Source organism: Nodosilinea nodulosa PCC 7104, from assembly GCF_000309385.1.
In the GTDB taxonomy this organism is placed as follows: Bacteria; Cyanobacteriota; Cyanobacteriia; order Phormidesmidales; family Phormidesmidaceae; genus Nodosilinea; species Nodosilinea nodulosa.
Map to the genome: position 1 here is coordinate 481,849 of NZ_JH976538.1, position 57,671 is coordinate 539,519.

Here is a 57,671-nt window from a genome sequence, read left to right on the forward strand (position 1 = left end):
GTCTCGGATTTGCACCTGTTGAACCGCAGAGAGGTCCGAATCGGGCTCTAGGCCCCCTTTTTGCCCCAGCGGCATGCTGGTGGGCACGGATGACACTGCCATCGACAAAATGAATATCCCAATTGAGCTTGCCCTCGGCATCGGCCTTCGCTTGGAGGCCTGTGAGCACCTGTTGCCATAGGCCAATCTTGCGCCAGTGATAAAACCGCCCGGCAACGGTTGACCAAGCCCCATAGCACTCCGGCAAGTCTCGCCATGGCGCACCCGTGCGCAAAAATCCACAGGATGCCATTGATGATCAGGCGATGGTCTTTGGCTGGGCAGCCCGTGGGAGGTTTTTGCGGTGGCAGCAGGGGTTCAATCTGGTTCCATTGGTTTTCGCTCATTTCACCCCGACGAGGGGCGGGTTGAGGTGGAAGAATCATCGCAGTTCAAGAGTTTATTCGTACTACTTCCATTCTGCCAAAGAGTTTTAAAACACGCCCTAGTGGTATTTTCTGGGGTAGGCGAAAACCCCGAAGCACCTCGGTTAGAAAAGGGAGTCCATTACCTCTACGACCACCTGAATCAGGTCTACAACGTGCAGGGTCTGCGGGCCTACAAGGATAAGTTTCACCCCCGTTGGGAACCGCGCTACTTGGTCTATTCACGCCTAGCGGATTTGCCGGATGTGGTGGTGGCTCTGGTGCGGGCCGATTCGGGCGATCGCCTGCAAGACTACTTTGGCGCTCAGTTTCTCAGCACGGCGCTGACAGGTGCCCTTAAACGCCTTTCCCAGGTCGTGCCGATTCTATTGAGCATCGGCTTGTTTGCCATCTCCATCTGGGCGATTACCAGCGAAATTCGCAAGTATCCACCCCAAAGCATTCTCAACAGCATTGTGGCCATTCCCCCTTGGGCCTTGGTGCTATCGATCATCCTGATGATGATCAATTACGGCTTTCTGACTGGCTACGAGGCTCTGGCGGCAAGGTTTATCCGCCATCCCCTGCCTTACAACAAGACTGCCTTGGTAGCGGTGATTAGCTATGCCATTAGCAACAGCGTCGGGTTTGCCCTGCTTAGCGGCAGCGCCATCCGTTATCGCTTCTATGCTGTCTGGGGAGTCACCCCCGGTAAAATTGCCCAAATCATCGCTTTTTGCAATCTCAGTTTTTGGATTGGCCTATTTGCTGTTGGGGGGCTGGTGTTTACGGTAGAACCTCTGGCGGTGCCACGCATCCTTCGCTTACCCTTTCACACGATGCATCCCCTAGGCCTGCTGTTTCTAGCACTCATTGCAGCCTATCTTTTTCTCAGCAGCATCAGTCGGCGATCGCTCAAAATCAGAGGCTGGGCACTGCCCCACATGCAGCTCAAGCTTTCCCTGGCACAGATTTTTGTCACCTCCTGCGATTGGGCATTGGCGGCAGCAGTGCTCTATGTCTTGCTGCCCGCGCACCCCGAATTAACCTTTTTCATCTTCTTTGGCAGTTACCTGCTGGCCCAAATTGCAGGCATTCTCAGCAACGTTCCTGGAGGCTTGGGCGTGTTTGAAACGGTTCTGATTTTGCTGATTTCACCACCCATTGCCTCTGATCGGCTATTGGGGGCTTTGCTGATTTATCGAGTGGTCTATTATTTTTTGCCACTGCTGGTGGGGGTGGGACTACTGGCGCTCTATGAACTGAAACAACGCCGTCACAAGGCCGTGCAAGTTGATGCCTAGCCGTGCTGTATTCTAAAAATATTTTGCTAATAAGAGCGTTTGGTTAAAACAGCTCTAGCTGTGGAGTTTTGGCAACTTGCTTAGGCAAGTTTTGGATAAACCCTCCAAAGCGATTGAAATCTATTTGGCTTAGCTGACAAGACTGGATACTGCCTTCTTCCAGTGTAAGAATTAGCCCTCGCCGATGCGCAGAAACTTGTAAGTTTTCTTCAAAGTCTTGTTCAATTCGGTAGGTTTGTCCGGAAAAGGCTACTCCAGTTGCATTTTTCTGGCCAAGCTCCTTCAGGATTCGTCCAGCCTGTTGAATCACGGTATCCACCTACTGCCAGTAGCGTTGAACCTGCTGCTGCATTAACTCTTGGTGCTTGCGAAGCATCGGTTTGCCCTCAGCCACTCGCTGGCCAATGGTCTTGATCGCCTCCAAGGTGCTCTCAGGGGCCTCCATGGCTCTGGCAATTCGGTACCAGTCCCGGAGGTGGATGAGCGTCGGATTCTGCGAGTCGGAAGGATTTGAACTTGGGGCGGACAATTGCCGATAAGCCTCGATCTGTTTGGCAATCTCTGCCTGAGTGCTCATTGGGCAACGAGCCTCAAAAATGCCCCGATCTAACCGTCGTACCCGCTTCCACAGAGCGGTATCATCGCCACGATAGACGCTAGCGGGCTGACAGGTTTCAGGATTAACCAACGCCAGGCAGCGGCGGAGCTTTTCGTCGTCATAGCCAAAGGCATCACCGACGCGGTGAATTAACGCTTCAGCGCGTTGGTCGGAGACCGGCCCGGTAGGGCCATCGCCCCTCAACGGAACTCTGTTGGCAAAAGCCCAGTTCTCGCTGCCGTAAAGTTCTCGGGCCGCGACCACCAGCGACATCGACTCATCTTGGTACAGGTCTTGCCCATTCAGGATGTCGCGAACCCTGGAGGTTACCAGGTCAACAAGATGAATGGCTCCCTGCCCGGAAGTGGTCTGCAGAGGTGGCAGGGTAGGCTTAGGTTGGTAGCCGGTGGGTCGCTGTTCTGCCTGACGAGAGGACGAACTGAAGAGACCGATTTCAGACAGATTCCCAATTTCGACTGGCTCAACTCGCTGAACGGATAGGTAAGGATTCCCGCCGGGGCCAACCGTGGGAGCCAGAACGGTGAAACGACCAGCTCCCAGCACCTCGCCAACGTGTTCTCCGCCCGGTGTTAACGCAAAATTGGTAAAGCCTGGCGAGGTTTGCAGCTTGACGGCAAATCGCCAGCCGCCGCTGTGGGTGCGCTCGGTAAAGGTGTCTTTGAGGCGAGGATGCTGATTTAGCCACTGGGCGATCGCCTGATCACACGATTCGGGTGACTCAAAACCCTTGGTATCGAAATCAATCCAGGCCAGACCCTGGTGTCCTCCCAGAGAACCCACCCCGGTTTGAGGATGGGCAAACCACTGATGCAGTTCCTGCTGGGTCGGCAGCCGGTTCTGGTAGCGGTGGTGGTAAACCAGATGAGGAATGCCATGCCCATCCAGGTAGGACGGGTTTTTGCCCGTGAACAGAGGTTTGGGTCGAAGCTGCCCGTCCTGCCAGTAGCACTCAACATGATCGTAGATACCCCGCTGCGGTTTTGCCGCCACGATGCGGGGATAGCGATAGGGGTCTTGAACTGGGGCAACAGGCAGTGCGGGGAGTTTTCGCGCCGCTAACCACTGCACCGTCGCCCAGACGTCCGCATTTTGGGGAAGGGCCATGGCCATCACCGGATAGGGAAAGGTTAGGGTTCTAAACCAGCGGGTTGCCGTTGAGCGGTTTGAACAATCAACGCACGGCTTTGAATCAGTTCGGCAAAGGTCTGAAACCTTTGGGCATCGGCGTGGGTTATTTTGGCGAGGGTGATTTGTCCCTGCTCTAGGTTCAGAAGATCCCCTCGACCGGCAGCCGCGATGCTGAGGTGGTGGTCGCTGCCGTGGATCTGGTACGTTTTGCCGCTGAAGTGTTGGCCTTCGCTGTCCTGTGTACCGACGAGATTGAGAATGGAGCGGGCCTGCTCCGTGACGGTGGTGATCTGAGTCTGCCAGGCAGCTTGATCGTGGGTCATGGCCTGGAGGTCGCGATCGCCCAGCGCCTGTCCTGCCATTGCGCCCCGGCTGATTACCTCGATTTGCTTCAGATGCTTCTCCGACCGGCCAACATCGCGAGCATGGCGATACCACTGCCGCAGGTCGTCGATGGTGGGCTGGGCCGTGGTTGGTGGGGGTGATCGGGTTTCCTCGACGACTAAAGAAGGAGCCTCAACCGGCTTTTCGGTGGAGGGTAGAGGCTCGGCAGTCTGGTTCCAGGCCGGATCGCCCTGAACGAGATGGGTTGGAGGTTGGGCTGTCCCTTCAAAGGTTTCCAGAAAAAACAGACTCGGCTGTTCTTCTGCGGTCAGTGGTATTTCAGGGGCCAGGGCGAACGCTGGACTGATTGACTCGTCAGGAAACGCGGGTGCTTCACGGGCCTGACTAACCGGACCCGCCACTGGATTCTCTGGATGTTCGCTCTGAGGATGCACCTCAATGGCCTCTGAGCCATCGACCATCACCACCGAGATGCTCTGCCGCAGCCATGCGAGATAGCGGTCTTTGGCATGAACCGGAAAGCCCGTCACAGGAACCCGGCCCAACTCCGGGCTGCCGGAATCCGTGCTGGTGAGAATGACCTCCGTTTTCTCCGCCAGTACTCTGGCATCGGCCATAAACGCTTCGTAAAACCGGCCATCGGCGGTTCTAGTTAGAAGCAAACCCTCTGGATACTGCGCTTTCAGATCGAGGTAGGCTTTGATCTCTGGCTTCAGGGAGCTAGGCTCACTGGCAGCAGGTGCGGGTTGAACCGTAGAAGTCACATCTTCCTGCTCACGGTTCGCTCATTTTTAAATGAGGTCAGCCAATTGGGTTAGGTTTGGGCTATGGATACCTCCCTAACCGTTATCACCGAACGGGTTGACGATATTCCCCTGTTGCTGGCCCAACTGCAGCGGATGGACGTGCAACCCCTGCTCGACGACTACTTTCCGACCCATGGGAACTGGCAGGGGCTCAGCTTAGGCCATGTGGTGATAGTTTGGCTGAGCCACATTTTGTCCCAAGCGGATCACCGGTTAAACCCCGTGCAGGCCTGGGTAGAGCGACATCAGGAAACCTTGCAACAGGGCTTGCAGCAACCGGTTCGCGCCCTTGACCTGAGTGACGACCGCCTAGAAAGCGTGTTGCGATATCTCAGTGATGATGCCCAATGGGCGTTGTTTGAACCGGCGTTGAATCAGCGTCAGATTCAGGTGTATGACCTGCACCCCAAACGGCTGCGTCTGGATAGTACCAGCGTCAGCGGGGATTGGACGGTCAATGAGTCAGGGCTGTTCCAATATGGCCATAGCAAAGACCATCGCCCCGACCTGCCCCAACTGAAGCTGATGCTGGCGACGCTAGATCCGCTGGGGCTACCGATAGCGACCGAGATTGTCTCCGGGCAGCGCGCCGACGACCCGCTCTACATTCCGGCCATCGGGCAGGTGCGTCAGACCCTCAGTCAGTCTGGGTTGCTCTACGTGGGTGACAGCAAGATGGCCAGTCTAGCGACCCGTTGCTTTCTCCAGGCCACAGGCGATTACTATCTCTGTCCGCTCGGTGGGACTCAACTCAAGGCGGAGGCGATGCAGGCCTACCTAGACCCAGTGGAGCAAGGGGCCGTTGAGTTGCAGGAGATTCACTACGACTATGCCGACGGTCACACCGCGCTGATTGCCCGAGGCTATGAGCAGACCCAGACCCGCACAGGAGAATGGGACGGACACACCTGGACGTGGTCAGAGCGGCAATTGGTCGTGTACTCCTTGGCTTATGCTCAATCCGCCCAGCAGGCCTTCCAAGCTCGACTTGAGCACGCCCAGACGGCCTAGCGGCGCTCAACCAATCGGGGCGCGGCCAGAAAGCCTTTCCCGATGAGGTCGCCTTAGCGCAAGCCGCCGAGGCGATTCTCACCCGCTACCGGGTCAAGGCCTACGTTCAACTCACCTACTCACAACAGGTGGAGCAACACGCTGTGCGTCGCTACCGGGACCGCCCGGCTCGGATGGTGGAGCACCGTCGATTCCAGGTGAATGGCACCCTAGAAACTGAGGCCATCAACCAGCAGATGCAAACCTTGGGCTGGCGGGTCTATGTCACCAATCATCCCGCAGCGGCATTATCGTTGCCTCAAGCCGTGACGGTCTACCGCCAAGAATATCTGGTGGAGCACAGCTTTAGCCGACTCAAAGGGCATCCCCTCTCCCTCTCCCCGATGTACTTACAGCGTGAAGACCATATCAAGGGATTAATTCGCTTACTCTCGATGGGGTTGCGGCTGTTAACGCTGGTGGAGTTTCAGATGCGTCAAGCCTTAGCTGGTCACCAAGAAACCCTCTCAGGGCTATATATCGGTAATCCCAAGCGGGCGACGGCACGTCCGACAGCCGAATTACTGTTGGCCAGTTTTCGCGACATTACTCTAGTCATGGTGAATGCACGAGGGCAGACCTATGCCCATCTGACGGAGCTGACGCCTTTACAGCAGCAGATCTTAAAGGCTCTCAACTTCCCGGTAAGTATTTACACCCTGCTGGGGCCCGTATCTGACGAACCACCTTAGAAATGAGCGAACCGGGAGTTCCTGAGATTGAACTAACTGAGCCTGAAGTTGCTGCTTTGCTGCCTCAGCAAAGCCCTGATGCTGGATATTGCGGGAGAAGGTTTGGGCAAAGAGCCGATCCGGGGCTCTCAGCTCTCCCCCTCGAATCGGGTCTTGGGTAGCGATTTCCTTGAACCGAAGTTGCCCGTTCCCTTGAATCTTAAACACCATTTCGGTGTCGATAAAAGTGTCGCCGTTTTGCTCCAGGTAGTGGGTCAGGTACAGCTCATCGAGCTGCCGCTCCACCACCAAAGGAATATAGGGCTCATTCTCGATTTTGAGGTGGTAGTCTTCGCCTACGGTGACCACTTCTCGAATCCCAGCTTTCTCCAGGAAGTTGGCGATCCGCTTTTCGATTTGGCCCTGCTGCTGTTTGGGTGGGAGAATTCCGCCAGCAGAAGGGGTGGGCTGGGTTGAGACTGGAGAAAGCGGCGGCAGCAGGGGCTGAGGTTCCCGAACAGGAGTAGGGGCAGGTGTCGCCGCGTCAATCACTTCCAGTTTGGGGAGCTGAATGCCCAGATAATCACGGGCGATATCCTTGTGGTCGAAGGCGGCTAGGGTATACTGGCGCTGGTTCATCAGCACCGTGAGGGTTTGCTCCAGCCGTTCGGGAGGCACCACCACCTCCATGCGATCCGCCACGGAATGAAAATCGTTGCCCACCGAAGCAATTAGGGCTTCATCGAGGAAGTATTTCGCCCCCGATTCTTTGGCCTTGGGAGCCTGCAAGACAAAGCTGTCGCCATTGGCCTGGGCCTTGAGAATTAGCAGTTCGTCGAGGGTCTTCACTGCGCCCCGGCGACTGGTCAGATCGGTGAGAAACGCCTTGACCTGGTAGCCCTGCTTAAAGGCAACCGGCTCTTTATCCAGCTCCTCACGGATATCAAATTCTTTGGGCATCACCAGCCCCTGGCGCACCTGGCCCTGATGGTCGGTGAAGTTCACTAACTTGCCTTTGGGGTACTTCTCGAAGGCTTTGATAATGTTGCCGGTAAAAATCTGCCGCTCCACCCGACCGCTCTGCTGAAACTTATCGAAGAGGCTGTAAACGTCGTTGCCAAACCAGTCCTGGGCTTGAGGTGTGATATTCACCGCCCCTTCTCGCCAGCTATTGAGCTTTGAGAGGGGCACGGTGATCTGCCGGGCGGAGTCCGCGACCAGCAGGCGCATCTTCCAGTTGTTGGGCGCAGCAGGGCTGCCGGGGCGAACCTTCTGATCGATGTTGGACACTACGCCGTAGAAGACACTCTGGGTGGTGCCGGAAACAATGCGAACCGGGGTGCCACTGGGGAATTGCTCAAGGGTGGAGGAGACCTGGTCAAATTGTTTGTCGAGGCGATCGCTGAACTTAGCCGCAGCCGACTCTTCCTTCTTGGTGGCCAGGACAGCCGTGCGATATTTTTCAGTGGCTTCGGTAAGGGTGGCGATCGCCTCATTGGCCCGCTGCTTTGACGGAGTCTCCAGCACTTCCGGGTCATGGTCATCCAATGATTTCACCGCCTCCAACCCCAGTCCCTCCCGCAGCACATTCACGGCCTGGAGCTGGGTCAGCGGTTTGCTGGCACTCTTGGCATCGACCATCTCCAGATATACTGGCCCGGTGAATTCCGTCTTCGCCGGGCTGTCGTCAGGAATCACCTCCATCCGCGCCGTGGTGCGGGCATCGAGGTCGAGTTGGTCTGCCTCCAGGATGCTCTCGCCCATGGCACGGGCCTGATCCACCAGTTCTTTGTACTCGGATTCAATCAGGTCATAGACCGCTTCCTGCTGCTCAATCGGTAGCAGTGGAATCGCTCCTGTCACCCGCTTAATCAGGGCGACTTCAGAGCCATCGTTTTGGGCTTTGAGGGTGGGGAAGTCCAGTTGAGCGTTGAGTTCCATGTCATCGCTCAGTAGCTCGCTCACCACCTGCTCCCCATAGGCATTCATGAAATCTACGACATTGCTGATGGAGATGTCGGTCTCTCTGGATGCGGTGGTGTTGGCATTGAGGCTGGCCATCTTGCGGCACAGAATGGCCCCCGGTCGTTTTTCGGCGGGCAAGTCACCCATCAGCAGGGTGTAGCTGGGCAGTTCCACCTGCCCGGTGCGGTGAATCCGGCCCAGCATCTGCATGAAGACATTGATATCCCGCTCCGCCTGGGCGACAATCATGTGCCGGGGACGCTGGTCGGCAAACTTTTCGGAGGCGTGGAGGGAGATGCCGGTGGAGCCCGAGCAGTTCAGCAGAATGGCATCGGCATCGCCCGCGTTGAAGAGCGCGACCGCTTCAATTTTGGCTTTGGAGGAGGTTTCGGTCTCGGTGCGGACTTTGTAGGTGGTGGTGCCATCGGGGGCATAGTCCAGCCCTGCTTTGCGTCCGGTGACCTCGCTGATGCGGTAACCGGCCTGCTCCAGCCGCTGTTCGATATAGTCGATGGGGCTGATGGGAATGCGGCTGAAATCCCCTTCTCGGATACATTCCAGGGCATCTTCATAGGCGAAGAGTCCTTCATCGCCGAGTTCATTGTCGGTGAGGCGATGGCGATCGCTCTGGCCCTTGTAGTTCCGCAGCACCACATCTCGCGAGCGTTCCAGGTAGCGCTCTAGCAGGTTGGCGAAAGAAAGGTCGAGGCGATCGCCGTGCTTTAGATCATGGGCATCGGCGTAACCCTGAATGAAGCTGCCCATGGTGTTGGCGACGGCAATCACGGGCTTCTGACCGTTTTGCAGGGAATGAATCGCTTCCTGCACCGTGGCTTCAGACTTCTGCGCCAGCAGCCCTTGCTCGATACAGTTGTGCATCAAGGAGGTGAAATTGGTGCTCTTGGCTCCGACCTCACCGATGGCGTTGTCGTCTCCCAGGGCTTTGGCTTCTTTTTTGAGTTCCTTATCCAGCTCTTTGACAGCCTTCTGCTTGGCCCGGTCAAAGTCTTTGATCGCTCGCATGGCAGCGGAGAACTCATCGGCCACATCGCGCTCTACCGGCACGACTTTGGCCTGAAAGCTGACGCCGTCATAGGAGCGCTCGCGCCGGAGCATCTGGCCCGAGGCGACAAACTTACTGGCCACCATCTGCTGGAGAGGCACCCCGCCCCGTGTCAGGATATTTTCCAGGGCATCCATACTGCTGACGGCCAGGCGCAGGTCGGTGCGGCGGGCGTAGAGATCCATCACGTCAGGACGTTTGGCGTAGGTAGCCGAGGAATAGAAGACGCCGGAGGAGAGGTCGATCAGCTGGCGGACGAACTCGGCGCGGTTGGGAGCTTGCCGATTGGGTTTCCACTGATTTTTGGTGCCTCCCGCTTCGTGGGCCTCATCGAGGATCAGAATGGCATTGGGAGCAAAGGTTCTGAGGAAATCGCGGCGGAGCGGTTCTTTCTTGCCAACGGTTTGCAGCTGGTCGTAGGTCGTAAAAATAGCGTTATGCCCCTTCAGCGTCCGGGAGACCATCATTTCCTGCATGGCCTTCTTTTGCTGAGCCGATGAGCTAGTAGTCAAGACCTGACCATTCGATAGCGGGATATCAGCGCTGGAATCGGTGATGAAGGGATTGAAGCGATAGAGGCCAATATCGGAAACATCCCGCATCATGTCGGCATAGAGCTTTTTGCTTTCCGTGACAAAGATGACGTCTTTGCCCTGTTGATGGGCGTAGCGCATGAGGCTTGCGCAGATGCGGCCTTTGCCGATGCCCGTTTGGTCGCCAACGATGAAGCCTGCGCCTTTTTCGATGTTGCTGATGGCAAGCGCCGAAGCATCCACCTGCTCCGCAGAGAGATACTGATGCATTTCCTCCGCGTTGGTGTAGCCCAATCGAGCGGTGAGGAAGTCATCGATATCGCCGTGGCGCTGCTCAAACTGATCTAACGCGGCCTGCGCAGAGCTGACCATGTTGAAGGGAATTAAGACACCTGTGGAAGGGGCTTGGCTGCGCGGCAAGTAGGGCACCTGTTTGAGTTGAGCACCGTAGTCGGTCGCATCTTGTTCAGCAGCACTGTTGGTTGTCACGTCCATTAGGGATTCTCCAGGCAGTGATGGGGGTGTTAGGGCAGAAGGTTGATCAGCCAGCTCTCCAGAGAGGTCTCTTGATGGAGATCGAGGAGGTCTTGATAGTTGGGTTGATTGGGCAATAGGGGTTGCACGGGAAAGGGCTGATTCCCCATGGCTTCCGGCAGCAAATGTTTGAACCGCCAGTTGTCGTGAATCAGGAGGGTGGCCCAGGCTTCTTGCCACTGAACCAGGGCGTACTCCAGGTCGTTGTCTTGTTGAATAGGGGGAATCCGCTGGGTTGAGTCCAGTCGTTGCAGCATTTGGCTCAGAAAGGCTTGGACGTCTTCCTGGTCGCTCTCCATCTCCTGCATCCACTGCTGAATCATCCAGATGCCCCGTTGCTGCATCAATTCGCGGTAGGTTGGCTCGTCGAGGGCTTGCAGGCTCTGGGGGACTCTCACCACGAACAGTGCCTGGGAGCGAGGCGGTGCCCAGATCTGGGGATAGGTGTCGTATTGGCCCATGGGGTAAGGTCTCCTTGAGTTCGGCGAAGGTGGTTTTGAGGTCGGGGACTTGGGCAGCGGGGAGAGAGCGGGTAGATGGCCCTCGACCCGCAATAACAATGACATCGATGGGGAATCCAGCGCCCTGCTTGCGGTAGAGGTCACCGGAAATCGAGAAGTGATCGGTGACGGCGTACTGGTTGTAGAGAACGTAGAAGAAGGCGCGACTTTCGCGGGTGTTGTAACGCTCGGACCTGAGCTCTGGATCAATGCCCTTTTTGCCTCCCAGAATCAGCACCGCTCGCCCGTTGTCTTTCATCGCCTCCAGGGCTTTGAGGGCGATCGCCTGGTCTATCTGAGTTGTCCAGGTGTCGGCGATGGGGAAGCGTTGGGTGCGGTGATTCGCGCCTTTGACCGAGCCAAAGGGCGGGTTGCAGACCACCCGGTCTACTTTTCCCTGGGGTTGGTAGGTGGTGGCATCATTCTGGGTGAGCTGCCGGTAGCCTCGGCTCCGGAGTTCGGCGATGCGATCGCCGTTGATCTCATTGGCGATCACCCGCTCTGGATTTGCCCCAATCAGCAGCGCCCCGTTCCCGGCTGTGGGTTCATAAACTAATGTTTCAGGGGTGATATCAGCCAGAACCGAGGCCAGATAGGCGATGGGAACCGGTGTGCTGTACGCCTGCTGAAGAACGGAAGTCGAGGAACGAACAGTGAGATTGGGCTGTTGCTCCAGCAATTCCACCAGGCGATCGTAGGCGTCGTGAGTCGTCTGGCATTGGGCGATGATTGGGCCGGAGGCGCGCACTACCGCCGCTTCCATGGCTTCATCGACCACTTTGGTGAGCGGATCACCAGGGACAATCAGCTTTCCCAGAACATCTGTCGCTTCTCGTCTTGCTTCGGTAATGCGGGGATAACTGACACCTGTTAGGAGGCGATCGCGGAAGTACTGAATGAGCTGTTCTTTGGAGTCGGGGTGCATGAGGACTCATGGCTCCCCCGTCGCTGAGGGCGCTTCCGGGTCGCCCCAGTAGTAGCCCCACCAGGAGACGCTGTCGTCCGATGGGCAATAGCGGTAGACTTCGGCCCCACCAAAGAAGACCGAGACATCTTCCGGGACGAAGGGGAGGTACTGCTGGAGAACGGCTTGCAGCGCCTGGGTCAGTTCGCTGATGCTCTCAGGTAAGGCAGCTTCACCGACTTCAGCCTCAATTGGGGCGGGTGCAATAACAGGGTTCATGGCGTTGTCCTTTCGTTTTGGATGACAGAGTTGGCAAAGGTGACGAGGGTAGCCTGGGAGCCGTAGCGGATACCGACGCCGTAGCGCACTCCGCTTTGCTCCCAAAAAATCTTGGACGTGTCGCAGTTAGCACCGCAGACAAAGGGAATGAAGGTGCCGGTGATGCCATCGGTGAGGGTGACAGTGCCCATGGCTTCAGGCGATCGCGCCACGGGCTGAAAATTGGGTTTGAGTTCGTAGGCATAGAGGGATGCCACCGTGGGGGTGTCTTGAAAGACCTGTTCGCCGGAGAGAAAACCGAAGGAGCAGCTGTCGTCGCCCTGGCAATCGGTCGTGGCATCGAGGGAGATTTCGTAGTGGGTAGGCGTGGCAACGGTGATGTGGGGAACCACTTGCTGGAAGTGGCCATCGGGGGTGATCGGCACGTTCAGGTAGGGCTTCGGATGATCGGCTGACGGCACCAGGGCATCGGTGGGAATGACGGTGGGTAGCACAATCGCGAGTTGAGTCTGTTGCTGGAGCTTGGGCAGGAGGCTCTGAAATTCGGGCGAAACGGTTTGGGCACCGGGAATTCGAGGGATGTCCTGTCCGTTGGCGGCTGTGCAACTGGAAAGGAAGAAAATTCCACAGGCGAAGTAGAGGAGGAGGGTACGAAAGCAAAGGCAGATCATGGCTTAGCCTTAGGGAATGTGTCATCGGTCAGGGTGCGGTAGGTATCGGGAAAGCTGATTTGGAGCTGCTTCAGGGCGTTTACCTGCTGGGCGGAGAGGAGATACAGACCGTGCTCGGCATTGATGTGGTCGGTCAGGCTTTGTTGAAAGGCTTCGAGGCTGCCCAGTTGGGCGATCGCGTGTTTATACCGCTTCAGTTCCAGGCTCTCGGCGGCTTTGGTCGAGATGTAACTGTTGAGGGGACGGCGAGTAGAGGTGGAATCGACGAGGCGATCGCACCCCCGCTGCGGGTCAACGACGATTACTTCATCGCTGGCACCCAGGGGATTGGTGGTAACAAAATCGGAGTAGAGGCCGAGCAGGTAAGCGGTTTTGCCCTGGTCCTGCACGGTGCCAAAGACATCGAAACGTTCGCCGAAGGCCTCCAGGCAAATCCGTGCCGTATCAGGAAGTTCAATATCAGGCAGTGGACTGGGCAGATAGGATTGAGCCGCTACGGTAGGAGAAGGATGGGTCGGAACTGGGGCCAGCAGCGTCGAGGGTTGTGGATTTTGGCCCCAGCCCAGCAAGGGCAGCGTCACCAGCAAGAGTCCGACCGTGAAGCTCAGACAGAGCGTGACTACTGTGCGGTTAGAAAAGCAACGACGGGTCATGTCACTTCTCCTGACTCCACTGGGCCTGAAGCTGCTGCACCAGTTGCACCGCAGCGCCCTCAGGGATACCCAATGCGATTAAGTCCCGACTTTCGTAGGAACCGCCATCGCCATTGACCGGCTGCCAAGTCCCGTCTTTGAGCTGAAGCAGCAGTTCCCCTCCACCTTCCCCGCACTGCCATTCCACCAGGGCATAAGGGTCGATCTGGGCCGCGTGGAGGATTTTAGGTGAGCAAATGCTTGACGGAATATTCAGAGCAGTCGTGACCGCTGCCGCGAACGGAGAATCCATCGAGACATCGCCTAGAGCAGGTAACATGCTCCAAATCGTCAGTACGGCGGATAAAACCAAAACAGACAACATGCGGTAAATCATGGGGTTAACCCTCCTAAGGACGTGACGCTAGCCTTGAACGCGATAGATGTGGCCTTGGGTGTTGTAGTAGGTCTCGTAAGACCCGCGACTCCCCACCCAGCGAAATTGAGATTGACTGGAAGAGTTGGAGAGCACCTGGCTACAGCCGTCATTGAGACAAAAGCCAATGTGGTCATCGGACGTGCCGCGAAACACGATGACATCCCCGGCATGTGCCCACTGAGCGCCGATACGTTGACCGGAGCCAGATTGCAAGTCGGCTTCAACCGAGGACACCAGATTGGGATTGGAACCTATTTTGTGGCCGATGGAATCTTGGAGCACCCGGTTTACCTCGTAGGCACAGGCAACGTTGCCACCCCCTGGCCCACCGGCTGAAGACTCGTTGTAGTGGGCGTTGATGGCGTTCACGATCTTCTGCTCGGTGGCGTTGCCGTTGGAGCGGGCAATCAGCTGACCGGGATGGTTGGCGCTGGTGAGGTTGGTGTCGTTAGTCGTGGCCACGGTGGCGCACTGGTTGAGCGCTCCCAGAAACTGATCGGCCTGCTGCGCTACCTGATCGCTCTTGTCGCTGTCGTTGACGATGTGGCGAGCCCCGACAAAGTCATGGTTCTGGCCGTTAATGTATTGCCCCAAGCGGTTGCCGGTGAAGGTGCCATCGCGCATGCCTTCCACGGCAATTGTGGCGGCTAGGTCTGGCTGGTTGGCCAGTTCGGGATGGTTGATCAAGTCTACGCCGAGGCGGTTTGACCAATACTGGTAGTTGCTCTGGCCCGTGAGCTGCACATCGCCGCGACCGTAGTAGCAGCCGGGGCCATATTCACCGCAGTAGCCGCCGTCCTCATTGCGCGGGCGAAAGTTGGTTTCAGTTTCAGCGGTGGCCAGAATGTAGGCGAGCTGGGCGCGATCGGTGATGCCTGCCCGTTGCGCGGCTTCCAAGAGCTTGGGAACCGTCGTGGCCGCAGCGGAGGATTCCGAGGGTGGCACCTGGCTCATCACTTTGGCCAGACAGGGGCCATCCACAGTCACGGCACTGAGAAAGTCGGGTTCGTTGGCCTGAATCAGGGCATCAATCTGCTGCTGCACTTCAGCAGGCAATGGTGGGATGTCGGGAATATCGCCTGGCGGGGTGCCGGGAGTCTCACCGACAAAGACAATGCCTTTTTCCTGGGCGCTGAACCAGGGGATGGGGCCAATGAAGTAGGGGGTGCAGCCCAGGTCGATCAAGCCGTGGTGGCAGACGCGGAAGTAGATGCCGAAGGTGCCGGTGCCGGATGATTCATCGGTGTTGGTGAGCACCACTTTGAAGACTGGACCAAAGGGTAGGCGACCCGTTGGCTCCTGCCCACCGTTGATGACGCCGAGAATGCCGTGGCCCCCTGGCACCATCTGAGCCCCCTGTCCGGTGCCGCCTTTAATCCACTGTGCTCCGTGGAGTCCGGTTGGATCGCCAGCCACGCCCAGAGAAGCGGGCGAGTTGAGTTCCAGATAGGCACAGCCTCGGGGTTGAGCGCACTGGTAGTTGAAGCCTACTTTATCGCTGCCGGTGATGGAACGCCGGGTAGGGGTGCTGCAGTGCTCCATCGGGCCATAGGTGACATCATCGATCGCGATGAAGCCGAAGTAACCTGCGGCAGGAGCATTGGGAAAAGCGGCAAAGGGCATCTGGGAGAGCCCTGGTACCTGACCGACAAAGGTTTGCTGCCAGCCCTGGAGGTTTTCTAAGGGGGTTTGGATGAGACCGGGGATGTCGTTGAAGCTGTACTGGCTGAGATTCAGATCGCCGAGGGAGAACTGACCCAGCAGGTCGTTGTTGGCGAGTTCTGACAGGGGGCTACTGCCAAAGTCATCCAGGGTGAGGGATTGCAGGGCCAGGTTGCTGAGGGCGGCGGGGCCGAGGTTGTTGAGGTTGAGGCTGACCAAGTCTTTGAGGATAGGCACCTGATCGAGGGTGCGCTGGGCCAGTTGGGGAATAGCATCGACCAAGCTAGCGAGGGTTTGCTGGGCGATGAGAGGAAAGTTGGCCAGGCTGATGCCGTTGAGGTTGAGCCCGGTAAGTTGGGCGATGGTGGCGAGGTCGAAGGTTTGCAGGCCAAAGGCCTCTTGCAGGTCGCCGAGCATCAGCACCTGATCGATAGGGGTATTTTCTGACCAGATGCGGGAGGGGTTGTAGCCCAGTTGCGCGGCGAGGGAATCGGGGATTTGCAGGGAGCCCGCTTCGCTGATGACGGGCAGGGTGGAGAAGGTGATGTTGCCCCAGTCGGGGACGATTGCCCCGTTATAAACCGTGGAGGGGATATGCTCGTCCCAGGCGTCGGCGTGGGCTGGGGGAAGCCTAAGGATGGGAGCCAGCAGCAGGAGAAGGGCGAGGAGGAGGGCGGTTAGGTTTTTGGGAAGGCGACTGGGCATGGCTCCCAGGGCGAGGGTGAGAGCATTGGGTTCCCTCAGAGGCCCTGTATGCCAAAGGTTAGGAGGCGGCTATGGCAGGTTTGTGGAAAATAGGAGCAAATGTTGAGGTATCGAAAATGGCGATGGATTGGGACGTTCTCAAAGCGCAGTATCTTCGAGCTGATCAGGCGACTCAGTTAGGAAATTTGGCGCTAAATCTAACGCGAATTCAAATTTGTGCCCAGAGTGGAACGAATGGGCCAGTTGCTCAGCATTTAGTTCGAGAAACCCAGTTCTTCATCGAGTGGATCGTCCCGAGCATTGATTTGTGGACGAATGAAACCTTTGCGACGGAGTTGGTAGACATGCAGCGGTTACTCAGCCGATGGAAGCTGAATTGGTCGGAGTTGTGGACTGATGAGAGCAAGCGGCAGGAGATAGCGATGTTGGCTCAGCAGTGGTTTGATTACATTCGTGAACAATATGATTTGATAGTAGACTAATGGTTCTCTCTCTCAGTGGTGCAGAAAACTCCTGAAACCCTTATAAATCAAGGATTCTCACCGAGACGGCGATCTTGAGGTTTATCGGGCAAAAGAACGAGGGCAATAGGTTTCAGGCGCTGTTTTGGCTGTTCAGGTCATCCATTATGAGACTCAAAAAAGTTTTCTGCACCACTAAGGGTTCTCTCTAAAAGTCTCGCGCGAAGCTAGATCTAGCTGGCACACACTACTTCAGGAAAATGAGGCGCGAATGTGCGAATCTTATCTATCGAAAATGTGAATCAAGAAGATGCAAACCAAACTTTAATCAAAATATTTGCTAGACTTAGCGAGTTTTATCCAAAATAAGCAAATCAAGAAAATACTACAACTTATGGAACTTCCCAAACTCGCAATAAACCATCATAACCAGCGCTAGCAAGAGTTTTGCCACTGGAATCAAACGCTACAGACTGCACATAGCTTGAATGACCTAAAAGAGTAGCTATTTCTACACCATAATTCCAATCCCAAACTTTGACTTGCTTATCATCACTGCCAGTTGCCAAGAACCTTCCATCAGGGCTGAAAGCTACAGAAGTTACATACTTAGAATGACCACTTAAAGTACGCGTAGAGTAGCTATGGTTCAAATCCCAGATTATGACAGTCCTATCATCACTGCCACTGGCCAAAAATTTTCCATCAGGGCTAAATGAAATTGAGCGAACCCAAGACGTATGAGCATTTAGAGAATGCAAAAGCCTTCCGGATTCATAGTCCCAAAGTTTAATAGTTCTATCATTACCGGAACTAGCAAGGATCTTTCCATCAGGACTAAAGGCTACAGAACGAATCTGATTGCTGTGGCCCTTCAACACATGTTTAATTGTGAATGTATTCAAGTCCCATAACCTAAGCTCTTTGTCATCTCCTCCGCTAGCTAGGAGCTTCCCGTTGGGGCTAAAGGCAACAGTTCGAACCCAACTAGAATGGCCATACAAATTACGAACTAATCTGCCAGTTTTTGCATTCCATATTTTAATACTCCTGTCATTGCTGCCACTGGCTAAAAATTGACCATTTGGACTAAAAGAAATAGTCTGAACATTATCTGAATGCCCATATAATGTCAAAGCCAAAGAGTCAGTCGCCAAATTCCAGATACGTACAGCCTTATCATTTCCAGCAGTTGCTACATACTGACCACTTGGATCAAATGAAATGGCTCTAATTGGCGAATTGTCTTCTGAGTGTTTCTGAACGCCCGACGAGTAAAAGATCTCATGCTGAACGAAGTCTTGAATTTCACTTTGAAGAGCTGGATTTAATGCTATCGCCTGTTCAAAGTCACTATGGCCTATTTTGTAGTCGTTTAGTTTGTAGTAAATCTTGCCACGCAAGACTAGAGCTTCAAGTTTTCCTTTGGCTGATGAACTAGCGATAAAATTCAGATCATTTATAGCTTCTCCATACGCCTTTCTAGTAGCTATGGAATAATAAGCTTTGCTCCGAAGTAAACGAACTTCAGGTTCATCTATTTCCTGCGGGCTTTTAATAGCTGTATCAAAGTCTTTAACAGCGTCCGTAAAAGCTCCTAACTTTAATTTCACAGTACCTCTATCTGCATAAGCCCTTGAGTAATTTGGCTTCAGGCTAATGGATTTATCATAGTACATAATAGCCTTCTCATACATTCCAGACTTTAATTCCATAGAGCCTAGTATGTGATATACGTAATAAGTTTCTGGAGATTTAGGTCGGAGCTTGATGAATTCAGTTAAATTGATTTTAGCACGTTCGTAGTATCCGAGACGATAGCCACTAACACCGTTATAGTAATAAGCTTTTGTGTAATCAGAGCTATTTGGTCGATTCTGAATTGCATTTTCTAAATCTTGAAGAGAACTTAAGTAGTCCTCGAGCTTAAACTCTATTTCCCCTTTACAGAAGTAAGCTCTTGTCTTATCAAATTCGATCGTCCTGTCAGTAACAAGCCCAGCTGAGAAATAAGATATAGCCCGGTCAAAATCTAGCTTTGCTTCATCAAGTCTATTCAGCTCTCTGTATACCAATCCTCGAACATATAACGTTTCTCCGTAATGCAACTTAGAATTGTCAGAGATAGAGTTTTCAAGATTTTTTAATTGAAGCACTTTATTCAAGTTGGCAACACTATCGGAATACTTTTTGAGTTTATAATTAGACTTTCCGAGGCCGAGAAAAGCCTCGGCAAAATCTGGTTTCAGTGATAATGATTTTCTGTAATTGTTTACAGCATCTGTATAATTTCCCTGTGCATAGCGAAGATCACCAAGATAGCTGTACAATTCCGGGTATTCAGTATTATCGAAAACTGTTTCATTGAAATCTCGTTCTGCTTGCTTGTCATCATATAGAAGGAAGTTTGTTCGCCCTCTCTGTACATATGCTTGTACAAAAGTCGGATTGAGATTGATTACTTGATTGAAGTCAACTAAAGACAGGGAATATTCATGAGCCCTGAGGTGAGCTAAACCGCGATAATAAATTGAATCAATTAGTTTGTAGTCGCCTTTCTTGATTGCATCTGAGAGATCTGATATTGCTTCGCTATATCGATTCAGAGAAAAATAGTCGAATCCTCGGTGATAGAGGGCTTCAGTAAAATAAGCAGAATTACCTTTAAGAGATTCATTATATGCATCTATGGCTTCGCTCCTCCTTCCCAACTTGTCGTACGCAGTGCCAATTTTGTAAAAAGCTTTACTACGTATATCAGAACATTTTTTATGGTCGCAAGCGATTTGTGAATCTATATCTAAAGATGAACTCTCTGATGTTCTGATCGACTCTAAAAAATCTTGAATTGCTGCATTACTCTTTTCCAGATTCAAGTATGTAATTCCATGCTCAAAAAAAGCCTGAGAAATATAAAAAGTTGCATCTTTTTCATTGCTATTAATAACATTTTCTAAATCTTCGGCAGCCTTTGAGTATTGCCCAAGTTCATTTCTAATATGCCCACGAGATAGATAAGCAGCAGGATAATCAAGATTGAGGTCTAATGCTTTGTTTAGATCATTAATAGCCTTTTCGAATTCTCCCATCTCTTCATAGATACTAGCCCTACTAAGATAAGCATCATAAAAATCAGGATTCCGCTCTAGCGCCTCACTGAAATCTTCAAGAGCTTTTTCAGAGTTACCCAACTTCATGTAAACAGCACCTCGACCTAGTAGAGGTTCGACATATCTTTTTGGATCAGGGGAAAATTTCGGCAGAACAGTCAAAGCTTTAGTGAAGTCTTCAATTGCTCTATACAAGTAGCGAGATTGCAAACCTAAAACTGACGCAATTTTTGAATAAGCTATCCCCCTGCCGACATAAGCTTCAGAAAAGTTTCCATCCTTTTTTAATGCGTCTGAAAAATTTCTAACTGACTCTTTAACGGCTTCAAAAAATATTGTCCTGCCTAACCTTTATAATACCTTCTCGATAATCTTGAAGTGCAGAGTAAATTTGATATTCTTCATTGTCGTAATTTGCTCTATCAAGTTCATTTTGGGCTTGCTCTTCCAAATAAAAATTGACTCTAATCAGAGTTAAATCACGGAGTATGTTGAACTCTGGAGATGCAACTTTGAACGTTATCGGAAACAAGCTTCTTTTAGGCTGCTTATCTTGATCAGTTTTTGTCTTCTTCGACTCTGATGGAAAGTTGCCTCCGCCAATTCTGCCGCCAGTGTTTTTATTTTCAGCAATCAAGTTGTCTTGGCTGATTATATTACTATAAGCAAACTGACTGATAGATTTTTCCTGAGAGTCAGTGTTTTGAGCCAAGGCCGTACCACAGGCTGCAAAACCAATCGAGAGCACTATAAGAATAAAGGTCGCTGCCTTGATTAGATGGCAAAGAAACATTTTTGCTGATTGAAATTATTGGTTTAGTTGCTGTCTTTAAGTGTCTAAAGAAGACTTTTTAGGAGGCGGACAAATCTCCGAAAAAGTCTTCTTTAATTGACCGATTTCGTCATTTTCCATGAATGTAAGAATTTGGCAGTTCTTTTGAGTTGGGATAATGGGCTTTAAGCATATTCTGGCTTTTTGAAAGTCAACTTGCTTTGTCAGGGTATCATTATAAGCTCAAAGTATGGAGTTTGCTCTTTGTATGAGCAATCAAAAAGCAAATCTCTAGCGACTTCAAACTGCTGAAAATCCTGAGGTTCCAGCCTCGAAACTACCTGCTCCCCATCCACCGCCAACACCTCCCCCCGCCCGTCCTTCGCTATTACTGAGAGGTGATTCCCCGCCATCCTCAGCCGATAGTGCTGGCCCTCAAACTCCTGCAATCCCGTCAGGGCAAAAAACTGTTGCACCGTTTCCACCGCCGATCGCGCCTCTGGCGATAACGCCGCTACCACCTCACCCGCTGACTCAGCCCGCTCCTCTCTGGCCTCGGCCACCAGCGCCAATTCTTCGATCTGCTCCCCCAATCGCGGGTCGTATTCCACCTGCCCATCGGGCAGCACCTCCACCACCAGCACTGGAGGCTCCACCAATAGCTCAGGATGGGTAACTGACGATTCCCCCAATTCCTGGCCCACTAGCCGCTCCGCTTCACCATAGAGAATCCGCTCAAGATGGGGAGCAAGCTGCTTACCAGGCTCATGGTGAAAGCAGGGCACCCCGTCGATTTCAATATCGACAATCTCGCCGTCGATTACCTCCACCTCACCCGGTAACTCGGGCAGCTCCACCACCTGCCGCAGATAGGCGGCCTGCTCTGGCGGCAGCTGCAACAATTGCTCCCCTAGATCACCCTTTAGCGCCTCCGCCACGATCGCATCGCCGATCTGAATCCGCACCGGGACGCTCTCTAGCTGGGGTGGCGGCCCAGGGTTGAGGAGTCGGGGGTCATGACCAGTTAGCCGCTTCTGCTCATCGTCAAGGTCTGTGATACTTACCCAAACCGGAGCTACCCCTGGGCGCTCTTCCAGTAGGGGGGGTGCCTGCTCTAGCTTTTCCTCCTCGGCCCGCTCCTGGAGCCGTACCTTGGCCAGCATCTGGGCGATCGCATCCAAGATCGAATTAATGTCGTGCTGCACTTTCTCAGCACTGTGGGGAGAGCCGCAGAAGGTCATGGGTCACCTCGCAAGGGTCAAAATACATCCTGAAACTGCTTAAGAATCGTCGGGTCTTTGAGGTTGGGCACACTGGGTGTGGATTGCTTGGGTAGAGGGAAGATCTTCTCTGCGATCGCCATCCGGGCTGCCAACTGTTCGCGGGTGTAGTCCTCCGAGTTGAAGTGCTGGCGGGATGCGGCGATCAATCGTTCCCTCACCTTGGGCCAGCGGGCTTTGCTCCAGGCTTCCTGGTCAATGTCGGCTTTGGGCACCTTCACCTTCAAAATCAGCGGGATCGAGCCTTCATCTTTGCGGCTGTAGGCGGGGTTAATCAGCACGCATTTGCCCGTGGTCAGCTTATTGAACTGGGCTGGTTCCACGATCGCCCGCTTCTGGGTATGGCCTGCCGTGCTGGTGCTGCCGCCGCCTTTGCCCGTGCTCTTGGTCTTGGATTTGATCTCCACCTCCTCTTCGCCCAGGTAGTCGCTGAAGAGGCGAGCGCTGTCAGGGTCTTGGGGATTGAACAGGGCTTTGGTGGCACATCCCCCCAGAATCGAGCGACTGACTTCGCGGGAGTAGGCTTTCTCCAGCTGGGTCAGGTTCTGGAAACCCACAATTGTCACCAAACCATCAGAGCGGTTTTCGTTGAGCCACTGGGTCAGGTAGGGCAGATACAGCGTCGGCAGTTCATCGAGGGCCAGCACCAGAGGGTCGCTGCGCTTGCGGGTGACATTGCGGGTGACGATTAGGTGCAGCAGGGTGGCGACCAACGGCGCGACCGCTTCCCGGCGTTGGCGATCGAGCCCCAGAATCAGCAGCTTCTTGCCCTCCAAATCCAACGGCAGGGTGGTTTGGCCGCAAAAGGCGCTGACTAATTCCTGACTGAGAAAACGGCTGAAGACCTTACTGGCCATGCCGATTACCCCGGCAACGGTCTTCTCAGAACCCGCCAGTTGCAAGAGCTGAGAGAAGGCCAGATAGACCCAGTTGCTCATAGGCCAGTCGCCCCCGGCGTCACCACGCTCTTTAGCGGTACGAATGCGGGTGGGCAAATCCGACAGGCTCAAGATCGCCGAGGCCATCATCAAATCGGGTTCGGGCATCCCCTTGGCCAGCATCAGAATCGCCTGGGTGAGCTGGTCTCCGGCATCGGCAAAGAACTTGTCCTCAGACGCATTGGCCGAGAGGGCAAAGTTGCGGTTCATCACCGTGGCAATCTGCCGCGCCATCAGGGCATCGTCGGCATCCCGCAGGAAGTCCAACGGGTTGCAGACCTCGCTTTCAGGGTAGCCAGGGGCAAAGACGCTGACGGAGTAACCGCGTTTGGCGGCGTAGGCGGCCAGGACTTCGGTCTGGTCGGGGTATTTGAAGTCGTAGACGATCGCGGGCATTCCCTGATCTAGCGCCGAGCGGATGGTGGGGTTGATCAGGGAGAAGGTTTTGCCCGAACCGGGAGCGCCACAGACGGCGATACCTCGCTGGGCATCGGGTAGCCAGAGACTGCGGCTACCGTTGGGTTTGCCGCTGGAATTGCGAGGAGGACTGCCCACATAAAGCGTGACCGCATTGTGACGACGCTGCTGGAGCTGCTGCATGGCCTTTTTTCGGGCGGCGCGTTTCTCGCCACTTCCAGCCAGGTAGCCTCGGGCGAGTTGTCCTTTTTTCTGGCTGTTACCGACGACAGACATGATCAGCATGGCGGCGATCGCACTCACAAGCACCAGCCCGTTCTGCCCTTGCAGAGAATGGAAGATGTTGTTGCCGGTGCTGGAAATGCCATCGGGGACTGGAGCCACACCGACGTAGGCGGTTTTTGAAAGAGTCATGGAGTTGTTACCTCCAGGGACGCAGGTGGAGTAAGCGCGGGGTGAGCCATGGCAGGCAATCCCATTTCCGCTAATCGCGACACCACCGCGAGGGGCATGCCCGCTGCATCGGCAGCAGCCTGAGGTGCAGAACCGTTGCGGACGCGGGCCAGGAAGTCTTGAACTTTCGGAATAACGGGACTATCAGAGGGAATGAGTTGGGATGCGATCGCGCTATTCAATCCCCGTTCTACATTGGCAAGGCTGACTGCTCGGCCACTGGTGGTGACGATGGTAGAAAATTGGGGCGTGATGTTTGGAGCAATCGCCACCGTCGCATACTGCGGATCACCCGACCCATAGTTCACCTGAAACTGGTAAACCTTGCGCCCTTCGGTTGAATCCGTCACCACCGTCAGCAGGGTAGAGGCCGTCTCAGGCAGGTTCTCAAAATGAATCCCCGTCACCCGCCGCAGGTGAATGACGCTAGCTCCAGCCCCATCACAATTCCCAGAGTCCCCTTGACCACAAAGATTGCCATCGAAATCAAGGGTGAGCCGACTGGGGTCATCCAGCCACACCCGCTGAATCACTTCCCCGGTGCGGGTAAAGTCCAGGTTGGTGCCGGAACCAGGCCACACGGAAATCTGAGCGCCGCCGCCCGTGAGTCCCTGAGCCTGAGCTTCAGAGAGTTGGCGCACGATGGGGGCTGAAAAGGTGGGTTTTGCGATCGCCAGCAGTGAGGCGATCGCCAGCAGTGAGGCGATCGCTAACGGCATTAATACAGAAACCCGTTTCATAGCGCCACCTCAAAGGAGGTTCCGGTGAATACCTGCACAGGCTGACCAGCGGGGATGTACCAGACGTTGGGGCGACTGAGGATGTCTTTGATTTCCTGCTGCTGGCGATCGCTCACCTGGTCGTGCAGGGCATCAAAGCCTCCTTCCAAAACCGCTCCCAGAATATTTGGGGCTGGGTTGGTGGTGGTTGAGGAGGAATAGAAGACAGATCCCGTGGAGGTTTGACTATTGGGACGGTTGAGGATTTCGCCCACTTTACCCAGGGCTCCCATCAGCGCTACCCCTGCATCCAGGCTTTGAATGTGTCCGGCATCATGGTTGTATTCCGAGGCCATCAGGGGATTGCCCTGCTCACCTTGAGTGAGCACAGCACCTGGAGGTACTGGCACCACTTGGTTACCGCTTGCCGTGGGAATCACCACCGCAATCACCGACAGCTCCACTAGGCCGCTCTCGGAAATGGTGTCTACCTGAGTCACCATCTGGGTGCCTGCGGGCAGGGCCACCGTACCATCTGCCGCCAGCATCGGTTCAGTGAGCTGAAGGCCAAACCGCTGGGGCTGTTGGGTACTGTCCAAATCCTGCGCCCAGACGACGGGGGTGCTGAGGGTTGCGGCGGCTTTGGCTCCGGCTAGAATACTGACCACATGGCTGGGGACTCCCGAGAGAATCGCGGCGGCATCGGCGGCATAGCGAGTCTGGTCGGGATCGTTGGCTTTGGGCGCAGCTTCCACGTCGGGAGAAGGAGCAGCCGATGCCACAGGTGGGGCCGTCGAGGGCTTCTCTGTGCTGTAACTGATCTGTCCGTAGCTGCCCAAGGCCACTGCCGTTTGCCACTGTTTTACTGGATCAGCCTGAACCGCAGGAGCGACTGAGGCGACAGGAGCCGATCGCATCGGAGCGGAGTAGGACGGCGGTGGGGCATAGGTCACCGGGGCAGGATGGCTGACGGGCGGGGTAGAGACCGCCGTCGCTGGAATCGGAGTTGTAGTCACCGTTGGGGATGGAGGCGTGGGCTGCGCCTTATCTTCCTTCAGCGCCTGGGTTTGGGTGCCCAGAGCTTCAACGGTCTTGAGCCTGCCGATTTCATTGGGGTCAGTCTCTGGCTGGGTTGCCGGACTGGCGGTTGTCGCTACGGCAGGGGCGGTATCGGCTGCGGTGGCAGAGGTCTTAGTCGGAGCGTGGACGCTGTGGAGAAAGATGGCCACCAGGCCGATCGCGATCGCCAAGCCCGATCCCACAAACACCGCCTTGGCCCAGGGGTTACTCCACAGTTGCGGTTGAGTCGTCGGGTCGGGTTCTGTTTCAAAGTCTTCGGGGTCGAGTAGCGGGGACGGGGTGAGAGTTGTCGCTGTAACCGTCTCATCGCTGTAGCCCGTGAGGGCAGCCAGATGGCTGAGTTCATCAGTCTCCGTTGGGTGAGCTTCTGTATCGGGGGAGGGGGTGAATACCATGGTCAACGTCCTTCCTTAGCTGGGATTGGGGGCGAGTTGTTGAATGTCCAGGTCGCGGATTTCGGTGATTTCTAGACCGTTTTCCCGCAGGCGATACACCGCTTTTTGCAGCGGCGTGGAGGTCTCAGGCAATGGGTCTTCAGCGGGTTCCACCGCCTGAACGAAGAGGCTCTTGTTGAAGGGAATCGCCAGACCTTGAGGATGGGTGGGGTCGAAAATCAGCAGGTTGGCGACGATATCCACCTGCCAGTAGCCCGCTTGCAATTCCTTCGGCGTGGAAATCGTTTCGATAGTGAGCACGCTCTGGGCGCTGCCGCTGAAGATACCGGGGGGCGTGATCGCCGCCACCTGGTCGAGAAAGGCGGTGCGGAAGTCCTCTTTGAGCGCAAAGGAGGCTTGCCAACTCGCGGTGGTGATGCGGCCATGGTTCACAGGGACGCCCTGGGCAGCTGGGGCGCTGGCAGCGGTGGCCGTATCCGTGGTCTGTCCCTGGCTATTCCAGGTAAACATCAGCCCCATGGCGGTTTTGACGAACTGCTGAATCACCTCCGGGGTGCGCTGATTCGGGTCAACGGCTTCGGTGCTGATGGAGTGGCCATCCACGAGCTGCACCAGGGAGGGCACGGGCCGATGGGCCAGATGGTTGATGCGGGCGGTATTCAGCAGGGTCATCACCAGCAGCAAGCCCTGGATGCCGAGGGTGCCCAGCACGAACAGTGGCAGAATGTCGGACGAGTGAAAGCGACGGGAACGGTTGAGGAGTTGCATCGAAGGTCTCCCTTAGCGAAATGAGTGAAAGTAGTTTGGTGACACGGCGTAGGAGCCCAGCATGGTGACCATGCGGGCCGAACCGCTGGTGATGATGTTGAAGACCGCTAAACCACCGCCAGCGGCGATCGCCAGGGCCAGGGCGGGAGCCAGCAGGCCAATAATCACCAGAAAGCCAAGGGTGTCGGTGACATCGGCATTGACCACGACCACCCCTGCCAGTCCGACGATGATGTTGTAAGACACCTGGGCCATGCCCAGGCTGAAGAAGCCCGTCAACCAGGCGAACAGGGGTTTGGCTTCAAAGGGCAGCAGACTGCCAGCCACGGCAAATGGCCCCATTAGCCCGGTGAGCAGCAGGGAGATTTCCAGGATGTTGGTGAAGGCCCACTGAAAGGCCAGCAGCACGTATTGAATGATTTCCTGGTTGACGGAGCCGAGGAATCCGGCGAAGAACCCGGCGGTGCCAAAGACCGCTCCCGATATCGGGTTGTCTTCGGACTGAGCGGTCTGCACGGCCCCATCAATGCCTCGGGCAATGTTGCGGAGGGCATCGGGCAGGGGCAAAAAGCCCTGGTAGTCGTTAATGGTGGCCTGCACCTGGGCATTGGCGGCTTTGAGACAGTCGATTTGCTTTTGCCCCACCATGCCTTCGCACTGGCTGAGCTGGGCGCTGATTTCGCCCGCAACGGCGCTGCGGGAGGTGGCGGCCTGGACGGCATCGCGCAGTTTGACATCCAGCAGGGTGACTTCGAGCACCTGGTTGGAGAGGGTATGGATGACGCCGCGCAGGCTGACGGTGGAGACAGCCAGCAGGTGGGCGTTGTTGGCTAGCAGGCAGACGACGATGATAGGCCAGATCAGATTTTGCAGCGGGCGGGTGAGGTCGCCTTCAACGATGAGCTGTCGCCCGAACTGGACGATGAAGAAGATCAGGGCACCGGCTGCGAAGATGGCGGCGGTCTGGTTGATGGCGACGTACAGGGTGCTGTCGAAGATGGTCAGCCACTGCTGGTCCCAGGCTTGGGCGATGCTTTGGGAGGTGTCGAGCCCTTGCTGGAGGATCTGGGTTGCGCCTGTAACGGCAAGCCAGGGGAGTAGGGGAGAAGTCATGGGAATGCTTGCGAAGCGAGGGTGATGAATATCACCTCAGGCTAGGGAGCAAATATGACTGGGATGTGGAAGATTGCGGCGAGTTATGTGATCTGGACATCGCTGCGATCACTTCCAGCAGGATAAAAGTTTGCTTTAGCAACTGTTTGCGATACGCCCAAAGCAAGCGCAGCAGCGGCATAGGCATGATGTCAGAGCAAGCCGAATCAGGTATAGGGAAGATACTTCGCTCGGCTTATTGGTTTCACTCGCGTTTCATATTTTGAGTGCATATTCAGATTCAACGGTCATTCGAGCAGGGCAGCGCTTCAATGCTTCACGAGATGAGCAACCGCCTAATTTTCTTCAAAAAAGGGGCGTTGATGATTCCAAGTATGAACCAATAAGGCTGATTCAATATTTCGCAAATTCATACAGCTATTCACAATAGTCCGGACACTTTTCTAGGCAAACGCTGAAACTCTTGATATCTCGTTGGCCAGGCTGATGATGAAGAGGGCTGAAACCCTCATTCTATCGTTGCCCGCTAAAAACTGTCCGGAGTGTTGTATTCAGCAACGCCGGATATTCATCTCCATACTTAATCGATGGTTATACGCCAGGTCGCCCTCCCAGTCTCAGCCATGAACGTATTAATACTGTCCTAAGCGACCTGGCCAGCGCTATATTTCCCAACAATTCTAATTCACTAGGTCTTGTTTTGACCTCTAAAATAAACTAATGCACAGCCCCTTGAACAACTGAATTGGCCAAATAAAACCCCTATTAAATGACATCAGCAGAAAACCTGATAGGGATGGTTTCAGCCCAGAAGATTAAGCGTTACCGTGCCGTCTACAACAAGGTTCATAATTGTGAGAGCATTCACAACTCTTGTTGGGTAAAGGCTTAAAGGCTTTTGGGAAACTTCATATTTATGAAAACCGATATAAAACTGCTAAAAATTTATCAAGCAAAATCTTGTGGGGGAATTTGTCTTACTTACGATTTGTATCGTAAGTAATCAAGTCACACTACAAATCAACCAGCTTTTATGCACGTTGAGAGTTGTTATTGCTTTTGTGCTCAAGATCAAGGCATTAGACATGAAGTACAATCCGTAATCTTTTCGATTTCTTGACATTTGATTTCTAAAGTCAAGCTAATTACAGGAACCTGTTTTGAGACGCCTCAATTCTTTTACTCCATTTCTGAGGACATTATGAAACCCACACAACGTTTGACATTATTGATTTTGGGAGCCGGAGCCGCCCTACTGGCTGGATGTAGTAGCCAGGGTTCCACGGCAAAGTCAGACTCTATGACCGCTTCCCCCACTCCAACTACGGTTAATGCTAAGCCGCAAGCGATGACAAAAGAACAGCCCGTCGCTCCAGAAGTCAATCCGCCAGGCGACATTCCCGACTCCCAGGCCTTCGTTGCCTACACCTCTGCCATTGGGCACTACCGTTTGGACGTACCCGAAGGCTGGGCGCGGCAGGAAACTGGAACCGATGTCAGTTTCATCGACAAATTAGACGGCGTCAGCGTGACGGTCACGGATACCACAACGCCGTTAACGGCTGATGCCGTCCGCACTCATGAAGCAGCACAGGTGGAGCAGTCTGGACGGGCGGTGCAAATTGTCGATGTTAAAGACGTGCAGATGCCCAATGGCAATGGGGTGTTGATTCAATACACCTCAAATTCTGAGCCAGACCCCACCACCGGGAAACAGGTCAGGCTAGAGAACAGTGCTTATTTGTTCGTCCACAGCGGCAAGCTGGCAACCGTGAGGCTGTGGGCACCTCAAGGAGCCGACAATGTGGATCAGTGGCAGCGGATGTCTCAAAGCTTCGGGTGGTCTTGATATGCCAATGCTAGAAGCCGTTGATTTATACCGGTTTTACCACGCCAGGGAAGCCGAGACCCTGGCCCTACGCGGCGTGAGCCTGACCGTGGCGGCAGGCGAAATAGTGGCGGTGATGGGGGCCTCGGGCAGTGGTAAATCGACGCTGCTCAGCTGCCTAGCAGGGATGGACGAACCTGATGGTGGGTTTGTCAGTCTGATGGGAGAACGGTTTACTCGCCGCCCCGAGCCCCAGCGAGATGCGATGCGGGCCGCGCACATTGGCATTTTGTTGCAGTCTGGAAATTTATTGGAATATCTGACGGTAGAGCAAAATATTTTGCTGCCCATGGCGATCGCTGGCCGGATAAACCCATCATGGGTCAACAAACTCCTAGATTGGGTGAACTTGCGCGATCGTCGTCATGCTCGACCGTCTCAACTCTCCGGTGGTGAAACGGCTCGCAGTGGTTTAGCCGTAGCGTTAGCGACCAATCCTAAAGTACTACTGGCAGACGAGCCCACGGGAGAGGTCGATGCGGATACAGAACAACAGATCTTAGCCCTGCTCATATCCCGCCGATCGCAGGGGAGTGCCATTTTGCTGGCTACCCATAGCGAAACCCTAGCGGCTCAAGCGGATCGCATCATTCGGTTGCAAGACGGGAGAATTGTCGATGACTAAATTATCTCCAAACCTCTTAATCGAGGCCCAAAACCTGAGGCGTACTTATCACCAGGGCGGTAGCCTGTTTACTGCCCTTGACTCCGCCAGTTTTCAAGTGTGGGCGGGCGATCGCATTGCCCTAATTGGCCGCTCTGGCAGCGGTAAATCAACGTTGCTGAACCTGATGGGCGGACTCGATACCCCCACGGATGGAACCATTGCCTGGGTGGGGCTGGGACCACGGGAAACCCTACGTCCAGCCAAGGTGGCATTTGTGTTTCAGATGCCGAGTTTGCTGGCTCCACTAACGGTCATCGAAAATGTGGAGATGCCGCTGCTGCTAGGCGATACCCCGATCGAGATCGCGCGTACCGCCGCGATGGAAGCTCTAGAGCGACTTCAGCTAACGGCCCTTGCCCAGAAGCTGCCGGAAGAACTCTCTGGTGGACAAATCCAACGAATTGCGGTTGCCCGCACCCTTGCGTACCACCCCAAGCTGATATTGGCAGACGAGCCTACGGGGCAACTTGATCATCCGACGGCCACATTGCTACTAGATACGCTCTTTAACACCCTAAAAGATACGGATACAGCCCTGGTGATTGCGACCCATGATCCCCTAGTTGCAGATCGGATGCACAAACGATGGACGATACAGCACGGCATTTTGCAGACTGACTCATCCCACAACGGTTTGCAAACTGTGAACGCAACACCTCAACCCAAATTGTCGATTACACGACCAATGCCGAAAAATTCGGCACCTTTCTAAATCTTGATGGACTCTAAACCCATTTCACCATGCTTATTTTGCTTTGGCTTAAAGGCTTACTGTCGCGCCGACCCGGTCGGCTGCTGGGGGCGATCGCTGGAGTGGCGCTGACCGTAGCTCTGCTGGCTGCCATTGGCGTATTTATTGTGGCCAGTGGGGCAACCATGACCCAACGAGCGATCGCCAGTGTTCCCGTCGATTGGCAAATTCAACTGGCTCCCGGCACCGATGCAAAAGCGGTCACCGATGCCCTCGGGCAATCGGCGGCCTATTCTGCCCTACAAACCGTTTGTTATGCCGATAGCGATGGATTCACGGCTAAGACGAAGGGTACTGTGCAAACCACTGGAGCCGGGAAAGTACTGGGCATAGGCCCCAACTATCGAAAGGATTTTGCCCCAGAACTGCGTCCGCTAATTGGTTCCCTTGACGGTGTATTAGTCGCACAGCAAACCGCTGCCAATCTGCAAGTTGCCCCAGGAGATACCATCACTATTCAGCGTCCTGGGTTGCCCGCTGCCGAGGTCAAGGTGGATGGTGTGATTGATTTGCCCTTTGCCGATTCTCTCTTTCAAGCCATCGGCACGCCAGCCGGGATGGCACCGCAGGCTCCCCCCGATAACGTGCTGATTTTACCCTTACAGCAGTGGCATTCCCTGTTTGACCCGCAGGCTCAAGGGCATCCCGATTCAGTACATTTACAGCTACACGTTCGCCTCATCCACAACCTACCTCCCACTCCCATCAAGGCCTATACTCAGGTCGAACAGCAGGCCCGCAATTTAGAAGCCCGGATTGCCGGGAGCGGCATCGTAGGCGATAACCTGGGGGCAAAGCTAGATGGCACCCGGAAAGATTCCCTCTATTCTCAAGTGCTGTTTTTGTTTTTAGGGTTGCCAGGGGTAATCCTATCGGTATTGCTGACGCTAGCGGTCACCGCTGCTGGAAGCGATCGCCGCCGTCAAGAACAATCCCTTTTACGAACTCGTGGTGCAACAATCGGGCAGATTCTGCAGCTTGCCGGGGTTGAAAGCGCTGTCGTGGGCACAGGGGGAGCTGTCCTCGGGTTGGGATTAGCCGTAATCGCTATGGGTCTACTGACACCAGGCACCTTACTACTCACCGTCAACAGCGTCGTTTGGATGGCCATCGCCGCTGTGGTCGGTGTGGGGTTAGCGGTCGCCGCCATCCTCTACCCGGCCTGGAAAACGGCTCGCAGCAGCACAGTTGTCTCGGCCAAAGCCATCATTGGCAACTCTCGTAAACCCCTATGGCGGCAAATATGGCTCGATGGGTTTCTACTCACCCTTGCTTTTGTGGTGTTTTGGCGAACGGCCAGTACCGGCTATCAGGTGGTGCTGGCACCCGAAGGTGTACCTCAAGCGTCTGTATCCTATGACTCCTTTATTGCGCCCGTCTGCCTATGGTTGGGGACGGCTCTACTCACCCTGCGTCTGGGTGATGTGGCCTTGGGCCGAGGGCGTTCAACCCTGACTCAGCTCCTGCGGGTCCCTTTAGGTTCCCTAGCTGGGGTCGTGATTGCCTCCCTCAGCCGTCAGCGCCGGGTGGTAACTAGCTCCATAGCATTGGTGGCGATCGCGGTATCCTTTGCCGTCTCAACGGCGGTGTTCAACACCACCTACAACGCCCAGGCTAGAGTCGATGCGGAATTAACCAATGGAGCCGATGTGCAGGTGGTGGTGCCGCCCAACTCAACAGGCATACCGCTGACCATGCAAACCCAGCTGAAAGGATTAGCCAACGTGGCGGCCCTACAGCCAATGCAGCACCGCTTTGCCTACGTAGGCCGCGATCTGCAAGATATCTACGGCATTGACCCAGTTAACCTGCCCACCGTCACCCATATTGCCGATGCCTACTTTGCCAATCACGATGCCCAGTCATCCTTAGCGGCGTTGGCGTCTCGTGCTGATGGCATCTTGGTTTCTGCAGAAACCGTGCGAGACTTTCAGCTTAAATCTGGGGACCTGCTCAACCTACGGCTCCAGAATGCTCAAGATGGTCAGTATCACATCGTGCCATTCCATTTTGTGGGTGTCGTGAAAGAGTTTCCGACGGCACCAACCGACTCATTTCTGTTGGCTAACGCCGACTATATCGCCAAGCAAACGGGTAACTCGGCCACAGAAACGGTGTTGATTCGCACCAAAAACCGCGATCGCGCCTCCCTCCTTGCTCAAATTAAGCCCATTGTCAGCCCGCTGGCGGGGGTTAAAGTTACCGATATTGATGCAGCCCAACGCACCATCAGCTCCGGATTAACGGCGGTTGATCTGCGCGGACTCACCCGGATTGAACTTAGCTTTGCCATTTTGCTACTGGTGGGGGCCACGGGGCTGATGCTGGCCCTAGGCATGGCCGAGCGCCGCCGCACCTTTGCCATCCTGGACGCCTTGGGAGCCAAGCCCCGACAGCTCGGCAGCTTTTTGTGGACTGAAGGGCTCTTGGTTTTACTCGCAGGCGGCACAGTTGGCGTCCTGCTAGGGTTTGGGGTTGCCGCCATGCTGGTGAAAGTGTTGACTGGGGTGTTTGACCCACCCCCCGATGTGCTGGCGATTCCGTGGCTTTATTTATTGATGGCGGCGATCGCATCGGTGCTGTCTACGGTCATCGCAATTCTGGGCACCCAGAGCCTGTCCTCCAAAGCCAGCCTAGAAGCCCTGCGGGATACCTGAGGTCACTATGCAGCCACAACCTGTAAGTTGATTGAGCAACAGCACATTCAGCCCGCCCTCATAATCGGTATGCCGATCGGTTTTAGTCATGCTCTGGCGGCAAAGCGCCGGCTAATGGCTACACAAATCCCCTATATAGCCATTCAGAGCGGCTTTGGCTGTGGGCTATTAGCTACAGTAACCATAAACTAATCACAAAGAGTGGATAAGCGGCCATTAAAACACCGCCAGCGACCCTGTCCAGATCACCATTCACTGAGGCCAACATCATCACCAGCGCTAGCGACGCCAGCATCACCAGAATAGGAGCATGGAGTAGGGTCGCATCTACGATCGTTAGCGGGTTAACCACTGCGGCCGCCCCCAAAGTCATGGTGACGTTGTAGGTAAATGAGCCTACTACAGCAGCTACGGTGGCTTCGGTTGCCCCTCGCCGTGCCGTTGACCAGGCTAAAACAACTAGCTCAACAGACGTGGCAAACCCCACCAGAGTCAGAGCCAGCTTGGTTTGGGTCGCCTCTACTTGGCTGATCTGCCGGACGGCTTCCACCAACACAATTGAGCCGATAATAATCGCTCCCAACCCAGCCGCCATCAAGAGTAGGTCTTGGCCTACCCAAGAATACAGACCGCTAGCCTGTTCATTCTGGAATGCCTCAGCTGCTTCTTCAAGTTCTCCAGTTTCTCCCAGGGATGGAGGCCGGCGCTCTGCCCACCAGATGCCGCCCACATAAAGGGCGTAGCAGCCAACCAGCACGATTCCTTCCACTCGGCTCACCTGTCCATTCCAAACAAACCCGCTGGCGAGGATACCAATGGGTAAACCAAACAGAGCGTAGCGCATCACCCGCCGACCAAACGGCAGCGGTGCCACCCAAGCTCCCACACCCAAAGCTACCAGGCAAATAGCAATGTTGGCACCAATCACGTCGCCTACGGCGATCGCGGGAACCCCCCGCAGAGAAGCTGTTACCCCAGTAGCCAACTCTTCGGGCTCGGCCCCCGCCAACAGCAGGGCGAGAGCAAAAGCGCTCACCCGTAGGCGCACCGCTGCCGCCCCAAGGTGTTCGGCGAAAGTCTCGGCTCCCCAAATAATTAACGCTATACCAGCGACAATTAATAGCCCCCAGAGAATGGTCATAGGTGAATTCTGAATATTTTGGGTGGGATTATGACAAGAAACTAGAGTCTGTTTTAAAATCTCCTAGAACTCTGGTTCTCTCATACGAGAGAATGAGGCTTTGACTGGCCTTTAAAATCCGCCCTAGGTAGCGCTCATGTCTACATAATATGAGCTGCAATCGCCGCCAGAATTACCACTCCAAACCCTAGCCGATACCAGACAAAAATCCAAGTACTTTTGTTTTGCAAATAGCGCAATAGCCAGGCAATAGAAACATATGAGAACACAAAGGCTGAAGCAATTCCTACCAGCAGAAGAATCAAGTCATCAACATTTTCAAATGCCTTGCTTGACTGATAAAGTGTGGCTAATGTCAGAGTAGGAATCCCTAACAAGAAAGAGAATCTTGCTGCTGTTTCTCGCTCTAGTCCCAAAAACAATGCTGTTGTCAAAGTCGACCCAGACCGGGAGGCACCTGGAAACAAAGCAATTGTTTGTCCTAATCCTACTAAAATACCATCCTTGATTTTGAGACTGTCGAATTTGCGTTTACGACTACCAAGCTTCTCCGCCAGCCCTAGCAGAATAGACATTACAATCGACATAACCGCAATTATGAATGCACTATCTGGCAAAATATCTTTGAGCAAAAAGCCAACAATCAGTGCTGGCAAAGTCCCAACAGCGATACCAACCAGAATCTTCCACTCCTCTTGTTCCCAGTCTCGCCTCTGAAAAGCCGACCAACACCCCGCTAGAATTTTGCTAATATCAGGCCAAAAGTACATAACTACGGCAATAACACTGCCAAACTGAATGGCATCGATAAAATACTTTTGTCCTAGCGTTGTCCACCCAAAAACTTCGGTAAACACAAGCAAGTGGGCTGTGCTACTAATCGGCAGAAACTCTGTGATGCCTTGTATAATGCCCAGCACAATTGCTTCAAAGAACCCCGTCAGTAAGTTAAGTTTTTCAGGAGCAGCAGATTGAGCCGCAACTGCAATTATTTGTTGTCCTAAATCCAATTCGCCACTCAAACTCGAATACACTGTAACTTGGAACAAGATTAAGCCAGAATAGAGAAACGTCATTCCTAAGCTCCAGTAGCTCTTAAGGATATCTCGCCTAGATAAGCAGAAGTTTGAAATAGCCAGATTTTACTTTTACTCAATAGTACAGATAAAAAAGAATTTTTAAAGACACTAATAAATACTTAAAACAGCACCTCAAGAAAAATTTATTTCTCCTCTATCTCTCCTTAGTTATAGGATCAGAGCAATCCAAATAGGGATTCCAAGTGATTGCTAGCAGGGTCACCTGGTTGGCTCCAAGCTGAGTCATCTGCTGATTCTTAGCCGCTACAGACTGATTGATTCGATCCAGGCTACTTGTTAGCTGGACGATGCCTGAGCCATTGCTGGAAACTTGCTGGCTGAGCTGTTGGGCAGACTGCTGAAGCGTTGCTAAATCAGCCTGGGCATTAGCCCAATCGGCGACTTTGGCCATGTCATAGACCCGCTCACCATATTCGCTTACATCTTTAAGGGCTTGTGGCACTTGGTCATCCTGAACTTCAGTATCCGTGTCATTAAGGGGATCGTTCGCCGTAGCATTCGACTCTTGAATCTGATCTGGGAAAGCAACTGCCGTTGCTGAATGCTGAGGCATCGTTGCGACAGGCCGTTGGGGTTGATTGCCAGTAAAACTGCGGGCCGCTCCAGAAATTCCGAGGGTACCCAGCAGCGCTGTAGCAATCAGAAAACTCTTTTTCATGGTGAAATACCTTTCTTTTGCAATAACTCCATAGTAAGAATCAAAGGTCAAGAACTTGTCAATTTTGAAATCTACCCAATCTTCTTTCAGAACATTGTGCTTTAGCCCTGCGCATCAATACAGGTAAGGCTTTTGGTCTGACTTCAAACGTAGCTGGAGTTGTCATTATGATTTTGCCGTCCGAATACCCTCGGCAGGGCACGGTGATTTCAATCAAGAACTGTCGGGCATTTAGATATTGCACGTTGGGCAACTCCCAATAGAGGCACCAGCGGGAGCTATACCCTCTTGACGAGTTCTTGACAATCCCTTCTTACCTTGGGAAATACCTCCCAAAGGGGAGCGAATGACCGAAAACAATGGATAAACCATGAAAACCTCAATTAAGACTGCCCTAACGCTCGGTTTAATCACTGCCGTTGGTGCGAGTGGTGCTGCCATGGTTGCGAATGCCAAAGGTAGTTCACCTACCACTACAGATGCTCAGATAGCTCAAGCCGCTGATGGTGAAATGAACGATGCCTCTGAAAACGAGGCCAACGAGATGGGTGAGGGATCTGAAGACACTCAGGAAATGTCCCAATACCAGGCTTTAGCAAAGATTACACCGCAGCAGGCTCAGCAAACGGCTGAAGCTGCCCAAGGCGGCACAGCTAGCAGAGTTGAGCTTGATGTGGATGATGGCAGCCTGGTATACGCCGTTGAGTTTGCCGATGCTGAAGTCACGGTCGATGCTGGCAATGGTCAAATTCTCAAAACTGAACCCAACGGTCAGGAGGAAAATGACGCGGCTGAAGCATCTATTCAAGGCAGCATTCAGGTACCAGATAATGACCAAGAGCAAGGAGAAACACAGCAATAGAAAACAGTCAGAGTAATTAGTCTCTCGCTAGTAGAGTTGTTGTGAATTAAACTCAAAAATCCTCGAAATGCTTTCCAGGCAAGGCTTTAAGTCATTCTTGTTCAAAATCTCTGAAATGGTTTTTAGCAAGGCTTTCAGCGATTTTGAACGGTATTTCACAACAGCTCTAGTGTAGAGTGCGGCAGGCAGGTATTTTATCTGCCTGCTGTCTTTATATGCTGGAAGAATAGTTCAATTTCTCTTCAGATCTTGCCTGGTTCTTGACTTATTCTCAGTAATCTTTAAGAAGTTCAAGTTTGACAAAAGTTTTCCAATCAAAAGCTTGCGCTTTACAGGATTTAGATCCAATGAAGAAATTTTACTGGTTAATCAAAACCCTTTCACTAGAAGTCATCATGCTATCCATTAGCCTAATCGTTGTAGTAGAAATAATCAAGTTTGCCTCATAGCATTTTCAGTCAGTATCAATAGGTTATAAAATAGCCTGAAACCTAAACGGTAGCGGGCTACTTTTGATTTTTCATCCATTTATAGGTGGGTTATTTTCTGCCTGTAGACATCATAAAAATCTCGCAAACAAACATTCTAGATTTTCTAAAAACAGATTCTGCATCTTGTCTAGTTCTTGACGATTAATTTCTATATTAAGAGACATAGGGAAAGGCGATATGAAATCTCCACCGCTTTGGAAGCATAGCTCCTTCAATAGGTGAAGAAACCTTCAAGTATATTTCCTATCTCTTTAGTTCAATCACTACCTACTCACTTCAAAAAAGGTTCAACACCATGAAACGTATCATTCTTTCCATTCTGTCTGCTGCTGCTGTCGTGGGTGCCGTTGCCCCAATGGCCAATGCTATGCCTAATCGACTTGACAATCTGCATCAGGCCAACCTCAACGGTGTTTATCTTAACCCTAGATCAGCCGATGCTACCCATCAAACACCAGGGCAAACTCAGTCCGTACAGCAGGCTAGCCCTAGTCGTCTTGACCAACTGCGTCAGGCAGGTTTAGACGGGGTCTATCTTAACCCCAGACAAGTTGATGTAGCCAATCAAGGTAGCCAGGATACACATAACGTGCTAGTCCAAACTCAGCAAAACCAACAGCCTATTTCAAAATTGATGGCCTTACATTCTACCAATGTAGCCAATCGCTAGGCTGAATTGAGGTGATACTAAGGCTCATTCTTTAATCTTTAGTAATGGCTGGCATATTTCTGCCAGCCAATTTACTTAACTTTCTGGCTCTTGATCACGTCAGACTAAAGCCCATGTTGAAGTGGCAGCCTCATACTGCTGCAAGGTATTTCAGGGTTCAAATCAACTAACTCCTTTGGGAAAATAAGATGAACAAGGTTGCAGAAGTCACTATTTATTTCTGGATCATGAAGATCCTGGCAACGACCCTTGGCGAGACAGCAGGCGATTTCATTTCGATGTCGCTGGGCCTGGGATATTACGTTGGCTTCGCGATCACATTTTCGATTCTGACAGTTATTCTGTTTACTCAGATTAAAGCCGATCGATATCGTCCGATTCTCTACTGGACGGCCATCATTGCTACAACCACAGCCGGAACCGAAGTTTCTGACCTGATGGATCGCTCTCTAGGGCTTGGCTACGCCGTAGGTTCATTAATCTTAGTCGCAGGTTTACTCGCTGCACTAACAATTTGGTACTACAGAGATCGAGATTTGAGCGTTTATCCCATTTTCAAAAAGGATGGGGAGACAATGTATTGGCTAGCGATCGTATTCTCCAATAGCTTAGGGACAGCCTTTGGCGATTTTCTGACGAGCAACCTTGGGCTGAGCTATATACATGGTGCATTTGTAACGGCCAGCGTTATTGGTATAGTCATTGCTCTACATTATTGGACGCAATTAAACGATATCCTACTGTTTTGGGTGGCGTTTATATTCACACGCCCTTTCGGGGCCACGTTTGGGGATTTTCTCACCAAACCTATCAACACTGGGGGGCTTAATTTGCCCAGGAGTTATGCTTCGGTAGTTACCTTGCTTTTACTCGCAACCATTCTATTCTTTTCAATGCAGAGTGAGAAACGAAAGCTTAGCCCCGTGCGTAAACCCCACAAAATTCGCTATTAAATCGAAGATACATTAAGTCTTTAAGAGACTGTAGGATGCTCCAAAGCTTTTGTAGCGGTTGGAGCATCCTGTCTTTTTGTATATATCTATTTTTCAGAAAACACTATTCCATGCCAAATTTTCTTCAAAAGTATCTTTACCTCAGAGTAAATTCTGGCTATTTATTGACATATACAATGCATCTAGTTTCTGAGCCATACTTTTTGAGAAGGCCCTATATCTTGCATAGTTCTTGACAATTCGCTTCTATATTAAGAGACATAGGGAAAGGTTAGATACTAACTCCACTCTCTTCAAATCCTAGCTAACTCAATGAGTGGAAAAAACTTTAAGCACATACGCTTAACTCCTTTGCCCAAATGCTGTTCACTTTTAAAGAAGGTATAACACTATGAAACGCTTCATCTTTTCCGTTTTGTCTGCTGCTGCTGTCGTTGGTGCCGTTGCCCCAATAGCCAATGCAATGCCCACCCGTCTCGAGAATCTGCGTCAAGCCAATCTCAATGACGTCTATCTGAGCCCAAGACAAGCTGATGCGCCCCATCCAGCGTTAAGCCAGGGTCAGCCCACCCAACAGGCCAATTCAAGCCGCCCTGAGCAGATACGCCAAGCTCACTTTAATGATGTTCATCTAAACTCAATGCCAGACCGTCAAGTTAGACAGGGTGCTCAAGGAACATCGGCCCAAACTCAGAGAGACCAACAGCCTAGTTCAAGGATGCAAAGGATGCACCTCGAAGACATAGGTAAGCGCTAGATTAGACTCAACAAACGTTCTCACACTTCAACACACAAATAAATGCCCCAGAGAATCTCTAGGGCATTTTCTTATTAAAGTAACCTTCCTACAATCTGAAAGGCAGTTTTGATTTAAAGCGACCATCGATGGAATGATTGTCCTGTAAGCCTTATAGGCTCGTTGCTAAAACTATCCGGAGTATTGTTACTGAGTCAACGTTTAAGATGTATGCTCTCAAACTGCTTTAGGTAGGTGGCATGCCCTTCAAGTACTGTAAGCGCAACAAGGCGACGCAAGCCATTACCCATAAAAAGCCCACACTGTACCCAGCGATAACATCGGTGGGCCAATGCACGCCTAGATAAAGCCGACTAAAGCCGATCGCCGCAATTAGGAAACAGGCTAGTCCATAAACCAGACGCTTATATTTTGGGAACTGCGTCGCCAGTAGGTAGGCAGAAAACCCATACAGCACCATTGATCCTAGGGCATGGCCGCTGGGGTAGCTAAACGTTTTTTCTGAAATCAGCAGCGGCCAGAGTTGGGGACGGGGTTTGCCAAAGGCAAGCTTTAGGCCAGTACTTAGAATAGTGCCTCCTAAACAGGCTAGGGTAAACACCTTAGCCTCTTGGCGAAGGCGTCGCCACCACAGCAGTATTAATACAGCAAGTGCTAGAGGAATAACAAAGCTAGGATTGCCAAGGCGAGTAATCCCTAGCATTAGCTGATCTAGCCTTGGATTCGCAAACTGATGAATCCAGAGCAGAATAGTTGTATCAAACGCAAAAGCCTCTTGCTCCCAGACCTCTTCAGAGAGCTTAGCCAATAAAAAGATGATTAGTAGACAGAGCCCTAACCCTGCTGTGCTGATGAGAGCAAGTAGTGGGGCTATTCGAGGATAAAATCGTGCTAACCAGAAGTTAGCTAGTCGATGTAGAAAAGAATGCATCGTCAGTATTGGAAATTAAAGTGCAAGTGATAGCCAATATTTACAGCGGTAAGAGTGACCTCCTTGATGGTTAGGCTCAAGAACTAAGAAACTTACTGCTCAAGTGCTTGATAATTTTTGACCGTCAGTGGGAATTGAATTTAGCACGTATGCGGCAGTAGTTGAGCAAGATGCGTCGGTAGCAGTCAGACTCTAAAGAGTTTGTCGCGATCGCAGCTTCTTTAATCGGTGTCGACGCAGAGCTGAGGGTTTTTATCCTGGAGCACTGGGTAAGTTGGATGGGCTCAAGCTGCTTGTATCTCGCCACTCCATTTGCGAATAGTCACCATGACGCTGGCAGGCGGTATTGCCGCTTTAGGGTCGCGCCCTCGGGCAAGGAGCCCGGTGGGCGCATCCCAGTCTTGTAAGTCTAGGGATGAGACGTTTTTCAAAGCCCTTGATTTTCGTAGATCTGACGACTACGCATTTGTACTTATTGCAAAACTGGGATGCACCCAGCCCGGTACAGCCACCGCTGCCCTGTCCACCCAGCTCAGTGGCTGACTATCAAGTACTATCATCTACGCCCTAGTTGAGATGGGGGCTTTTTTTAGTAAAGCTATTCACGCACCTGTATTAAGAGAAAGACAGTGCTTTGCCTGCAATACTTGCGTGACAAAAAGCTTGTACGCCCTATTCATAGGGAAACCTCCATACGTAGGACATCTCAAAGTAAATGCGGGGTAGAGGCTTGCCCTATCCCGCATTTGCTGATTTTTACCTACAGGGTCTTACCAATTTAAAGACCTGATGCCATCAATTGACGTTGCTCGGTTTGTTAGGATTCAAAACGGGGTTAATTGCTCGCTCGGTCAGACTAGGATTTTGAGGATTAGAATGACTTTTTGTGGTAATGGGAAACATCCCAGGGGCAGGGGCATGAGGCTTTTCGCCAAGCATTTGTGCCTCTCTTGACGGTAGTTCTCCTCGTACACCGTGGCTACCCATAGAGGCCTGAGCTGTACCTGTAAAACTAGCCATAGGTACAAGTAATGCTGCTGCTGTCATACCACTTAAAACGTATCGTTTAGCCGAGAATTTCTGGGTTTTCATTAAGGAGATGTCCTTTTCTTTCAACAGTACTATTATGAAATACTGATATAGCAATCTTGCTTCATTCCTGTGTCGATCTAGTGTATCAACCACTATCAAAACTCGTCGCTTAATTAGCATTATCCTGGCAGCAAAAAACCCTAAGTAGTCAGAATTTATGTCATCATCTGACTACCACCAGGAAATTTATACGGCACTTTCCACTCTAGTGAGGTGCAAATTAAGATTTGGAATTGTCGTACAGCAAGGGCTTAGGTCTTTTGCTTTACCTCACTAGGCTGAAAAGGGCTGTGACGACATTTAGAGTCTCCTAATAGTCAACTTCTCGATGATAAATTTTCGATTTTTCTCAGGTAAGAAATTTTTAGTAGATCACATTAGTAGCGAATTAAGCTGTCAGGCTAGATTTTTCCCATAGGCTCATTCTGGCGTTGTATACATCTATTTTAGACTTATGTAGAATGATCTTTTTCACTTCTTGATAAACTTATAAAGCATCCTCTTAAGTTCTTGCTTAGCGTCTTAAGTTGTAGATTACTTTTTCCAGATACCACTGGTCTGTATGGCCAGGGTGGTTTCTCTTTTCATATGCAATTAGGCGATCGGCCGTATCCTGATTGCTGTGAACTATGGTCAGTAGCTCCCGCCGCAATCGCTCATTAGTCGAACCTTGAAGAAATCTATTAATAAGATTAGTAGCCATTTAGCTGAACTCCTTGATCTGAAGCGTTATCTTGACTATAGATAACGACCGTCAAGAATTGGTCAAGATAGTGAGTTAGTGAATTTTTGGCAAGCCTGCTCACCTGCTTATCATTGCTGCTGGCTGACTCAAAATAATATCAACATGGCCACAGCTTGAATAGTTATGGCAAATCCGATCAGTCCAATCATGGTGCGGTCATACAACATTCCTATAAAGGCGCTACCGACAAACCAGGTCAAGCCATAGTCCACATATAACAATCTGAACTGATTCATGTATGTAGGACGGGCATCTAAACCATGCAGGCAAGACGCTTGCCCTACGGCTTTTCACCATTCACGCAGGATTGCTATAGAAAATACCAAATGCATCATCCGGCGTCAGTTGGCACTAAGGCTACAATCAGCGCTTTCATAATTGATTCTTGGATACCTATACCAATGCGCCAAAGCATCATTTCTAATAGAGCCATGGATACATTGCTAAGAAAGCTAGTGGCACAGCCTGCCTGCTCCGCCACTAACAGCACGGCTGCGGCTTCCCAGCGTCCGGTTAAAGCCAGCAGCATAATTGCTCCCGTATTGATGGTGTAGCCCAAAATCATGAAATCAAGCTGAATTGCGCTGTTAATCAATTATCAACTAGCTCTTCTCCGACTCTAATCTGATCTTTTCGAGTGACGGATAAGTAAACAATCAGAATTAAAATTGTAGTGAGAAAGATCATGCTGGTTCCTACGGTACCAAAGCCAAGACCACCATTGGTAACCGGCTGCGAGAGTAAATCACCTGTAGAGGCTCCCAGAGGTCGAGTCAGGATGTAAGCTAGCCAAAACGCCAAGATTTCGTTCATATGAAGGAAGTAGTCGGCGGCGGCAACAAGCGCGATCGCCGCACCAAAGACCAAGGCTGACTGGAAATAGCCCAGTCCAGAGGCCTCGGCCAGCAGATCTCCAGCTGCCGTCCCTAAAGCGAAGGTAAAGAAAATAGTAGCCCAGTAAAATAGCTCTCTTTTAGCGGTACGGATAGAGTGCATTGCCAGTGTTTTTTCGCTTAAGTACCAGGCAGCAAAAACTACAGCTAGGGCAAGGCTGAAACCTATGGTAGCTGCTAGCTTAGTAACCCCAAGGTTATCCACCAATAAATCTGTAATCAACGTCCCAACAATGCTAACCAAAACAACTACTAGCCAATAATTTGCTGGGATATATCGCTTCAACCTAAACTGGTTTAAAAGTACCCCTATCAACAATCCGCTCATGATGTACGAGGTGATAACCAAGCCCAGATTGAGCGTTGCTGATAAAAAATCTGCGGCGGTTTCGCCGACTGTTGTAGCCATAATTTTAATAATCCAGAAGTAAAGCGTCACTTCTGGGACTCTGACGAGTTGCTTTGGAACGGTGTCTAGAGTGCTCTCCACGATATTTTCTCCTGTTTGGGTTGCTTATGTTTTGATTAAAGGTCTTCAGATCACCGCCAAGGAAGATAATCCCTGTCAAGATCTCAGATCTGATGGTAGCCTTGGCGGTCAACCCGTTTGAATCCCTCTGAGTTCAGTCTGACCATAGCAAGCAATCGTCAGGAACTCGTCAAGATAGGTTTCCTGAGCCGAAAAATCTAGTTTTCAGTGTTCTAGCGCCGTTAAACACTCAGCCAAGAGTCTGTTTTGCCCGATCTAGCCCAGCTATTTCCGGGCTGCTCTCTTAGCCCATTATGCGAACCCTGCCGTACCTCCGGATGGCTAATGGGATGTCGACGCTTGGTGCGAGACTACGAAAAGTTGCCGAAAACATCGGAAACCCTCATCTACTTGGCCATGATTCGTATCATGGTCAGGCGATTGGCATAATTTTTGACCCCGTCAGACTTTTCAAACGTCCTCTTACATGTAGCGCTATCAACGCTTTGATTCTGCAAGTTTAACTAAAGATAGCTGATGCTACCAATCTCCTCTGTAGTGTCCTGATTTATAATCGGCAAATATTTCAGATCACCCTGTTTAAGTACAGTAGACAATATGCCAGTTTGTGAGTTCATTACATTAACTCTTGAGTAAGTTTCACTGATGAATCGTGACCAGATAAAAATTGCCACAGGATTCTTTGCTAGGGAGTGAATCAAAGACAGTGTCTCAAATATATCCACAGAAGATAGTGAGGTGACATGCATGTCTCTGAAGGCAATCCAACCTTCTCTTGATACTTTTAATCTAAAACGGACGGTCAAGAACCCGACAAGTTATAAGTATTCATGGTGGGCAGTTTAGTGCCCTTGTCTCTGACGGTGATCGCCGCACGCTAATCTCACTTCAAGCCTTAGCATTTATAGGTAAATGCACGATAAAGCAACTGCCAGCGCCTAAGGTACTTTTGACTTCAATGCTGCCCCCATGGCTTTGAATGATGACTTGAGTAATTGATAGCCCTAGACCAGAACCGCCGTCATCATAGCTGCGGGCCTGATCAGCTCGCCAAAAGCGCTCAAAGATTTGCTCAAGGTTTTCTGGTGCAATGCCAACACCAGTGTCATATATGCTCACCCGGAGTTGTTGCCCTAAACGTCTAGCTTCAACCTTGACTTTGCCGCCTGCTGGGGTATATCGAATGGCGTTTTGCAGTAGGTTGGTAAAAGCTCTCATTAAACTAGCAAAGTCGCCTTGCAGGAATAGCGTTGCCTCCAAGTTGGCCGTCAGCTCAATTTGCTTATTTTCAGACTGGGGATGATAGAGTTGCACCAAATCATATAGAAGATCCGAGAGATTGACAGGGGCTAGTGTCATTGTTGAAGCTCTGTCTGTTCTGGCTAGCAGTAGTAAATCTTCTGTGAGCCGTGTCATTTGCTCGGTGGCACTGATCACTGCACTCATCACCTCATGATCTTCTTCACGCATCCCGTCTGGGTATTTGAGAGCAACTTCCACATTGCTAGAAATAGCCATCAGCGGACTACGCAACTCATGTGAAGCATCTGCCGTAAACTGCTTGAGGCGATGAAAGCTAGCTTCAATCGGCTGCATCGCTTGGCGGTTTAGCCAAATGCTACCGGCACTACTAAGAATGACGGCAACAATTACCCCGACGCCTAAACCGATATCTAGCTGAAACACGGTTTCATCAAACTCATCCAGCAATTGGCTTACTCTGACGTAACCAATGAGTTTCCCGGATTCAGTGCTCAGGATAGGCAGAGTAATAGACTGAATTGAAGGCTTTCCGGTTTGAATCTCTACGACTGCCTGCGGATCAAGCGGAGCATTAGGGGTATAATCGCCTTGCTGCTTAACTAATTTTTTTTCTGTGTTAAACCACTCCAATGCTTGATACTTATCGATGATTTTTTGAGCCAGAAATTCGTTTTCAACTTGGAGTTGACCATTGTCAATTTCAGCATTGCCTACTGCACCTTGACCTAGCGTGATCAACCGCTCGGTCAGTTGTTGCTTAAGGTTACGGACAAATACAAGTCGAACTGCTAGAGCAAACCCTGTTAGAACAAGGGCAATGACTAAGAGGTTGGCGATCAGTAAACGATAACGAATTTTTTCGAACATCCTGATGCTATTATTAAGAACTAGAAATCTAAAGGAATTAGTCTATATCCCATGCCATAGACAGTTTCGATCATGTCGTTCAGGCTGCCTGCTGCTTTGAGCTTACTACGTAGATTTGTTAGATGGGTTTTAATCGTGCCTTCACCAGAGAATTGATCAAATTCCCAGAGTTTATCGAGTAATGCCGAACGACTGATAACCTGACCAGGATGGCGAAGAAAATATTCTAAAATCAAATATTCTTTGGGAGTAAGTGATAGAGCAATTTTGTCATAGGTGACGACTTGAGTGGCTGGATCTAGCTTTAAGGGGCCGTAGTGCAACGTAGGCGGAGTTAACTCTCGACTGCGGCGCTGGAGCGCTCGAATACGCGCGGCTAGCTCCTCAAGCTTAAACGGTTTAATTAAATAATCATCGGCTCCAGCGTCTAGGCCCATGACTTTATCGCTAGTCGTGTCTTTGGCAGTAAGCATCAAAATTAGAGCCTGACATTGAGCCGCTCGCAGCCGCCTGCACAAGTTGATCCCATCTAATCGGGGCAGCATCACATCTAGCAGGATTAAGTCGTAGTCGGTGGCCTGGGCATAATCCCACCCTTCTAGACCATCCGGAGCGATATCGACACTGTAGTTTTGGTGTCGCAAATCTTTAGCTAGAGGATTTGCAATGCGGGTATCATCTTCAATAATGAGAATTTTCATGGCATTTAGCAATTTTATGAACTGAGCAGTTTACTGAGTGCTAGATCGCTGGTGGGTGATAATGTAGCTGGGGTGATCAATCTCGTTAATGCGGTTCAGGGGCGAGTAACATAAGGCGGCATTGCCAATAATACGATCTCGCAGCACAAAGCCCTATCCAGAGGTATCAAAGGTATTGTCGCCTAACACTAGATAATTGTCGGATGGGACAATAGCGGAGCCGCAATAGTAGATAGGCAGTGTAGCCACATATTTCTCCCTCAAGGGTTGACTATTGACATAAACTCGATCACTGGAGACTTCCACTTTTTTACTGGGCTGCCCAATCACTTGTTTAATGAGCGTCTCATGGTCGTTTTGCTGCTCTAAAGCTTGGGAAGGATTCAACACAATGACATCCCCTCGATTAGGTAAGCTAAAATCACAACTTAGTTTATCGATCATTAGGCGATCGTTGACCTGTAATGTTAGTTCCATTTAACCGGAAGAGATATAGCATACCTCGGACATCAAGGTATAGATACCAAAGGCCAACATCAGACTCAGTTCCAGAATCTTTAAATTTCGATAACTGCTGGACTGAGAGTTGAAGGATAAACTGCTTTATGAGGCATAAGTCCATTGGGAGATATGGAATATTGACCTCAGATTCTGAGATCTTGATTGCTAGCCTAGCCAATAAGGGTCAAGAATTCGTCAAGCCAGCAGCATGAATGGATATAGCGGTTCTCACTCGGATAAAGTACAGGTTAAATGCTCAAGTCTATTAATCTCAACAGTTTCCCAAGTCGAGGTGCAACTCGTACGTTCAGGAACCGCTATAGAAGCGACTCAATTTTTGGGAATGACCGGTTTAAGTCAATTCAAACCAATAGTCCGGACACTTTTCTAAGCAAGCGCTGAACCGCCCATTCTCTCGTTAGCCGTCAAAAACTGACTGGAGTGTTGTCAATCAAAACAATAGTCCGGACACTTTTCTAGGCAAACGCTGAAACTCTTGATATCTCGTTGGCCAGGCTGATGATGAAGGGGGCTGAAACCCTCATTCTATCGTTGCCCGCTAAAAACTGTCCGGAGTGTTGTCAAAAGTATTGCCAAACTTATTGCTGCGACCCCGGCAAATACACATCTGCCGCTGCTTGCACCACCTGCTGCGCCCCCGCCATCGCCTCGGCATGCCTAGTTCGATTCCCCTCATCGAGCGCCTCCGAGATATTCGCCCCAATCAAATTCGCCGTCGCCGACTGCTGCCGTAGCTGCATCAACTGCTCATAGCTGCCCGACTCCAGCTGACTCTGATGGCCCACCATATCCGTCAAATTCTTCATCACGTCCTGGGTCACATCCAGTGACTGAGCTGCCTGCGACTTATCGGAAATGGCCCCCAACGCCTGCTGCGCCGCATCCATCTCCTGCTTCATCGCCGCCTGCCCGTCGGTTCCCAACACCGAAGTCGCCATACTGCGGGCACTTTCCCGGTCGGTCGCATTCGCCAACGACTGCTGCAACACCACCGGGTTGGCGTTGAAATTATCCAACCGCTGCGACGCTCCCGATGCCTGTCCAGCCAAATCCCCGGTGCCATCGCTGCCAATCACCTGGCCCACCGCCTGCCAGTCTCCCGGCGGGTCAGGGATACCCAACTCTCCGGTGTTGCCACCCAATACATCGCCCAGCACACCGCCCAAAACATCATTCACCGTGTGGGTGTAGTAGCCCTCAAAAATCTGGACATACTGATTCACAATACTTTTGAAGGGCTGCAAGATATCAAACGCCTGGGCCGGAGCTATCAGGATTCCGGCACTGCCCAGGGATAAGGCTAGGAGCAGCACGGAACGTTTCAGGGTAGGTCGAGCCGCTTAACGGGTGACAACATACCTAAAGCGCTTGCTGCATCAGGGATAGAGCATAGAAACCTCGCTGAAAATAGCGGTGTTTGTGGGGTTTGAGTGCTATCAGGTGGCGCGCCCAGTCGGCCCATAATTCCATGGCATAGATCCAGCGATGGCCATAGAGGCCGAGACTAAAATCACTCTGGCGAGGCGTCTTGTCGTGGTGCTCTTGGATACGCCCAGCATACTGCTCTACCCCGAGGTGTTTCATCTGCTGCCCATACATCGTGGCCCAACTGTAGGCCAAGGCGATCAGCAACACTAAGGCTAAAAACCGAGAGTCATTTACCTTGGCATTTTCCAGGTGATAGCCGCCCGTCTTGCAATCTTTGAAGAACTGTTCAATGCCCCAGCGACACCGATAGACCGCTAAGGTTCGTGCCAAGGTAGGCAAATTAGACAAGATATACCAGGGCTCTTTAGGCCCCTTTTGGCGGTACTTTCGCTTCCAATAGACGGCTAAGTTAAAGGGGCCAAGGCCATCGCCTTTATTGCACAAAATGCCCTGATAAAACCGAGACTGTCCTGGCTGGAAGCCCAGGTCTCTGAGCACACGGTAGTCGCCTTCAGAATCGGTTTGGAAATGAAGCGCTTTTTTCTGCCGGAGCGCAAAGAACACCCCTCGCTTATCCAACCAGGCCGCCAGTTTAGGGCTATGGAACTCCCGGTCACCCAGCACGAGCACCGGATAAGACTTGAACAAGGATAGGGCCGTTTTGAGGAGTCGCTGTTGCGTTGTTAGGTCACTACTACCCGCCTGCCCTAACAACTCCCAATAGACGGGTAAGGCGTGAGTCCCCCATACCACGCTGACCATAAAGATATTCCGTCCTCTCCATTCCGTGCGGTCGATAGCCAGAATCCAATAGCCATATTGATGATGTTTGAGCGTTCTTAGACGGCGGCGTTGGTCGCGGTTCAACCCCCGTCCCGTTTGCACTTGCCGAATCCAATACTCCCGGTTCGCTCATTTCTAAGGTGGTTCGTCAGATACGGGCCCCAGCAGGGTGTAAATACTTACCGGGAAGTTGAGAGCCTTTAAGATCTGCTGCTGTAAAGGCGTCAGCTCCGTCAGATGGGCATAGGTCTGCCCTCGTGCATTCACCATGACTAGAGTAATGTCGCGAAAACTGGCCAACAGTAATTCGGCTGTCGGACGTGCCGTCGCCCGCTTGGGATTACCGATATATAGCCCTGAGAGGGTTTCTTGGTGACCAGCTAAGGCTTGACGCATCTGAAACTCCACCAGCGTTAACAGCCGCAACCCCATCGAGAGTAAGCGAATTAATCCCTTGATATGGTCTTCACGCTGTAAGTACATCGGGGAGAGGGAGAGGGGATGCCCTTTGAGTCGGCTAAAGCTGTGCTCCACCAGATATTCTTGGCGGTAGACCGTCACGGCTTGAGGCAACGATAATGCCGCTGCGGGATGATTGGTGACATAGACCCGCCAGCCCAAGGTTTGCATCTGCTGGTTGATGGCCTCAGTTTCTAGGGTGCCATTCACCTGGAATCGACGGTGCTCCACCATCCGAGCCGGGCGGTCCCGGTAGCGACGCACAGCGTGTTGCTCCACCTGTTGTGAGTAGGTGAGTTGAACGTAGGCCTTGACCCGGTAGCGGGTGAGAATCGCCTCGGCGGCTTGCGCTAAGGCGACCTCATCGGGAAAGGCTTTCTGGCCGCGCCCCGATTGGTTGAGCGCCGCTAGGCCGTCTGGGCGTGCTCAAGTCGAGCTTGGAAGGCCTGCTGGGCGGATTGAGCATAAGCCAAGGAGTACACGACCAATTGCCGCTCTGACCACGTCCAGGTGTGTCCGTCCCATTCTCCTGTGCGGGTCTGGGTCTGCTCATAGCCTCGGGCAATCAGCGCGGTGTGACCGTCGGCATAGTCGTAGTGAATCTCCTGCAACTCAACGGCCCCTTGCTCCACTGGGTCTAGGTAGGCCTGCATCGCCTCCGCCTTGAGTTGAGTCCCACCGAGCGGACAGAGATAGTAATCGCCTGTGGCCTGGAGAAAGCAACGGGTCGCTAGACTGGCCATCTTGCTGTCACCCACGTAGAGCAACCCAGACTGACTGAGGGTCTGACGCACCTGCCCAATGGCCGGAATGTAGAGCGGGTCGTCGGCGCGCTGCCCGGAGACAATCTCGGTCGCTATCGGTAGCCCCAGCGGATCTAGCGTCGCCAGCATCAGCTTCAGTTGGGGCAGGTCGGGGCGATGGTCTTTGCTATGGCCATATTGGAACAGCCCTGACTCATTGACCGTCCAATCCCCGCTGACGCTGGTACTATCCAGACGCAGCCGTTTGGGGTGCAGGTCATACACCTGAATCTGACGCTGATTCAACGCCGGTTCAAACAACGCCCATTGGGCATCATCACTGAGATATCGCAACACGCTTTCTAGGCGGTCGTCACTCAGGTCAAGGGCGCGAACCGGTTGCTGCAAGCCCTGTTGCAAGGTTTCCTGATGTCGCTCTACCCAGGCCTGCACGGGGTTTAACCGGTGATCCGCTTGGGACAAAATGTGGCTCAGCCAAACTATCACCACATGGCCTAAGCTGAGCCCCTGCCAGTTCCCATGGGTCGGAAAGTAGTCGTCGAGCAGGGGTTGCACGTCCATCCGCTGCAGTTGGGCCAGCAACAGGGGAATATCGTCAACCCGTTCGGTGATAACGGTTAGGGGGGTATCCATAGCCCTAACCTATCCCAATTGGCTGACCTCATTTAAAAATGAGCGAACCGTGAGTGAAAAGCTCGAGAAGCTACGTTTTTGAACGGAGTATCAAGATGTCCAATAGAATGATCTATAGCAATCCGGAATGATTCGTGAAATATATCAGTATAATTACTGAGGATCCAGAATTCTGATGCGAGGTGTGATGGTCATGCCCACCCCCCAGACTAAGCTCAGCAAAACCATTGCCATTGAAGAACTCAAGGCCTTTATCAGTGCTGAACGTGATGGTCGCCAAGTGAAGAAAGCATTGGCCGTCAAACTGATCTATCAGGACTATGGCTATGAGGCCATCACCGCGATTCTCGATGTATCGCTGGGAGCCCTGAGCAAATGGAAACAAGCCTATGAGCGGGACGGCTTAGCCGGGTTCCGCCCTCAGCATAAAGGTCGCAGGAGTTATTTGACCCCGCTAGAGCGAGAGGCCGTATTGCAGTGGTTACAGGCTAAAGCGATCTGGGAACTGAGTGAGCTGGAGTATCATCTGGCCGAGACCTACGACGTGGTGTACGAGTCTAAGCAAAGCTACTACGACTTGTTTGAAGCGGCGGGTTTGAGTTGGAAAAAGACCAGTAAAGTGAATCCAAAGGCGGACGCTAAGGCGGTGGCCGCAAAAAAGCCGAGATCCAGCGGCTATTGGCACGTTACCGAGACGAGATCGAAGCCGGGCAGTTGAGAGTGCTCTTTGTCGATGAATGTCATCTCATGAGTGGTGACCTTCAAGGCTACGTGTGGGGACGAACGGGGGAACGGGTTGAGGTGCCTATTGTGAACGAACGAGAGCGTCAAACGTATTATGGAGCCTTAGATTTGCTCAGCAAGCGCCTGATTGTTCAAGGGCACGAGAAAGGGAATACGACCAACACCATGGCGTATCTCAAATTTTTGCAAACGCAATGGCCAGAGCAACGGTTACTCTTGCTCTGGGATGGGGCAAGTTACCATCGCTCCCAAGAACTCCAAGACTTTCTAGGCCAAATCAATGCTGGATTAGAGCCCAAAGCCTGGAAAATCCATTGTGTTCGATTCGCACCCAACGACCCGAGTCAAAATCCCATCGAAGATGCTTGGCTACAGGCTAAAACGTGGCTAAGACGGATGTCAGGGCTGCGTCCCTGCTTCTCGGCGCTCAAAGCCCTCTTCGAGCAGTTTTTTAGGCTAGAGGTGTTTAATTTCCCAAAAATGCATCGATACGGATCCTTTTCATGAACCAAATAGGACTGCTATATATCTATAAGACGCATTGAGCGGAGTCGTTTTGCTCCGCAACGCTATCGCCAACGCGAAGCGTCTGCCGCAGGGAGAAAACCCGGAAATTCCAAGTAAGGCTTAATTTGGTCCTCCTGCTTAGTAGATTAATTACCTCTATTGAAATGCTCTATGCAATAAACTCAGCTTATTTTTTCTATCGAGAATTGCAGTCGGATTTCGCTGTTTTCGGGGTTCCACAGCCGCAGAAAACAATATAGACTTAATGCCATGAAGAGAAGACATAGGATTTACTTTTATAAATCCTATGCCGCCAACCGGGGTCACCCCCCAGAGCTATTCCACCACTTACCCATGTCGTTTACGGCGCTCTTGAGCTAGGGCGTTGCAAGGAGATTTTATGTCTGATTTTTCGAGAGTCACCCGTCGTAAGTTTCTGGCCACTGCTGGGGTGTCGGCAGCGGGGGCAGTCTTCCTAAAAAGCTGTGCCGGCAACCCCCCTTCCGCCAACGCCCCGACAGAAACAACAGCTTCAACCGCCGCCCCCGGTCCCATCGCCGCCAACGACACCCCCGAGACCACCACCATCAAGCTGGGCTACATTCCCATCGTGGAATCGGCGGCGATGATCATCGCCCAGGAAAAGGGTTTCTTTGCCAAGTACGGCATGACCGGAGTCGAGGTCTCAAAGCAGGCCAACTGGGCCTCCGCCCGCGACAACGTCACCATTGGCTCAGCCGGGGGCGGCATCGACGGCGGTCAGTGGCAAATGCCCATGCCCCATCTGATCAGCGAAGGTATCATCACCAATGGCCAGAAGGTGCCCATGTACGTGCTGGCCCAGCTCGAAACCCAGGGCAACGGCATTGCCGTCTCCGGCATTCACACCGGCAAAGGGCTGGGGCTAGATATTTCGGGGGCCGCCGACTACATCAAGGGCTTTCCCTCGACCCAGGGCCGCAAGTTTAAAGCCGCCCACACCTTCCCCAACGTCAACCAGGACTTTTGGATTCGCTACTGGTTTGCGGCGGGCGGCGTAGACCCCGACCAGGACATCGACCTGCTGGCGGTGCCTCCGGCAGAAACGGTGCAGGGCATGCGCAACGGCACTATGGATGCCTTTAGCACTGGCGACCCCTGGCCCTACCGCATCGTTGCCGACGACATTGGCTTTATGTCGGCCCTGACCCACGAGCTGTGGGCCTTTCACCCCGAAGAGTACCTGGCTATCCGGGCCGACTGGGTAGACGCCAACCCCAAAGCCACCAAGGCTCTGCTGAAAGGGTTAATGGAAGGCCAGCAGTGGATGGATGACCCGGCTAACCGGCCTGAGGCAGTGAAAATTTTGGCGGGACGCAACTACTTTAATGTGCCCGAAGAGATTTTGACCCCGCCCTACAAAGGTGAGTACGCCATGGGCGACGGCAAGGCCGACTTTAAGGACATCAGCGTCGGCCCGCTGTACTGGAAAGACCCGATTGGCAGTGTGTCCTATCCCTACAAGAGCCACGATCTGTGGTTCCTCACCGAAAGCATGCGCTGGGGCTTCCACAAAAACCAGCTCACCGACTTTGACACCGTTCAGCGCATTATCGATCAGGTCAACCGCGAAGACCTCTGGCGCGAAGCCGCCACCGAAGCAGGCTTCTCCGATATTCCCGCCAATACCTCGCGCGGTATTGAAACCTTCTTCGACGGCATCAAGTTTGATCCCGCCAACCCCGAGGCCTACCTCAGCAGCCTCAAGATTAAGCGGGTCTAGGGAGAAGGGTGGATGAGTAGATGGGTAAAAGGGTATGGCGAGCGACAGCCTACTTTACCCATCTACCTGCCCACCCATCCATTCATCTCCCGCCAGTCCTGGTTCGGAGAGAGATGACCAGAGGCAAGAGAATGCGGTCCCCATCGCCAACAGCAGCCCCATTCACCCTTGCCTCGGTCTCTGAACCAGCCTGCCCCGGCCAGTCTCCCTCACAAAAGGTCGGGGTGGGTTTCCTCTTCAAAACCGTGCCAACTTCAGTCCATTCAACTTCAGTCCATTCAACTTCAGTCCATTCAACTTCAGTCCATTCAACTTCAGTCCACTTAACACAGAGATAAAACCAATGGTTACCCAAGCACCTTCGAGAATGCAGCCGCGCTCCCATCCAGTTTTGGCCTCCATTCAGCAGTTTTGGCAGAAACGCGGCCCCGACCTGATTCCTCCCCTCATTGGCATTGCGGTATTTTTGACGGTGTGGCAGCTGGTGTCGTGGTCGGGCATGACCCGCCTGCCGGGGCCGCTGAGTTTGTGGACCGATACCCGCACCCGCGAGCTGTTGCTGTACCCGTTCTACGATCTGGGCGGGCTGGATAAGGGGCTGTTTTGGCAAACCCTGGCCAGTCTGGGCCGGGTGGCCCAGGGCTATACGGCAGCAGCGGTGGTGGGTATTGCGGTCGGGGTTTTGGTGGGCACTAGCCCCTGGCTCAACAAGGCCACTTACCCAATTTTTCAGTTTTTGCGGATGGTGGCCCCGCTGGCCTGGGTGCCGATCGCCCTGGTGGCGCTACAGCAAAACCAGCCCGCCGCCATCTTCGTTATTTTCATTACCGCCGTGTGGCCGATTTTGATCAACACCATTGAGGGCGTGCGGCAAATTCCAGAGGACTACGACAACGTGGCCAAGGTGCTGCAACTGTCGCGCAAGGACTACTACTTCAACATTTTGTTTCCCTCGGCGCTGCCCTACATTTTTACCGGACTGCGGATTGCGATCGGTCTGGCCTGGCTGGCGATTATTGCGGCAGAAATTGTGATGTCAGGGATTGTGGGAATTGGCTTCTTTATCTGGGATGCCTACCAGCAAAACTACATCAGCGAGATTATTTTGGCGGTGTTTTACATCGGCTTTGTGGGGCTGTTGCTCGATCGCCTGATTGCGTTCTTGCAGATGAAGATCGCTCCGCTGCGCAAGTAGCTGACTCCCCTCCTCGGAGGGGTGCCCGCAGGGCGGGGTGGGTTCCATGGACTGGGCTAACCCATCCCTACCCCTCCAAGGAGGGGATTGATGGCATTCAACACAACGATCGCGAGGATAAAACTATGAGTTTATTGGTGGCAGTAGACCAGGTGGATAAGGTGTTTTCCCTGGCCGATGGCGGTGAATATATTGCCCTTAAAGGCATTGATTTAACCATCAAAACAGGTGAATTTGTCTCCTTTATTGGCCACTCCGGCTGCGGCAAATCAACTCTTTTAAATATGATTGCTGGCCTGTCGTTGCCCAGCTCTGGGGTGCTGACCCTGGAGGGCAAAAAAATTACCGAACCCGGCCCCGATCGCATGGTGGTGTTTCAAAACTATTCGCTGCTGCCCTGGCGATCGGTGCGCGAAAACATTGCCCTGGCGGTTAAGTCTGTCTTTGGCGATCGCCCCAGGGGTGAACAGCGCGCCATTGTACAAGAGCACATCAACCTGGTGGGGTTGCAGCACGCCGCCGACAAAATGCCCGACCAGCTCTCGGGGGGCATGAAGCAGCGGGTGGCGATCGCCCGCGCCCTGGCCATTCGGCCCAAATTGCTGCTGCTGGATGAACCCTTTGGGGCGCTGGACGCGCTGACTCGCGGCAATCTGCAAACCCAGCTGATGCGGATCTGCGATGAGAACAACGTCACCGCCGTGATGGTCACCCACGATGTGGATGAGGCGGTGCTGCTCAGCGATCGCATCGTTATGCTCACCAACGGCCCCGGCGCTGAGATCGGCAACATTCTCGACGTCGATATTCCCCGCCCCCGCCAGCGTATGGAGGTGGTCGAGCACCCCAGCTACTACAGCCTGCGCAGCGAGATCATCTACTTCCTCAACCAGCAAAAGCGGATCAAAAAGCGCCGCGCCCTCAAAACGGCCGTGGTCGCCCGCCACGGGCTGGAGAAGGTCAACCTGGACATTGGCTTTGTGCCCCTGACTGCCTGCGCCCCGGTGGCGATCGCTAAAGAGAAAGGCTTCTTTGCCAAGCACGGCCTCGATGAAGTCAACCTGATGCGCGAAACCAGCTGGCGCGGCATCGTCGACGGCATCGCCGGAGGCTACCTCGACGCCGCCCAGATGCCCTCGGGCATGCCCCTGTGGTTTTCCCTCGGCGGCCACAAAAACATTCCGCTGCCCGTGGTTTCGGCCCTGACCATGACCCGCAACGGCAACGCCATCACCCTGGCCCGCCGCTTCTACGACCAGGGCGTCCACAGCCTGGATGCTTTTCGGGAGATGCTGCGGCGCACCCCCGAAACCCAGCACCGCATGGGCATGGTGCACCCGTCGTCGATGCACAATCTGCTGCTGCGCTACTGGCTGGCGGCGGGCGGCATCGACCCCGACCACGACCTGGCCCTGCAAACCATCCCCCCCGCGCAAATGGTAGTGGACCTGAAAGGTAACTCAATTGATGGCTTCTGCGTCGGCGAACCCTGGAACCTGCGCGCCGCCATGGATGAGGTGGGCTTTACCATCGCCACCGATCGCGAAATCTACGACGGCCACCCCGGCAAAGTGCTC

Annotated in this window: 44 protein-coding genes and 6 pseudogenes (1 of these 50 running past the window's edge); 18 read left to right on the forward strand and 32 right to left on the reverse strand. The window is 52.6% G+C overall.

Translation table 11 applies throughout. The features are described 5' to 3' along the window. Window positions 1-425, reverse strand: a pseudogene (locus LEPTO7104_RS39055) (IS5 family transposase); the annotation flags it as partial. A 62-nt stretch (window positions 426-487) separates the two neighbouring features. On the opposite strand from LEPTO7104_RS39055, the gene LEPTO7104_RS0130440 reads away from it, so the two are divergent. Continuing rightward, a complete protein-coding gene (locus tag LEPTO7104_RS0130440) occupies window positions 488-1,708 on the forward strand; it encodes a phosphatidylglycerol lysyltransferase domain-containing protein (RefSeq protein WP_017302351.1) in 1,221 nt (406 codons plus the stop codon). 43 nt (window positions 1,709-1,751) lie between these two features. On the opposite strand, the gene LEPTO7104_RS0130445 is transcribed toward LEPTO7104_RS0130440, so the two are convergent. The 3 genes from LEPTO7104_RS0130445 to LEPTO7104_RS0130455 are packed head-to-tail and all read right to left on the reverse strand — an operon-like array spanning window position 1,752 to window position 4,564. Further along, complete coding sequence (locus LEPTO7104_RS0130445) at window positions 1,752-2,027, reverse strand: hypothetical protein (RefSeq protein ID WP_017302352.1); 276 nt, start codon at window positions 2,025-2,027, stop codon at window positions 1,752-1,754. Continuing rightward, entirely contained in the window at window positions 2,028-3,431 is a 1,404-nt protein-coding gene (locus tag LEPTO7104_RS0130450; protein ID WP_196358210.1) for a bifunctional DNA primase/polymerase, read from the reverse strand. A 23-nt stretch (window positions 3,432-3,454) separates the two neighbouring features. Beyond that, a complete protein-coding gene (locus tag LEPTO7104_RS0130455) occupies window positions 3,455-4,564 on the reverse strand; it encodes a MutS N-terminal domain-containing protein (RefSeq protein ID WP_017302354.1) in 1,110 nt (369 codons plus the stop codon). A 63-nt stretch (window positions 4,565-4,627) separates the two neighbouring features. On the opposite strand from LEPTO7104_RS0130455, the pseudogene LEPTO7104_RS43970 reads away from it, so the two are divergent. After that, a pseudogene (locus LEPTO7104_RS43970) lies at window positions 4,628-6,348 on the forward strand (IS1634 family transposase). On the opposite strand, the gene LEPTO7104_RS36315 reads toward LEPTO7104_RS43970, so the two are convergent. Together LEPTO7104_RS36315 and LEPTO7104_RS37665 are read right to left on the reverse strand one after the other, a co-directional pair. Continuing rightward, window positions 6,280-10,383 carry a strawberry notch C-terminal domain-containing protein gene (locus LEPTO7104_RS36315; protein WP_017302356.1) on the reverse strand — a complete coding sequence of 1,368 codons (4,104 nt, stop codon included), beginning with the start codon at window positions 10,381-10,383 and terminating at the stop codon, window positions 6,280-6,282. The pseudogene LEPTO7104_RS43970 and the gene LEPTO7104_RS36315 sit on opposite strands and share 69 nt — an antisense overlap. A 29-nt stretch (window positions 10,384-10,412) precedes the next feature. Further along, window positions 10,413-10,883, reverse strand: a complete 471-nt coding sequence (locus LEPTO7104_RS37665; protein ID WP_017302357.1) for a hypothetical protein — start codon at window positions 10,881-10,883, stop codon at window positions 10,413-10,415. Between the two features lie 49 nt (window positions 10,884-10,932). On the opposite strand from LEPTO7104_RS37665, the gene LEPTO7104_RS37670 reads away from it, so the two are divergent. After that, window positions 10,933-11,478: a hypothetical protein gene (locus LEPTO7104_RS37670; protein WP_017302358.1), complete on the forward strand. Its 546-nt coding sequence runs from the start codon at window positions 10,933-10,935 to the stop codon at window positions 11,476-11,478. A gap of 375 nt (window positions 11,479-11,853) precedes the next feature. Here LEPTO7104_RS37670 and LEPTO7104_RS0130470 read toward each other — a convergent pair whose 3' ends face one another. The 5 genes from LEPTO7104_RS0130470 to LEPTO7104_RS37675 form a co-directional block, all read right to left on the reverse strand. Then, window positions 11,854-12,105, reverse strand: coding sequence for a hypothetical protein (locus LEPTO7104_RS0130470; RefSeq protein WP_017302359.1), 252 nt, complete (start codon window positions 12,103-12,105; stop codon window positions 11,854-11,856). After that, window positions 12,102-12,776, reverse strand: a complete 675-nt coding sequence (locus LEPTO7104_RS0130475; protein ID WP_017302360.1) for a hypothetical protein — start codon at window positions 12,774-12,776, stop codon at window positions 12,102-12,104. The genes LEPTO7104_RS0130470 and LEPTO7104_RS0130475 overlap by 4 nt, the downstream gene beginning before the upstream one ends. Then, window positions 12,773-13,429: a hypothetical protein gene (locus LEPTO7104_RS0130480; RefSeq protein ID WP_155524013.1), complete on the reverse strand. Its 657-nt coding sequence runs from the start codon at window positions 13,427-13,429 to the stop codon at window positions 12,773-12,775. The genes LEPTO7104_RS0130475 and LEPTO7104_RS0130480 overlap by 4 nt, the downstream gene beginning before the upstream one ends. A gap of 1 nt (window position 13,430) precedes the next feature. Further along, complete coding sequence (locus LEPTO7104_RS0130485) at window positions 13,431-13,721, reverse strand: hypothetical protein (protein WP_155524014.1); 291 nt, start codon at window positions 13,719-13,721, stop codon at window positions 13,431-13,433. A gap of 111 nt (window positions 13,722-13,832) precedes the next feature. Beyond that, window positions 13,833-16,214 carry a hypothetical protein gene (locus LEPTO7104_RS37675; protein ID WP_017302363.1) on the reverse strand — a complete coding sequence of 794 codons (2,382 nt, stop codon included), beginning with the start codon at window positions 16,212-16,214 and terminating at the stop codon, window positions 13,833-13,835. Between the two features lie 71 nt (window positions 16,215-16,285). On the opposite strand from LEPTO7104_RS37675, the gene LEPTO7104_RS0130500 reads away from it, so the two are divergent. After that, window positions 16,286-16,696: a hypothetical protein gene (locus LEPTO7104_RS0130500; protein ID WP_017302364.1), complete on the forward strand. Its 411-nt coding sequence runs from the start codon at window positions 16,286-16,288 to the stop codon at window positions 16,694-16,696. A 371-nt stretch (window positions 16,697-17,067) separates the two neighbouring features. Here LEPTO7104_RS0130500 and LEPTO7104_RS37680 read toward each other — a convergent pair whose 3' ends face one another. The 8 genes from LEPTO7104_RS37680 to LEPTO7104_RS0130540 form a co-directional block, all read right to left on the reverse strand. Continuing rightward, window positions 17,068-19,995 carry a tetratricopeptide repeat protein gene (locus LEPTO7104_RS37680; protein WP_340627251.1) on the reverse strand — a complete coding sequence of 976 codons (2,928 nt, stop codon included), beginning with the start codon at window positions 19,993-19,995 and terminating at the stop codon, window positions 17,068-17,070. Window positions 19,996-20,110: 115 nt separating this feature from the next. Beyond that, window positions 20,111-20,578: a hypothetical protein gene (locus LEPTO7104_RS0130510; RefSeq protein WP_017302366.1), complete on the reverse strand. Its 468-nt coding sequence runs from the start codon at window positions 20,576-20,578 to the stop codon at window positions 20,111-20,113. Window positions 20,579-20,781: 203 nt separating this feature from the next. Continuing rightward, window positions 20,782-21,798, reverse strand: coding sequence for a hypothetical protein (locus tag LEPTO7104_RS0130515; protein ID WP_017302367.1), 1,017 nt, complete (start codon window positions 21,796-21,798; stop codon window positions 20,782-20,784). Between the two features lie 17 nt (window positions 21,799-21,815). Continuing rightward, window positions 21,816-23,606 (reverse strand): type IV secretory system conjugative DNA transfer family protein, encoded by a 1,791-nt coding sequence (locus LEPTO7104_RS0130520; RefSeq protein ID WP_017302368.1) that lies wholly within the window; start codon window positions 23,604-23,606, stop codon window positions 21,816-21,818. Continuing rightward, entirely contained in the window at window positions 23,603-24,385 is a 783-nt protein-coding gene (locus LEPTO7104_RS37685) for a hypothetical protein (RefSeq protein WP_155524015.1), read from the reverse strand. Before LEPTO7104_RS37685 ends, LEPTO7104_RS0130520 begins: the two co-directional genes overlap by 4 nt. Continuing rightward, the gene (locus LEPTO7104_RS0130530; protein WP_017302370.1) at window positions 24,382-25,839 is read right to left on the reverse strand and encodes a TrbI/VirB10 family protein; all 1,458 of its coding nucleotides are present in this window, start codon (window positions 25,837-25,839) and stop codon (window positions 24,382-24,384) included. The genes LEPTO7104_RS37685 and LEPTO7104_RS0130530 overlap by 4 nt, the downstream gene beginning before the upstream one ends. A gap of 15 nt (window positions 25,840-25,854) precedes the next feature. Beyond that, entirely contained in the window at window positions 25,855-26,607 is a 753-nt protein-coding gene (locus tag LEPTO7104_RS36340; RefSeq protein WP_083887221.1) for a hypothetical protein, read from the reverse strand. Between the two features lie 12 nt (window positions 26,608-26,619). Next, window positions 26,620-27,720, reverse strand: a complete 1,101-nt coding sequence (locus LEPTO7104_RS0130540) for a hypothetical protein (RefSeq protein ID WP_017302372.1) — start codon at window positions 27,718-27,720, stop codon at window positions 26,620-26,622. Between the two features lie 1,348 nt (window positions 27,721-29,068). Between LEPTO7104_RS0130540 and LEPTO7104_RS0130545 the strand changes: the two genes are divergently transcribed. The 5 genes and pseudogenes from LEPTO7104_RS0130545 to LEPTO7104_RS43975 form a co-directional block, all read left to right on the forward strand. Further along, the gene (locus LEPTO7104_RS0130545; protein WP_155524016.1) at window positions 29,069-29,569 is read left to right on the forward strand and encodes a hypothetical protein; all 501 of its coding nucleotides are present in this window, start codon (window positions 29,069-29,071) and stop codon (window positions 29,567-29,569) included. 1 nt (window position 29,570) lies between these two features. Beyond that, a complete protein-coding gene (locus LEPTO7104_RS0130550; protein WP_026073221.1) occupies window positions 29,571-30,233 on the forward strand; it encodes an ABC transporter ATP-binding protein in 663 nt (220 codons plus the stop codon). After that, window positions 30,226-30,987, forward strand: coding sequence for an ABC transporter ATP-binding protein (locus LEPTO7104_RS0130555; protein WP_017302375.1), 762 nt, complete (start codon window positions 30,226-30,228; stop codon window positions 30,985-30,987). The genes LEPTO7104_RS0130550 and LEPTO7104_RS0130555 overlap by 8 nt, the downstream gene beginning before the upstream one ends. A gap of 29 nt (window positions 30,988-31,016) precedes the next feature. Beyond that, complete coding sequence (locus LEPTO7104_RS0130560) at window positions 31,017-33,683, forward strand: ABC transporter permease (protein ID WP_017302376.1); 2,667 nt, start codon at window positions 31,017-31,019, stop codon at window positions 33,681-33,683. A 15-nt stretch (window positions 33,684-33,698) separates the two neighbouring features. After that, window positions 33,699-33,875, forward strand: a pseudogene (locus LEPTO7104_RS43975) (precorrin-8X methylmutase); the annotation flags it as partial. Here the strand turns inward: LEPTO7104_RS43975 and LEPTO7104_RS0130565 are convergent. The 3 genes from LEPTO7104_RS0130565 to LEPTO7104_RS36345 form a co-directional block, all read right to left on the reverse strand. Next, the gene (locus LEPTO7104_RS0130565; RefSeq protein ID WP_017302377.1) at window positions 33,856-34,824 is read right to left on the reverse strand and encodes a sodium:calcium antiporter; all 969 of its coding nucleotides are present in this window, start codon (window positions 34,822-34,824) and stop codon (window positions 33,856-33,858) included. The pseudogene LEPTO7104_RS43975 and the gene LEPTO7104_RS0130565 overlap by 20 nt on opposite strands. Window positions 34,825-34,964: 140 nt before the next feature. Next, a complete protein-coding gene (locus LEPTO7104_RS0130570; RefSeq protein WP_017302378.1) occupies window positions 34,965-35,900 on the reverse strand; it encodes an undecaprenyl-diphosphate phosphatase in 936 nt (311 codons plus the stop codon). Between the two features lie 157 nt (window positions 35,901-36,057). Next, window positions 36,058-36,633 carry a hypothetical protein gene (locus LEPTO7104_RS36345; RefSeq protein WP_017302379.1) on the reverse strand — a complete coding sequence of 192 codons (576 nt, stop codon included), beginning with the start codon at window positions 36,631-36,633 and terminating at the stop codon, window positions 36,058-36,060. 319 nt (window positions 36,634-36,952) lie between these two features. Here LEPTO7104_RS36345 and LEPTO7104_RS0130580 point away from each other — a divergent pair, with 319 nt between their 5' ends. From LEPTO7104_RS0130580 to LEPTO7104_RS40835, 4 genes are all read left to right on the forward strand, one after another. Continuing rightward, window positions 36,953-37,444 carry a PepSY domain-containing protein gene (locus LEPTO7104_RS0130580; RefSeq protein WP_026073222.1) on the forward strand — a complete coding sequence of 164 codons (492 nt, stop codon included), beginning with the start codon at window positions 36,953-36,955 and terminating at the stop codon, window positions 37,442-37,444. Between the two features lie 786 nt (window positions 37,445-38,230). After that, window positions 38,231-38,605 carry a hypothetical protein gene (locus LEPTO7104_RS40830; RefSeq protein WP_155524017.1) on the forward strand — a complete coding sequence of 125 codons (375 nt, stop codon included), beginning with the start codon at window positions 38,231-38,233 and terminating at the stop codon, window positions 38,603-38,605. A gap of 188 nt (window positions 38,606-38,793) precedes the next feature. Next, window positions 38,794-39,558: a COG4705 family protein gene (locus LEPTO7104_RS0130585; protein WP_017302381.1), complete on the forward strand. Its 765-nt coding sequence runs from the start codon at window positions 38,794-38,796 to the stop codon at window positions 39,556-39,558. A 391-nt stretch (window positions 39,559-39,949) separates the two neighbouring features. Next, window positions 39,950-40,315: a hypothetical protein gene (locus LEPTO7104_RS40835; protein WP_155524018.1), complete on the forward strand. Its 366-nt coding sequence runs from the start codon at window positions 39,950-39,952 to the stop codon at window positions 40,313-40,315. 226 nt (window positions 40,316-40,541) lie between these two features. Here the strand turns inward: LEPTO7104_RS40835 and LEPTO7104_RS0130595 are convergent, their stop codons facing one another. The 4 genes from LEPTO7104_RS0130595 to LEPTO7104_RS0130610 form a co-directional block, all read right to left on the reverse strand. Continuing rightward, window positions 40,542-41,246: a phosphatase PAP2 family protein gene (locus LEPTO7104_RS0130595; protein WP_026073223.1), complete on the reverse strand. Its 705-nt coding sequence runs from the start codon at window positions 41,244-41,246 to the stop codon at window positions 40,542-40,544. 795 nt (window positions 41,247-42,041) lie between these two features. Next, entirely contained in the window at window positions 42,042-42,338 is a 297-nt protein-coding gene (locus LEPTO7104_RS40840; protein WP_155524019.1) for a hypothetical protein, read from the reverse strand. A 1,076-nt stretch (window positions 42,339-43,414) separates the two neighbouring features. Then, the gene (locus LEPTO7104_RS0130605) at window positions 43,415-43,678 is read right to left on the reverse strand and encodes a hypothetical protein (protein WP_026073224.1); all 264 of its coding nucleotides are present in this window, start codon (window positions 43,676-43,678) and stop codon (window positions 43,415-43,417) included. Beyond that, the gene (locus tag LEPTO7104_RS0130610) at window positions 43,675-44,466 is read right to left on the reverse strand and encodes a COG4705 family protein (RefSeq protein ID WP_017302384.1); all 792 of its coding nucleotides are present in this window, start codon (window positions 44,464-44,466) and stop codon (window positions 43,675-43,677) included. The genes LEPTO7104_RS0130605 and LEPTO7104_RS0130610 overlap by 4 nt, the downstream gene beginning before the upstream one ends. 306 nt (window positions 44,467-44,772) lie before the next feature. Between LEPTO7104_RS0130610 and LEPTO7104_RS39080 the strand changes: the two are divergent. Continuing rightward, a pseudogene (locus LEPTO7104_RS39080) lies at window positions 44,773-44,895 on the forward strand (IS5/IS1182 family transposase); the annotation flags it as partial. A gap of 459 nt (window positions 44,896-45,354) precedes the next feature. On the opposite strand, the gene LEPTO7104_RS0130615 reads toward LEPTO7104_RS39080, so the two are convergent. From LEPTO7104_RS0130615 to LEPTO7104_RS43980, 6 genes and pseudogenes are all read right to left on the reverse strand, one after another. Continuing rightward, window positions 45,355-46,596, reverse strand: a complete 1,242-nt coding sequence (locus LEPTO7104_RS0130615; protein WP_017302385.1) for a sensor histidine kinase — start codon at window positions 46,594-46,596, stop codon at window positions 45,355-45,357. Between the two features lie 20 nt (window positions 46,597-46,616). Then, a complete protein-coding gene (locus LEPTO7104_RS0130620; RefSeq protein ID WP_026073225.1) occupies window positions 46,617-47,297 on the reverse strand; it encodes a response regulator transcription factor in 681 nt (226 codons plus the stop codon). Between the two features lie 153 nt (window positions 47,298-47,450). Then, window positions 47,451-47,774, reverse strand: coding sequence for a signal peptidase I (lepB, locus tag LEPTO7104_RS39680; protein WP_083887224.1), 324 nt, complete (start codon window positions 47,772-47,774; stop codon window positions 47,451-47,453). 623 nt (window positions 47,775-48,397) lie between these two features. Then, on the reverse strand, window positions 48,398-49,132 hold the full coding sequence (locus LEPTO7104_RS0130630) for a hypothetical protein (RefSeq protein ID WP_017302388.1): 735 nt from the start codon (window positions 49,130-49,132) through the stop codon (window positions 48,398-48,400). A 46-nt stretch (window positions 49,133-49,178) separates the two neighbouring features. After that, window positions 49,179-50,150 (reverse strand): annotated as a pseudogene (locus LEPTO7104_RS36350) (IS4 family transposase); the annotation flags it as partial. A 15-nt stretch (window positions 50,151-50,165) separates the two neighbouring features. Beyond that, window positions 50,166-51,886, reverse strand: a pseudogene (locus tag LEPTO7104_RS43980) (IS1634 family transposase). A gap of 232 nt (window positions 51,887-52,118) precedes the next feature. Between LEPTO7104_RS43980 and LEPTO7104_RS43985 the strand changes: the two are divergent. The 4 genes from LEPTO7104_RS43985 to LEPTO7104_RS0130670 form a co-directional block, all read left to right on the forward strand. Then, a protein-coding gene (locus tag LEPTO7104_RS43985) for an IS630 family transposase (RefSeq protein ID WP_155523829.1) occupies window positions 52,119-53,137 on the forward strand; the annotation gives its coding sequence in 2 pieces (ribosomal slippage) (window positions 52,119-52,548 and window positions 52,548-53,137; 1,020 coding nt in all). A gap of 400 nt (window positions 53,138-53,537) precedes the next feature. Then, a complete protein-coding gene (locus LEPTO7104_RS0130660) occupies window positions 53,538-54,899 on the forward strand; it encodes a CmpA/NrtA family ABC transporter substrate-binding protein (RefSeq protein ID WP_017302390.1) in 1,362 nt (453 codons plus the stop codon). Between the two features lie 367 nt (window positions 54,900-55,266). Further along, on the forward strand, window positions 55,267-56,094 hold the full coding sequence (gene ntrB, locus LEPTO7104_RS0130665) for a nitrate ABC transporter permease (RefSeq protein ID WP_026073226.1): 828 nt from the start codon (window positions 55,267-55,269) through the stop codon (window positions 56,092-56,094). Between the two features lie 125 nt (window positions 56,095-56,219). Next, window positions 56,220-57,671: the 5' portion of an ABC transporter ATP-binding/substrate-binding protein gene (locus LEPTO7104_RS0130670; RefSeq protein ID WP_017302393.1), read on the forward strand. 555 nt of this gene lie beyond the right edge of the window; only the first 1,452 of its 2,007 coding nucleotides appear in the window; its start codon is at window positions 56,220-56,222; its stop codon lies off the right edge, out of view.

What these genes read in the sequence shown, in the direction of transcription:
- LEPTO7104_RS0130560 (WP_017302376.1), top strand. Translation starts at nt 31,017, where the DNA reads ATGCTTATTTTGCTTTGGCTTAAAGGCTTACTGTCGCGCCGACCCGGT.
- LEPTO7104_RS0130565 (WP_017302377.1), bottom strand. Translation starts at nt 34,824, where the DNA reads ATGACCATTCTCTGGGGGCTATTAATTGTCGCTGGTATAGCGTTAATT.
- LEPTO7104_RS37665 (WP_017302357.1), bottom strand. Translation starts at nt 10,883, where the DNA reads ATGGGCCAATACGACACCTATCCCCAGATCTGGGCACCGCCTCGCTCC.
- LEPTO7104_RS0130585 (WP_017302381.1), top strand. Translation starts at nt 38,794, where the DNA reads ATGAACAAGGTTGCAGAAGTCACTATTTATTTCTGGATCATGAAGATC.
- LEPTO7104_RS0130510 (WP_017302366.1), bottom strand. Translation starts at nt 20,578, where the DNA reads ATGTTTCTTTGCCATCTAATCAAGGCAGCGACCTTTATTCTTATAGTG.
- LEPTO7104_RS0130540 (WP_017302372.1), bottom strand. Translation starts at nt 27,720, where the DNA reads ATGACTTCTCCCCTACTCCCCTGGCTTGCCGTTACAGGCGCAACCCAG.
- LEPTO7104_RS0130555 (WP_017302375.1), top strand. Translation starts at nt 30,226, where the DNA reads ATGACTAAATTATCTCCAAACCTCTTAATCGAGGCCCAAAACCTGAGG.
- LEPTO7104_RS0130660 (WP_017302390.1), top strand. Translation starts at nt 53,538, where the DNA reads ATGTCTGATTTTTCGAGAGTCACCCGTCGTAAGTTTCTGGCCACTGCT.
- lepB (WP_083887224.1), bottom strand. Translation starts at nt 47,774, where the DNA reads ATGGAACTAACATTACAGGTCAACGATCGCCTAATGATCGATAAACTA.
- LEPTO7104_RS40835 (WP_155524018.1), top strand. Translation starts at nt 39,950, where the DNA reads ATGAAACGCTTCATCTTTTCCGTTTTGTCTGCTGCTGCTGTCGTTGGT.
- LEPTO7104_RS0130545 (WP_155524016.1), top strand. Translation starts at nt 29,069, where the DNA reads ATGACAAAAGAACAGCCCGTCGCTCCAGAAGTCAATCCGCCAGGCGAC.
- LEPTO7104_RS0130580 (WP_026073222.1), top strand. Translation starts at nt 36,953, where the DNA reads ATGAAAACCTCAATTAAGACTGCCCTAACGCTCGGTTTAATCACTGCC.
- LEPTO7104_RS0130470 (WP_017302359.1), bottom strand. Translation starts at nt 12,105, where the DNA reads ATGAACCCTGTTATTGCACCCGCCCCAATTGAGGCTGAAGTCGGTGAA.
- LEPTO7104_RS36315 (WP_017302356.1), bottom strand. Translation starts at nt 10,383, where the DNA reads ATGGACGTGACAACCAACAGTGCTGCTGAACAAGATGCGACCGACTAC.
- LEPTO7104_RS0130570 (WP_017302378.1), bottom strand. Translation starts at nt 35,900, where the DNA reads ATGACGTTTCTCTATTCTGGCTTAATCTTGTTCCAAGTTACAGTGTAT.
- LEPTO7104_RS0130475 (WP_017302360.1), bottom strand. Translation starts at nt 12,776, where the DNA reads ATGATCTGCCTTTGCTTTCGTACCCTCCTCCTCTACTTCGCCTGTGGA.
- LEPTO7104_RS0130500 (WP_017302364.1), top strand. Translation starts at nt 16,286, where the DNA reads ATGGCAGGTTTGTGGAAAATAGGAGCAAATGTTGAGGTATCGAAAATG.
- LEPTO7104_RS0130595 (WP_026073223.1), bottom strand. Translation starts at nt 41,246, where the DNA reads ATGCATTCTTTTCTACATCGACTAGCTAACTTCTGGTTAGCACGATTT.
- LEPTO7104_RS37685 (WP_155524015.1), bottom strand. Translation starts at nt 24,385, where the DNA reads ATGAAACGGGTTTCTGTATTAATGCCGTTAGCGATCGCCTCACTGCTG.
- LEPTO7104_RS37675 (WP_017302363.1), bottom strand. Translation starts at nt 16,214, where the DNA reads ATGCCCAGTCGCCTTCCCAAAAACCTAACCGCCCTCCTCCTCGCCCTT.
- LEPTO7104_RS0130450 (WP_196358210.1), bottom strand. Translation starts at nt 3,431, where the DNA reads ATGGCCCTTCCCCAAAATGCGGACGTCTGGGCGACGGTGCAGTGGTTA.
- LEPTO7104_RS0130530 (WP_017302370.1), bottom strand. Translation starts at nt 25,839, where the DNA reads ATGGTATTCACCCCCTCCCCCGATACAGAAGCTCACCCAACGGAGACT.
- LEPTO7104_RS0130620 (WP_026073225.1), bottom strand. Translation starts at nt 47,297, where the DNA reads ATGAAAATTCTCATTATTGAAGATGATACCCGCATTGCAAATCCTCTA.
- LEPTO7104_RS0130515 (WP_017302367.1), bottom strand. Translation starts at nt 21,798, where the DNA reads ATGACCTTCTGCGGCTCTCCCCACAGTGCTGAGAAAGTGCAGCACGAC.
- LEPTO7104_RS0130480 (WP_155524013.1), bottom strand. Translation starts at nt 13,429, where the DNA reads ATGACCCGTCGTTGCTTTTCTAACCGCACAGTAGTCACGCTCTGTCTG.
- LEPTO7104_RS0130520 (WP_017302368.1), bottom strand. Translation starts at nt 23,606, where the DNA reads ATGACTCTTTCAAAAACCGCCTACGTCGGTGTGGCTCCAGTCCCCGAT.
- LEPTO7104_RS0130550 (WP_026073221.1), top strand. Translation starts at nt 29,571, where the DNA reads ATGCCAATGCTAGAAGCCGTTGATTTATACCGGTTTTACCACGCCAGG.
- LEPTO7104_RS40840 (WP_155524019.1), bottom strand. Translation starts at nt 42,338, where the DNA reads ATGAAAACCCAGAAATTCTCGGCTAAACGATACGTTTTAAGTGGTATG.
- LEPTO7104_RS0130615 (WP_017302385.1), bottom strand. Translation starts at nt 46,596, where the DNA reads ATGTTCGAAAAAATTCGTTATCGTTTACTGATCGCCAACCTCTTAGTC.
- LEPTO7104_RS40830 (WP_155524017.1), top strand. Translation starts at nt 38,231, where the DNA reads ATGAAACGTATCATTCTTTCCATTCTGTCTGCTGCTGCTGTCGTGGGT.
- LEPTO7104_RS0130485 (WP_155524014.1), bottom strand. Translation starts at nt 13,721, where the DNA reads ATGGATTCTCCGTTCGCGGCAGCGGTCACGACTGCTCTGAATATTCCG.
- ntrB (WP_026073226.1), top strand. Translation starts at nt 55,267, where the DNA reads ATGCAGCCGCGCTCCCATCCAGTTTTGGCCTCCATTCAGCAGTTTTGG.
- LEPTO7104_RS36340 (WP_083887221.1), bottom strand. Translation starts at nt 26,607, where the DNA reads ATGCAACTCCTCAACCGTTCCCGTCGCTTTCACTCGTCCGACATTCTG.